Annotated in this window: 45 protein-coding genes (1 of these 45 only partly in view); 28 read left to right on the forward strand and 17 right to left on the reverse strand. The window is 66.5% G+C overall.

Annotation, left to right across the window (positions count from 1 at the left end; translation table 11 throughout):
- The 4 genes from TPR58_RS10675 to TPR58_RS10690 all read left to right on the forward strand — a co-directional run.
- Positions 1 to 470 carry the 3' portion of a response regulator gene (locus TPR58_RS10675; protein WP_346246636.1) on the forward strand. 271 nt of this gene lie to the left of the window's left edge, so the window shows 470 of its 741 coding nt (coding positions 272-741); its start codon lies beyond the left edge, outside the window; the stop codon is at positions 468 to 470.
- Positions 467 to 1,747: a sensor histidine kinase gene (locus TPR58_RS10680; protein WP_346246637.1), complete on the forward strand. Its 1,281-nt coding sequence runs from the start codon at positions 467 to 469 to the stop codon at positions 1,745 to 1,747. Before TPR58_RS10675 ends, TPR58_RS10680 begins: the two co-directional genes overlap by 4 nt.
- A gap of 457 nt (positions 1,748 to 2,204) precedes the next feature.
- Positions 2,205 to 3,392: a nucleotidyltransferase domain-containing protein gene (locus TPR58_RS10685; RefSeq protein ID WP_346246638.1), complete on the forward strand. Its 1,188-nt coding sequence runs from the start codon at positions 2,205 to 2,207 to the stop codon at positions 3,390 to 3,392.
- Positions 3,389 to 4,654: an MFS transporter gene (locus TPR58_RS10690; protein ID WP_346246639.1), complete on the forward strand. Its 1,266-nt coding sequence runs from the start codon at positions 3,389 to 3,391 to the stop codon at positions 4,652 to 4,654. The genes TPR58_RS10685 and TPR58_RS10690 overlap by 4 nt, the downstream gene beginning before the upstream one ends.
- A 16-nt stretch (positions 4,655 to 4,670) precedes the next feature.
- On the opposite strand, the gene TPR58_RS10695 is transcribed toward TPR58_RS10690, so the two are convergent.
- The 3 genes from TPR58_RS10695 to TPR58_RS10705 form a co-directional block, all read right to left on the reverse strand.
- Positions 4,671 to 5,057 (reverse strand): response regulator, encoded by a 387-nt coding sequence (locus TPR58_RS10695; protein ID WP_346246640.1) that lies wholly within the window; start codon positions 5,055 to 5,057, stop codon positions 4,671 to 4,673.
- A 62-nt stretch (positions 5,058 to 5,119) separates the two neighbouring features.
- Positions 5,120 to 7,576, reverse strand: coding sequence for an ATP-binding protein (locus TPR58_RS10700; protein ID WP_346246641.1), 2,457 nt, complete (start codon positions 7,574 to 7,576; stop codon positions 5,120 to 5,122).
- A gap of 63 nt (positions 7,577 to 7,639) precedes the next feature.
- Entirely contained in the window at positions 7,640 to 8,929 is a 1,290-nt protein-coding gene (locus tag TPR58_RS10705) for an EAL domain-containing protein (protein WP_346246642.1), read from the reverse strand.
- Between the two features lie 555 nt (positions 8,930 to 9,484).
- Here TPR58_RS10705 and TPR58_RS10710 point away from each other — a divergent pair.
- From TPR58_RS10710 to TPR58_RS10720, 3 genes are all read left to right on the forward strand, one after another.
- The gene (locus tag TPR58_RS10710) at positions 9,485 to 10,798 is read left to right on the forward strand and encodes a UDP-glucose dehydrogenase family protein (RefSeq protein ID WP_346246643.1); all 1,314 of its coding nucleotides are present in this window, start codon (positions 9,485 to 9,487) and stop codon (positions 10,796 to 10,798) included.
- Positions 10,799 to 11,032: 234 nt separating this feature from the next.
- Positions 11,033 to 11,983 carry a Gfo/Idh/MocA family oxidoreductase gene (locus TPR58_RS10715; protein WP_346246644.1) on the forward strand — a complete coding sequence of 317 codons (951 nt, stop codon included), beginning with the start codon at positions 11,033 to 11,035 and terminating at the stop codon, positions 11,981 to 11,983.
- Positions 11,984 to 12,003: 20 nt separating this feature from the next.
- Positions 12,004 to 12,747: a hypothetical protein gene (locus TPR58_RS10720; protein ID WP_346246645.1), complete on the forward strand. Its 744-nt coding sequence runs from the start codon at positions 12,004 to 12,006 to the stop codon at positions 12,745 to 12,747.
- Positions 12,748 to 12,762: 15 nt separating this feature from the next.
- On the opposite strand, the gene TPR58_RS10725 is transcribed toward TPR58_RS10720, so the two are convergent.
- Positions 12,763 to 13,449: a hypothetical protein gene (locus TPR58_RS10725; protein ID WP_346246646.1), complete on the reverse strand. Its 687-nt coding sequence runs from the start codon at positions 13,447 to 13,449 to the stop codon at positions 12,763 to 12,765.
- A gap of 350 nt (positions 13,450 to 13,799) precedes the next feature.
- Here TPR58_RS10725 and TPR58_RS10730 point away from each other — a divergent pair, with 350 nt between their 5' ends.
- A complete protein-coding gene (locus TPR58_RS10730) occupies positions 13,800 to 15,914 on the forward strand; it encodes a PAS domain-containing sensor histidine kinase (RefSeq protein WP_346246647.1) in 2,115 nt (704 codons plus the stop codon).
- The gene (locus TPR58_RS10735) at positions 15,911 to 16,264 is read left to right on the forward strand and encodes a response regulator (RefSeq protein ID WP_346246648.1); all 354 of its coding nucleotides are present in this window, start codon (positions 15,911 to 15,913) and stop codon (positions 16,262 to 16,264) included. The genes TPR58_RS10730 and TPR58_RS10735 overlap by 4 nt, the downstream gene beginning before the upstream one ends.
- Positions 16,265 to 16,282: 18 nt before the next feature.
- Here the strand turns inward: TPR58_RS10735 and TPR58_RS10740 are convergent, their stop codons facing one another.
- On the reverse strand, positions 16,283 to 16,858 hold the full coding sequence (locus TPR58_RS10740) for an FMN-dependent NADH-azoreductase (RefSeq protein WP_346246649.1): 576 nt from the start codon (positions 16,856 to 16,858) through the stop codon (positions 16,283 to 16,285).
- 87 nt (positions 16,859 to 16,945) lie between these two features.
- On the opposite strand from TPR58_RS10740, the gene TPR58_RS10745 reads away from it, so the two are divergent.
- Entirely contained in the window at positions 16,946 to 17,329 is a 384-nt protein-coding gene (locus TPR58_RS10745) for a winged helix-turn-helix transcriptional regulator (RefSeq protein ID WP_346246650.1), read from the forward strand.
- An 11-nt stretch (positions 17,330 to 17,340) separates the two neighbouring features.
- On the opposite strand, the gene TPR58_RS10750 is transcribed toward TPR58_RS10745, so the two are convergent.
- Together TPR58_RS10750 and TPR58_RS10755 are read right to left on the reverse strand one after the other, a co-directional pair.
- On the reverse strand, positions 17,341 to 17,832 hold the full coding sequence (locus tag TPR58_RS10750) for a cupin domain-containing protein (RefSeq protein ID WP_346246692.1): 492 nt from the start codon (positions 17,830 to 17,832) through the stop codon (positions 17,341 to 17,343).
- 5 nt (positions 17,833 to 17,837) lie between these two features.
- Complete coding sequence (locus TPR58_RS10755; protein WP_346246651.1) at positions 17,838 to 18,773, reverse strand: alpha/beta fold hydrolase; 936 nt, start codon at positions 18,771 to 18,773, stop codon at positions 17,838 to 17,840.
- 114 nt (positions 18,774 to 18,887) lie between these two features.
- Here TPR58_RS10755 and TPR58_RS10760 point away from each other — a divergent pair, with 114 nt between their 5' ends.
- From TPR58_RS10760 to TPR58_RS10770, 3 genes are all read left to right on the forward strand, one after another.
- Positions 18,888 to 19,799: a LysR family transcriptional regulator gene (locus TPR58_RS10760; protein WP_346246652.1), complete on the forward strand. Its 912-nt coding sequence runs from the start codon at positions 18,888 to 18,890 to the stop codon at positions 19,797 to 19,799.
- An 82-nt stretch (positions 19,800 to 19,881) separates the two neighbouring features.
- Positions 19,882 to 21,129, forward strand: coding sequence for a glycoside hydrolase family 27 protein (locus TPR58_RS10765; protein ID WP_346246653.1), 1,248 nt, complete (start codon positions 19,882 to 19,884; stop codon positions 21,127 to 21,129).
- Positions 21,130 to 21,281: 152 nt separating this feature from the next.
- Complete coding sequence (locus tag TPR58_RS10770) at positions 21,282 to 21,740, forward strand: hypothetical protein (RefSeq protein ID WP_346246654.1); 459 nt, start codon at positions 21,282 to 21,284, stop codon at positions 21,738 to 21,740.
- Between the two features lie 90 nt (positions 21,741 to 21,830).
- On the opposite strand, the gene TPR58_RS10775 is transcribed toward TPR58_RS10770, so the two are convergent.
- The 3 genes from TPR58_RS10775 to TPR58_RS10785 form a co-directional block, all read right to left on the reverse strand.
- Entirely contained in the window at positions 21,831 to 22,544 is a 714-nt protein-coding gene (locus TPR58_RS10775; RefSeq protein WP_346246655.1) for a GNAT family N-acetyltransferase, read from the reverse strand.
- A 187-nt stretch (positions 22,545 to 22,731) separates the two neighbouring features.
- Positions 22,732 to 23,826, reverse strand: coding sequence for a hypothetical protein (locus TPR58_RS10780; RefSeq protein WP_346246656.1), 1,095 nt, complete (start codon positions 23,824 to 23,826; stop codon positions 22,732 to 22,734).
- Positions 23,823 to 24,182: a hypothetical protein gene (locus tag TPR58_RS10785; RefSeq protein WP_346246657.1), complete on the reverse strand. Its 360-nt coding sequence runs from the start codon at positions 24,180 to 24,182 to the stop codon at positions 23,823 to 23,825. Before TPR58_RS10785 ends, TPR58_RS10780 begins: the two co-directional genes overlap by 4 nt.
- 220 nt (positions 24,183 to 24,402) lie before the next feature.
- Here TPR58_RS10785 and TPR58_RS10790 point away from each other — a divergent pair, with 220 nt between their 5' ends.
- Complete coding sequence (locus TPR58_RS10790) at positions 24,403 to 25,062, forward strand: DUF2238 domain-containing protein (protein ID WP_346246658.1); 660 nt, start codon at positions 24,403 to 24,405, stop codon at positions 25,060 to 25,062.
- Here the strand turns inward: TPR58_RS10790 and TPR58_RS10795 are convergent.
- Positions 25,034 to 25,495, reverse strand: a complete 462-nt coding sequence (locus TPR58_RS10795; protein WP_346246659.1) for an Lrp/AsnC family transcriptional regulator — start codon at positions 25,493 to 25,495, stop codon at positions 25,034 to 25,036. The genes TPR58_RS10790 and TPR58_RS10795 overlap by 29 nt on opposite strands.
- A gap of 120 nt (positions 25,496 to 25,615) precedes the next feature.
- On the opposite strand from TPR58_RS10795, the gene TPR58_RS10800 reads away from it, so the two are divergent.
- Positions 25,616 to 26,665: a Glu/Leu/Phe/Val family dehydrogenase gene (locus tag TPR58_RS10800; protein ID WP_346246660.1), complete on the forward strand. Its 1,050-nt coding sequence runs from the start codon at positions 25,616 to 25,618 to the stop codon at positions 26,663 to 26,665.
- On the forward strand, positions 26,666 to 26,929 hold the full coding sequence (locus TPR58_RS10805; RefSeq protein ID WP_346246661.1) for a hypothetical protein: 264 nt from the start codon (positions 26,666 to 26,668) through the stop codon (positions 26,927 to 26,929). It abuts the gene before it with no gap.
- Positions 26,930 to 27,090: 161 nt separating this feature from the next.
- On the opposite strand, the gene TPR58_RS10810 is transcribed toward TPR58_RS10805, so the two are convergent.
- From TPR58_RS10810 to glmU, 3 genes are all read right to left on the reverse strand, one after another.
- Positions 27,091 to 27,264, reverse strand: coding sequence for a hypothetical protein (locus TPR58_RS10810; protein WP_346246662.1), 174 nt, complete (start codon positions 27,262 to 27,264; stop codon positions 27,091 to 27,093).
- 81 nt (positions 27,265 to 27,345) lie between these two features.
- Positions 27,346 to 29,169 (reverse strand): glutamine--fructose-6-phosphate transaminase (isomerizing), encoded by a 1,824-nt coding sequence (gene glmS, locus TPR58_RS10815; RefSeq protein WP_346246664.1) that lies wholly within the window; start codon positions 29,167 to 29,169, stop codon positions 27,346 to 27,348.
- Between the two features lie 73 nt (positions 29,170 to 29,242).
- Complete coding sequence (gene glmU / locus TPR58_RS10820) at positions 29,243 to 30,607, reverse strand: bifunctional UDP-N-acetylglucosamine diphosphorylase/glucosamine-1-phosphate N-acetyltransferase GlmU (RefSeq protein WP_346246665.1); 1,365 nt, start codon at positions 30,605 to 30,607, stop codon at positions 29,243 to 29,245.
- Positions 30,608 to 30,681: 74 nt separating this feature from the next.
- Between glmU and TPR58_RS10825 the strand changes: the two genes are divergently transcribed.
- From TPR58_RS10825 to TPR58_RS10865, 9 genes are all read left to right on the forward strand, one after another.
- Entirely contained in the window at positions 30,682 to 31,368 is a 687-nt protein-coding gene (locus TPR58_RS10825) for an HAD-IA family hydrolase (protein WP_346246667.1), read from the forward strand.
- 146 nt (positions 31,369 to 31,514) lie between these two features.
- Positions 31,515 to 32,708 carry an ATP-binding protein gene (locus tag TPR58_RS10830; RefSeq protein ID WP_428835708.1) on the forward strand — a complete coding sequence of 398 codons (1,194 nt, stop codon included), beginning with the start codon at positions 31,515 to 31,517 and terminating at the stop codon, positions 32,706 to 32,708.
- Positions 32,709 to 32,795: 87 nt separating this feature from the next.
- Entirely contained in the window at positions 32,796 to 33,815 is a 1,020-nt protein-coding gene (locus TPR58_RS10835) for a substrate-binding domain-containing protein (protein ID WP_346246669.1), read from the forward strand.
- 10 nt (positions 33,816 to 33,825) lie between these two features.
- Entirely contained in the window at positions 33,826 to 35,202 is a 1,377-nt protein-coding gene (gene pstC / locus TPR58_RS10840) for a phosphate ABC transporter permease subunit PstC (RefSeq protein ID WP_346246670.1), read from the forward strand.
- Positions 35,195 to 36,478 (forward strand): phosphate ABC transporter permease PstA, encoded by a 1,284-nt coding sequence (gene pstA / locus TPR58_RS10845; protein WP_346246671.1) that lies wholly within the window; start codon positions 35,195 to 35,197, stop codon positions 36,476 to 36,478. The genes pstC and pstA overlap by 8 nt, the downstream gene beginning before the upstream one ends.
- The gene (pstB, locus tag TPR58_RS10850; protein ID WP_346246693.1) at positions 36,478 to 37,281 is read left to right on the forward strand and encodes a phosphate ABC transporter ATP-binding protein PstB; all 804 of its coding nucleotides are present in this window, start codon (positions 36,478 to 36,480) and stop codon (positions 37,279 to 37,281) included. Before pstA ends, pstB begins: the two co-directional genes overlap by 1 nt.
- Entirely contained in the window at positions 37,281 to 37,982 is a 702-nt protein-coding gene (phoU, locus tag TPR58_RS10855) for a phosphate signaling complex protein PhoU (protein WP_346246672.1), read from the forward strand. The genes pstB and phoU overlap by 1 nt, the downstream gene beginning before the upstream one ends.
- 15 nt (positions 37,983 to 37,997) lie before the next feature.
- Positions 37,998 to 38,690: a phosphate regulon transcriptional regulator PhoB gene (gene phoB, locus TPR58_RS10860; RefSeq protein WP_110153751.1), complete on the forward strand. Its 693-nt coding sequence runs from the start codon at positions 37,998 to 38,000 to the stop codon at positions 38,688 to 38,690.
- A 264-nt stretch (positions 38,691 to 38,954) separates the two neighbouring features.
- Positions 38,955 to 39,314, forward strand: a complete 360-nt coding sequence (locus TPR58_RS10865; protein WP_346246674.1) for a hypothetical protein — start codon at positions 38,955 to 38,957, stop codon at positions 39,312 to 39,314.
- A 335-nt stretch (positions 39,315 to 39,649) separates the two neighbouring features.
- Here TPR58_RS10865 and chrA read toward each other — a convergent pair whose 3' ends face one another.
- Both chrA and TPR58_RS10875 read right to left on the reverse strand, forming a co-directional pair.
- Positions 39,650 to 41,053: a chromate efflux transporter gene (gene chrA / locus TPR58_RS10870; RefSeq protein WP_346246675.1), complete on the reverse strand. Its 1,404-nt coding sequence runs from the start codon at positions 41,051 to 41,053 to the stop codon at positions 39,650 to 39,652.
- Entirely contained in the window at positions 41,050 to 41,871 is an 822-nt protein-coding gene (locus tag TPR58_RS10875) for a chromate resistance protein ChrB domain-containing protein (protein ID WP_346246676.1), read from the reverse strand. Before TPR58_RS10875 ends, chrA begins: the two co-directional genes overlap by 4 nt.
- 473 nt (positions 41,872 to 42,344) lie before the next feature.
- On the opposite strand from TPR58_RS10875, the gene TPR58_RS10880 reads away from it, so the two are divergent.
- The 3 genes from TPR58_RS10880 to TPR58_RS10890 all read left to right on the forward strand — a co-directional run bounded on the left by TPR58_RS10880 (position 42,345) and on the right by TPR58_RS10890 (position 45,027).
- Positions 42,345 to 42,659 carry a hypothetical protein gene (locus TPR58_RS10880; RefSeq protein WP_346246677.1) on the forward strand — a complete coding sequence of 105 codons (315 nt, stop codon included), beginning with the start codon at positions 42,345 to 42,347 and terminating at the stop codon, positions 42,657 to 42,659.
- A gap of 109 nt (positions 42,660 to 42,768) precedes the next feature.
- Positions 42,769 to 43,665, forward strand: coding sequence for an SDR family NAD(P)-dependent oxidoreductase (locus TPR58_RS10885; RefSeq protein WP_346246678.1), 897 nt, complete (start codon positions 42,769 to 42,771; stop codon positions 43,663 to 43,665).
- Positions 43,666 to 43,905: 240 nt separating this feature from the next.
- Entirely contained in the window at positions 43,906 to 45,027 is a 1,122-nt protein-coding gene (locus TPR58_RS10890) for a hypothetical protein (RefSeq protein ID WP_346246679.1), read from the forward strand.
- A gap of 70 nt (positions 45,028 to 45,097) precedes the next feature.
- Here the strand turns inward: TPR58_RS10890 and TPR58_RS10895 are convergent.
- The coding region (locus TPR58_RS10895; protein WP_346246680.1) for a transposase at positions 45,098 to 45,508 on the reverse strand (411 nt) is incomplete at its 5' end.

Consider the following 45,508-nt stretch of genomic DNA (forward strand, 5'->3'; position numbering starts at 1 on the left):
TCGGCGAAGAGGTCGATCGCATCGTCGGGCTCGAAATGGGCGCCGACGATTATCTGGCCAAGCCCGCCAATCCGCGCGAATTGCTGGCCCGCATCCGCTCGGTGCTGCGTCGCGCCGGCCGCGATCCGGGGTCGCCTCCAGCCGAGGCGACACGCAGCCTGATGCGTTTTGCCGGGTGGCGGCTCGATCCGGTCGGCCGCCAGCTGCTGGATCCGGACACGATCGTGATCAACCTCTCCGACGGCGAGTTCCGGCTTTTGCTCGCCCTTGTCGAGAATCCGCGGCGGGTGCTGACCCGCGACACCTTGCTCGACCTGTCGCGCGGCCTGAACGCCGAGCATTTCGACCGGGCGATCGACGTCCAGATGAGCCGGCTGCGCAAGAAGCTGGCCCGGCCGGGCGCCGAGGATCTGATTCGCACCATCCGCAACGAAGGCTATATGTTCGTCGCCGACGTGACCCGGCGATGACCAGCCTGCCCCGGCGCCGCCCGCGATCGATCGTCGGGCCAATCGTCCTGCTGGTGGTCGCCGCGGTGGCCGTCGCGTCCCTGGTCCAGTTCGCGATCATGTTCAGCGGTCCCCCGCCCTTCCCGCCCCCCGTCCTGATCGAGGATCTGGCGGCCGGACTGAAGCAGGGAAAGACGCCCGCCCGGATGCGCGCAGGCCGCTTCACCATCGTCTCGGGAGCGCCCGCCACGCAAAACCGGGCGGGATATCCCAGCGAAGAGCGCGATGCGGCGATCGCCCTTGCGATCGGGGTGCCGGCGAATCAGATATCGGGCCGCTACCAGCGTATTCAGGCGCCGGGGCGCGACGCCCTGTGGGGCGATTTCGTCGTCATCTGGAACGGGCCGCAAGGTACGCGCAGCGGGCTGTCCGCCCCCCGCCCCATGCTGACCGCGTGGCACCGGCTGACGCTGGGATCGACGCTGGCAGTGCTGGGACTGCTCACGCTCGGCGCCTGGCTGGTCGCACGCGCCATCTCGCGTCCGATCCGAAGGCTCGCGGCAGTCGCCGGGTCGATGCGTCTCGGCACGCGCACCCCGATCCCCGAGGAGGGGCCTCGCGAAGTCCGCGAGCTCGCCGCCGCGCTGGACACGATGCAGAAGCGCATCCTCGAACAGGCCGAGAGCCGCACCACCATGCTGGCGGCGATCGCGCACGACATGGGTACGCCGATTACCCGACTGGCCTTCTGGGTCGAGCAACTGCCCGATGACGCGCGCGAACGTGCCGTCGCCGATATCGACGAAATCCGCGCGATGCTGGCGACCGTGCTGCGGTTCGCCCGGGACGAGCGGGTCGATGCGTGCGAGCGCGTCGAGCTGGGCAGCCTGATCGAGAGCCTGATCGACGACATGGCGATGGCGGGCGCGCCGGTCGCCGTGGAATCTGGCCCGCGCGCGATCGTCCGCGGCGATTCGCAATCGCTGCGCCGCCTGTTCGCCAATCTTGTCGACAACGGCGTGCGCTATGGCGGCTCGACCCTGGTCGGGTGGGAAATCGCCGGCGATGGAGTCGAGGTCCGGATCGACGACGAGGGTCCCGGTTTCCCCCGTGGTGCCGAGGCGCTGTTCGCCCCGTTCGTCCGGGGCGAGACGTCGCGCAATCGGGCAACGGGCGGCACCGGGCTGGGCCTGGCGATCGCCCGATCGCTCGCAGAAGCGCATGGCGGCAGCGTTTCGCTGGGCAATCGTGAAGGAGGTGGCGCACGGGTGAGCGTCCGGCTCCCGGTCGAACATTGAGCGACCGCCGCCCCTTCCGAAACATCGTGAAACAGTTTCGCGACATGGCGAAATCCCGCGATGCATTTCGAACGCCAGAAGGATGCCATCAACACCGCGGATGGCGACAGATGCACTCACAGAACCCGGGACTGGCACACGACCCAAAGGCACTCGCCGCACCGACGACCTCGGGCGCTGTCCATCGTGGCAGCGCCATCATGGTAACTAGCGCGATGACGCGCTGAACGAGTTGCCGCTTCCCGCCGTGCCGGGGAGCGGGGCGCACCGGCCCGCGGCTTTCTCCCCCTCGTTGGAGTCGCGACCGGTCGCTGGGGAGGGTCCGCTTCGTCCATATGTGCCCCCTTGGACCGAAGCAGGCTCTCCCCCATTTTCCGACCGTCCCGGTGGAGACCCGCGGCTCGAAGATGTACCGGCCGGCTATCCGGCACGCCGCCCCCTGATATAAGGGCCGGCAATGGCGCCCTCTCCCGATCATCCCAGCCCGGAATTCCGCTTCGTTTGTGCCGCCTGCCGCTGGCCGCGCGTGACGCGCGATCCGGTGGTCCAGGCTGCGGCCTCGGCGCCGCTCGACTGGACCCGCGTCGCCCGGATCGCCAATCGCCACCGTGTCTGGGGTCTCGTCGCCGACGCGGTGCGCAGCGCGCGGCTCGCACCGCCGGTCGAAATCGACCGACTGCTGGCGGAACGCGGCGGCCAGATCGCCCGGCGCAATCTCGGCGCCACGGCGGAAACGCGCCGGCTCGGCCGCCTGTTCGACGCGGCCGGCATCGACTGGATCACGTTCAAGGGCCTGCCGATGGCGATCCAGGCCTATGGAACGCTGAGCGTGAAATCCGCCAACGACATCGACATCCTTGTCGGTCGCAAGGACATCGCCCGCGCCGCCGAACTGCTGCGCCAGGCGGGCTATATCCGTTTCAGTCCCGGCCCCGAAGTGGCCGACGATCAGGTCGCGGCGTGGATGGAGTTCTCGAAGGAAACCGGATGGCGGCATCCCGGCGCAGGGCTGATCGTCGAGCTTCACGGGCGGTTGCTGCAGAATCCGGCGCTACTGCCCGAAGCGGTGCTGGACTCGCCGCGCAAACAGATGACGATCGCTCCCGGGATCGCCGTCCCGACGCTGGGCGACGACCTGCTCTTCCCCTATCTGTTCGCGCATGGCGCGCATCATGGCTGGTTCCGCCTGAAATGGCTGGCCGACATGGCGGCCTTGCTGGGCAATGACGAAGCCGGGCCGGAAGTGCGCTACCGCGAAGCACGGCGCCACGGCGTCGGACGCTGCGCCGCGCAGGGGCTGCTGCTGATGCACGAATGGCTGGGGCTGGACCTGTCACCGGACTTTGTCGCCGAGCTGAACCGCGACCGGGCACATCGCAGGCTGGTGCGCGTGGCCAAGAACTGCCTGGCGGGCGAGTTCGAGGCGACCGAACATGCCAGCCCGACCGCACGCACGATGCTGCCGGTATTGATGTCGGGGCTGATGCTGCGTCCGGAGATCGGCTACAAGCTGAGCGAACTGGGATCGCTGGCGGCCAATCCGGCCGACCGGGCGACGAGCCGGTTGCCCAAGGGGTTGGGGTTTCTCTACCCCGTGCTGGGCGGGGTGCGATGGAGCGGACGAATGCTGGGACTCAGGGGATGATCGAGGCGCGCCGCGTAAAGTCGATATTGGGCGGCTCGGCCGGCAATCTGGTCGAATGGTATGACTGGTATGCCTATGCCGCCTTCACCCTCTATTTCGCACCGCATTTCTTTCCCAAGGGCGACCAGACCACCCAGTTGCTGAACACCGCCGCCGTGTTCGCCGTCGGCTTCCTGATGCGGCCGATCGGCGGCTGGCTGATGGGCATTTATGGCGATCGGCACGGGCGCAAGGCGGGACTGACGCTGTCGGTGACCCTGATGTGCGCCGGATCGATGATCATCGCGCTGACGCCCGGATATGAAACGATCGGGGTCGCCGCCCCCACCTTGCTGGTGATCGCGCGGCTGATGCAGGGCCTGTCGGTCGGCGGGGAATATGGGGCGAGCGCCACCTATCTGTCGGAAATGGCAGGCAAGAACCACCGCGGCTTCTTCTCCAGCTTCCAATATGTGACGTTGATCTCCGGCCAGCTCGTCGCGCTGATTGTGCTGCTGGTGCTGCAGAATGTGATGAGCGAGGCCGCGCTCGATTCCTGGGGCTGGCGGATTCCCTTCGCGATCGGCGGGGTGCTTGCGGTGGTGGTGTTCTGGCTGCGGCGCGGACTGGCCGAGACCGAGAGCTTCGCGCGCAAGGAGAAGGCGAAGTCCAGCTTCGGCGCACTGATCACCCAGCACCCGCGCGAGGCGGCGCTGGTGATGCTGCTCACCGCGGGCGGCACGCTCGCCTTCTACGCCTATTCGATCTATCTCCAGAAATTCCTGGTCAACACCTCCGGCTTCGACCGCGCGACCGCCTCGCAGATCAACGCCGCAGCCTTGTTCGCCTTCATGCTGATCCAGCCGCTGGGCGGCGCGCTGTCCGACCGGATCGGGCGCAAGCCGCTGATGGTCGGGTTCGGCGTCCTCGGCGTCGCGCTGACCTACCCGATCTTCGTCACGCTGGAGAGGACGCGCGATCCGATGGTCGCATTCGCGCTGATGCTGGGCGCGCTGGTGATCGTCACCGGCTACACCTCGATCAACGCGGTGGTGAAGGCCGAGATGTTCCCGGCGCATATCCGGACGCTCGGCGTCGCCCTGCCCTATGCCGTGGCCAATGCGATCTTCGGCGGCACCGCCGAATATGTCGCGCTGCAGTTCAAGGGCTGGGGCTGGGAACGCGGATTCTACTGGTATGTCACCGCGATGATCGGCGTGTCGCTGCTGACCTATCTCAGGATGCGCGACACCCGGAAGCACTCGCAGATCCTGGAGGACTGATCCTTCCGCTCCGACGTCAGACGATCAGTCCGCCGCCCTTCGCGGCAAGCACCCGGCCGATCGAGTCGAACAGCGCATCCATCGCCACCGGCTTGAACAACACATCGTCGGCGCCGGCCGACAGGCAGCGTTCGCGCAGATCGGCACCGGTGTCAGCGGTGACAACGATCACCGGCAACTGGCCCTTTTCGTCATCGCGCGCGCGGATGCGGCGGATCGCCTCGATCCCGTCCATGCCGGGCATGCGCAGGTCCATCAGGACGACGTCGAACCGCTCATATTCGATCCGCGCCAGCCCTTCCTCGGCGATCGACGCTTCCGCCATCGTCGCGCCGGCCACGTCGAGCATGTCCTTCACGACCCGGCGGTTCATCGGATCGTCCTCGATGAAGAGGATGTTCATTCATTATGCCCCTTTGGGGTCTGACAGATTGATGCGACCTTCATTTGCGGTCCGCTATCGTCTCAAGCCGCGCACGACACAAGCGCCCCCGGCGTTCCATGATGTGAATTTTCACCCTTGAACGCCAGGATCGCGGCGATCAGATCGGGTCCAGAGACTGGTTTCTCAATGACTTGGTCAATGTTGCTATTGCGAAACAAATCCTGAAACTCTCCCGTCGGCGCGGTCCACAGGATCGACGTCCGGGCCCCGACCGCCGTCGCAGCCGCGGTCAGCGGCATCAAGACACCCAACACATCGCCGGACGTCGATTTCAGCGCGCCTTCGTCGATCAACAGATGGGTCGTGCCGCCCTCGCCCAGTGCCACGATCGTCTCGTCGGGCGTCGCGAGAAAGCGCACCCGGCCGAATCGCGGCTCCAGCACGGCACGCAGCAGCGCGCGGGCGATCGGATTGCGATCGAGAACCAGCATTCCGTGCCGATGGTCCGGCGTCGCGATCGACGCAGGCTCGGCCAGTGCCAGCGGGAGCGTGACGGTAAACACCGATCCGCCGCCTTCGCCGCATTCGACGCCGATGTCGCCGCCCAGGGCACGCGCGAGATTGCGACAGATGGTCAGACCCAATCCGGTGCCGCCAAACCGACGCGTCGTGCCCGAGTCCGCCTGACGGAAGGATTCGAAGATCTCTTCCCGCTTCTCGGCGGGAATGCCGATGCCGGTGTCGGTAACCACCAGATGCAGGCGGGCATCGCCCGCCTCATGCTCGCTCGACACGCGCAGTGAAACGCCGCCGTGCTCGGTGAACTTGATCGCGTTGGACAGCAGGTTGAAGATGACCTGCCGCAGCCGTGCGGCATCGCTGATGATCCATTGCGGCGCGGCGGCGACATCGAGCTGGAAGGTCAGTCCCTTGGCTCGGGCCTGTTCCGCCCAGATGCGCGTGACGTCGCGGCTCATCGCCACCAGATCCATCGGAGCAGCCTCGACCGACAGATTGCCCGTCTCCATCTTGGCGACGTCCAGAATATCGTCGACCAGGCTGCGCATCGTCATTCCCGCACCGTGCACGACGCCGATCCGGTCGCGGACCCGGTCGTCCAGCCGCTCGTCGCACAGCATGACCTGCGTCATGCCCAGGATACCGTTCAATGGCGTGCGGATCTCGTGACTGGTCGTCGCCAGGAACTCGGTCTTCGCCTTCAACGCCTTTTCAAGCGCGTCGTTGGTCCGGTTCAGGACGATGTTGGCGTCGCGAACCTGATTGCGGCTGCGACGGATCCAAAGCAGCGCGGTCGCCAGGATCAGCAACAGCGCCAGCGCACCGCCCCCGATCGCCATGAACAGTGTCCGTTGAAACGCCGCGGCGCGCGTCGCCTGATCGGCGCGCATCGTGGCGATCTGGGTTTCCTTGTTGGCGTAGTTGAACTGCGCGGCGGCAAGCGCGGTGCTCGCATTGGTCGCGACCTTGTTCGCCTCGTCGCTCAACCGGCGCAGCGCTTCCAGATGGCGCAGCGATTGCTGGATCTCCCCGGTCGCGCGAAAGATCTGATAGGCATAGAGATGCGCCGTCCAGGAATCGCCACTCGTCGCCGCCGGGTCGATTCCGGCAAAGCGCTCGCGGATCAGCCGCGCCGCATCCCCATAATTGCCGCGCATATAGGCCAGCCGCGCCGCGGTCGCGAGCAGTGTGGCGCGGACGCCGAGTCCGTTTGCATCGCGAACCAGCGCGAAGCCACGCGCCAGGGTTGCGGCGGCATCGTCCAGTCGGCCGGCCTCGACCTGATTGCGCGCAATATTGCCCAGAATTCTCGCTTCGAGCGGTGCGTTGCGCTGATCGCGCGCGGTCTTGAGGGCAAGCTCATATTCGTGCTGCGCCTCGTCGTAGCGCTCCAACTCGATCAGCACGTTCCCGCGGCTGTTGTGCAGGGTGAGCGACAAGGACGGATCGCCCGAATAGAGTTCGGCCGCCCAGCGATAATAGCGCTCGGCACTGGCATGGTCGTTGGCCGCCAGATAGAGCCCGGCGATATAGTGATAGGCGAGCGCCTGGCCGCGGGCTTCCTTCAGTTCCTCGAAGATGCGAAACGCGCGCTGATAGCTCGCCAGTGCCTGCGCCGCCTTGCCATCGTCCATCTGCAGCGACCCGAGCGACAGCAGCAGGTCGCCCCGCAATTTGATCGGTTCCCGGATCGACGCGATGTCGGTCAGCGTCTGCGCGATGATGGGACGGGCAAGCGCGATCTGGTTCAGCCTCAGATAGGCCTCGCTGCTCAGCCAGCGCGCGGTTGCGACCGCGACGATTCGCTCGCGCCCCTGGGGAAGGTCCCGGGCAAGCGTCTCGGCAGTGGCAGCGAGCTTCAGTCCATGAACGGGATCCGCGACCATGGTCGACCGGGCACGGTCCAGTGCGATCTGGACCGGTGCGCGCGGAGCAATGACTTGGGCGGACGACGGCGTCGCGACGGCGGAGACGGGCAGCGCGAGCAGCGCGGCGAGGAAGCAGGCAAGGACACGCATCGCGCGATCCTCGCATGACCAGATTAAGACCGGCCTAAGAGCGGAACTGCTCCAGCCGCGGTCTCAGGCACGCTTCCAGAAACTTTCGGGGCGGGCGAAGGTGGGATTGCCAAGAGCGCCATCGAACAGGCTGTTCTCGTCCAGAAATCTGCGAAATCCGTCGAACCCCAGGGGCCGGGAAATCAGGAAGCCCTGGACCATATCGCATCCCATGACGGTCAGCAGCGCCAGAGCGGACGGGGTTTCCACGCCTTCGGCAACGACCTCCATTTCCAGCGCATGGGCAAGATCGATCGTCGACCGGACGATCAGGGGGTCGCGATTGCTGCTGGTGAGCTGCATCACGAACATCTTGTCGATCTTCAGTTCGCGCGCGGGGAGCTTCTTGAGATAGGCAAGCGACGACAGGCCGGCGCCATAGTCGTCGATCGCGAGCGTCACGCCGATATCGGCAAAGCGCTGCAGATGGCGGATCGCGCTGTCGGGATCACGAATCACCGCGGTTTCGGTAATCTCGAAGCCGATGCGCGCAGCGCCGTCGCCGACGATCTCGCATGCCGCGTCGACAAAGGCGATATCAGCAAGCAACAGGCCCGAAATGTTGATGAACAGCGTCAGGTCGTGCCCCTCAACGGCGAGCCGCTTCTGGTCCCAGATCACCTGCCGCAAGGTCCACAGCGTCAGCGCGGCGATTTCGCCGGCCTGCTCGGCTACCGAGATGAAGTCGCCGGGGAGGATCAGGCCGCGGGTCGGGTGCTGCCACCGCACCAGCGCCTCGGCGCTGGCAATCTCACGGCGGCGAACATGAACCTTGGGCTGATATTGCAGGAAAATCTGTCCGCCCGTCATGGCCCCGGGAAGCTCGCGCATCAGCGTGAGCCGATCGAAGGCGAGATCGACCCGGGCCAGGTCCAAAACGACAGGTTGCCGATCGGCAACGGCCTGGTCCAGCGCCGATTCGGCAGCCTCGGTCAGCCGGACCTCATCGCAATCGATCGCAGGGCACACCGCCAGTCCGATGTTCATGTCCAGCTTGTAGGGTTCGCCGTCCAGCAGCAACGGGTGCTGGAACAGCTGTCGGATTGCTTCGATATCCGCAGCGGCAGCGTCGCAGGATCCGCGCTCGAAGCTGATCTCCACGGTTGCCCGTGCAGCGACGGTGATCCTGGCGTCGCGGATCAGTTCGACAATCCGGTCGCCGACATCGCGAACCAGTGCGTCTGTCCTTGGCCTGCCCAGATGACGCCGCAACGCGGCGAAGTTCGCGATCTGGCACAGGGCAAGTGCTCGGCAGACGCACTCTGCGCCGTGCCGAACCGGGTCGCTGCCGGGCTCCGACGCGGCGACAGGCATTGCCTCGCGCAGCCCCTTCGGGCCGCCGGAGAGCGGAACGGCGTCGTTCGCGGACGCGGGGGGGGCGTACGATGCGGACATCGGCTCCGGCATAGGGCGGGAGTCTTGAAGGAAGGGTTAAATGCCTCACGTTGGCACACAGGGCCTCCCTACCCCATCACGCCGATTGATTGATGGTTAAATCCTGATTAACGATCCCGGTGCGCGCTCTGCGCACGATGGGAGAATCACCGTGAACTTCTTCAACCTGTTTTTCCGTGACGGTGCCGGCGGCGATCAGATTCGCCCGCTGTAAGACCAGTTCAGTCCTCCGGACCGGCAGCGGCTGACTTCCTTCGAAGTCCTGCCGGGCGCTGGTCCGGAAGCGTTCGGAGCCGCGGGTGCGCCTGCGGCTTTATTGATTCATCGGCACCCCAAGGCTCGCACGCGTCCTCGGAAGGAGGAATGCGAAGAGATTCGCCACGCAAGTGCCACGATCTTGTGTTAGCGAACCGATAGAGTAGGTGCGGCGGCATCTGTTCGACAAAACTCATCACAATGTAGGGGGATTTTGCATTGCGCATCGCGATGATCGGCACCGGCTATGTCGGGCTCGTTTCCGGAGCCTGCTTTTCCGATTTCGGACATGAAGTCGTCTGCGTCGACAAGGACGCTCGCAAGATCGAACTGCTGCATCAGAATGTGATGCCGATCTACGAACCGGGCCTTGCCGAACTCGTCGCGTCGAACGTGAAGGCGGGCCGCCTGTCGTTCACTACCGATCTTGCCGAGGGCGTGAAGGACGCGGACGCCGTGTTCATCGCGGTCGGCACCCCCAGCCGTCGCGGCGACGGACATGCCGACCTGTCATACGTCTTTGCCGCCGCCGAGGAAATCGCGCACGCGCTGACCAAGCCCAGCGTGATCGTCACCAAGTCGACCGTCCCGGTCGGCACCGGCGATGAGGTCGAGCGCATCCTTGCGAAAATCGCTCCGCAAAGCGGCGCAAAGGTCGTGTCGAATCCCGAATTCCTGCGCGAAGGCGCCGCAATCGAGGACTTCAAGCGTCCCGACCGCGTGGTCGTCGGCACCGATGACGAAGATGCGCGCGAAGTGATGCGCGCCATCTATCGCCCGCTGTCGCTGAACCAGAATGCGCCGGTGCTGTTCGTCGGCCGCCGCACGTCGGAGCTGATCAAATACGCCGCCAACGCCTTCCTCGCGGTGAAGATCACCTTCATCAACGAGATCGCGGACCTGTGCGAACAGGTCGGCGCGAACGTCCAGGAAGTGTCGCGCGGCATCGGCATGGACAACCGCATCGGCTCCAAGTTCCTTCATGCCGGCCCTGGCTATGGCGGCTCGTGCTTCCCGAAGGACACGCTGGCGCTGATGAAGACCGCCGACGACAATGACACGCCGCTGCGCATCGTCGAGGCAACCGTGCAGGTGAACGACGCCCGCAAGCGCGCCATGGGCCGCAAGGTCATCAAGGCGATGGGCGGCGACGTCCGCGGCAAGACCGTCGCGATCCTCGGCCTCACCTTCAAGCCCAACACCGACGACATGCGCGATGCGCCCAGCCTGGCCGTGATCCAGGCGCTGCAGGACGCAGGCGCGACGGTGAAGGCCTATGACCCCGAGGGCGTGGAACAGGCCAGCAAGATGCTGACCAATGTCGAGTTCAGCGAAAGCCCCTATGTTGCCGCAGACGGCGCCGATGGGCTCGTCATCGTCACCGAGTGGGACGAATTCCGCGCGCTCGACCTTGGCCGCATGGCAAAGATCCTGAAGACGCCGCTGCTGGTCGACCTGCGCAACATCTATCCCAGCGATGAAGCCAAGCGGGCCGGGCTGACGCTGGTCGGCGTGGGACGCGGCACCGAATAACCGCAAGAGCGCCGGTGGCGGGACCAGCGCACCGCGCTGTCCCGCCACCGGCGCTGTTCTACGCGTATCGAGCCGTGGCACGGATCGCGTGCGGGGTTGGATCGGCTCCCCCCAGTCTCGATCGCGATGGCGCGGCGTCGCGCGGCGGACTCCAACGAAATCGCGATCCCCGCGCGAGCCGGTTGCGGCCTTGCGCGACGCCGCCTAAAGCCTGCCCGCGAGCGAGGGAAAATCATGAAGAATTTCGCGTTGATCGGTGCAGCAGGCTATATCGCGCCGCGCCACATGACGGCAGTGCGCGACACGGGCAACCGCATCGCGGTGGCCTATGACGTCAATGACAGCGTCGGTATCATCGACAGCTATTTCCCCGAAGCGGACTTCTTCACCGAGTTCGAGCGCTTCGACCGCCACATCTACAACCTCACCCGCGGCACAGGCGGCCAGGCGATCGACTATATGGCGATCTGCTCCCCCAACTACCTCCATGATGCGCATTGCCGCTTCGCGATGCGCAGCGGCGCGGATGCGATCTGCGAGAAGCCGATCGTCCTCAACCCGTGGAACCTCGACGGGCTGCTCGAAATGGAGCAGGCCACCGGCCAGCGCGTCCACACCATTCTCCAGCTGCGCCTGCATCCGGCGATCGTCGCGCTGCGCGAAAAGGTGCTGGCCGGCCCGCGCGACACCAAGCATGAGGTCGACCTGACCTACATCACCTCGCGCGGCCACTGGTACATGCAGTCGTGGAAGGCGGACGTCGCCAAGTCGGGCGGCATCGCCACCAACATCGGCGTCCATTTCTTCGACATGCTGCACTTCATCTTCGGCGAGCTTCAGTCGAACGAGGTCCATTGGCACGACGCCGCCCATGCTGCCGGCTATCTCGAATATGAGCATGCCCGCGTCCGCTGGTTCATGTCGATCGACATCGACGACGTGCCGGCCGAGGCGCGCGACCGCGGCCAGCGGACCTGGCGCTCGATCACCGTCGATGGCGACGAGATCGAGTTCTCGGGCGGCTTCACCGATCTGCACACCCGCTCCTATGAGGAAATCCTCGCCGGTCGCAGCTTCGGCCTGGAAACCAATCGCACCGCAGTCGAGGCGGTGTCGCACATCCGCAGCGCGGCAGTCGTCCCGAACGCGTCGGTCGAGCACCCCTTCGTCGCGCGGCTGCGCTGAACCGTGCGCCGGGACCGCAAATGATCGCCCCGCTCCTCTTCACGATCGCCGCTGCGCATGCTGCGCCGATCCCTGCCGACCCCGCGGCGATCGTCAGCCTGTCGGCCCGCGAGAATGGCGAGGCCTGCACGAAGGACGGCCGCTGGTGCGTTTCGCTGGTCCCCGCCCGGGACGGCGCGCGTCCGGTCGTCCGCGCAGGCGCCACCACCCGAGCACCCGCCGACCAGGCTCGCAAGGATGACGAGGACGCGCCGTCGGTCTGGCCGCGGCTCGTCGTCCTGGGCGACGGCCGCTTCCTTGCCGGCGTCCAGTCCGAGCTCAGTACCGGCTATTCGGGCGGAGGCGGCAATGCGACCCGGGTCAAGCTGTACGAAGTGACCGTCGACAGACCCGGCGGTCGCGCCATCCTCGACCAGCCGATCCGCGCCTCGCTGACCATCCGCGCCTGCTTCGACGAAAAGGACAGCGCGAAGCGGCTGGACGCCTGCCACGACGAATATGGCTTTTCCGCGCGACTCGGGCTGGTTCCCGGCGGTGCCGGACGCCTGCCGATCCTGTCCTATACGACCAGCGCCTGGGCCTTCCCCCGCGGCGCGTCGCGGTCGAGCGACTCGACCACCCGGCCGCCGCTGCGCAAGACCGACCTTGTCCGTCAGGCCGATCCCAAGTGCAGCTTCACCCGCCGCTTCACCTTCGATGCGGGCACGGGCAGCTATCGCCCCGACCAGCCCTTTCCCGCCTGCGGGGACTATACCGAGCTCTGAACGGCGGTCGCCGGCTCAGGGCTGGGCGGCCGGCAGGATGCGCTTCCAGCGCGCGTCGAGCTGCGCCTGGCCCGATCCGCTCCTGATCCGCGACACCATCGACAGGCCGCGCAGCGTCACGGTGTGCCCGCTCAGGAACTTGCCCGAGATCGTGTAACCGATGTCGTACAGCGCCACATCCTCATGCGGCTCGCCATTCACCAGGAAGCGCGTGGTGATGACGACCGGCAGCCGCTCGTCGCCGCGGCTGTCATCCGGCAGCTTTGCCGCATTGCGCGCCTTTTGCAGCGCGCCGTCGAACCACGACGCCTCGATGCGCGGCTCGCCGGTCGTCTCGGCCGGCGGCACCTCGAGCGCGGAGGGAAACAGGACCTTCTGGCTCTGGACCGACTGATCGTCGGAGGCCGGCTTCAGCTCCAGTGATCGTTTGCCGCTTTCGCCCGCCATCAGCACCAGAGTGGCCGCCTTGGCCGACGCCTGCTTCGCGTCCGCCTCCTTGACCGCCTTGCTTTCACCGCGCTCGGCCCAGTTATTGTACAGGGTCAAACCCGAGATGATCACCGCGACCACCGCCAGGATCTCGCCCAGCGTTATCCATCGCCGCCGGATGGCAGCCGATTCGGCGGCTTCCGCCTGGGCCTGGGCCTGATCATCGGGGTCGGGCGATCCTGCGCCACCGGGAGTCGAGGGGGGAGTGCTCACGCCTGCGGTTCCATCACCTGGGGCGATGGCCGTCAAGCGATAGCCGCGTCGGCCGCGAATATCCCCGTCTCGATCCCCCCGCCCGCGCTTGCGTAATTCACCGGACTAACCCGCTATCGTCATGCGCGATACCGTAAGGCCGGGCCTGTTTTCTCCCTTTACGGGTCCAGCGCGCGGACAGTGCGCACGCCGTTTCCCTTCGCCCGGGGACCGGCAGCAGGGGCAAGCCGGAGTCGCACTCGATCCCCGCGACTTCGGCTTGTACCCAACCCCAGTATAGGTTGTTGATTCGCCGCTACTTCCGGCTAGGCTCAGCGCGAATGTCGCCCCCTGCATCCCCTATTGAGCCATTGCCGGCGGGCGAGGACGAGTTTCGCCTGATCGCGGACAGCGCGCCGGTGGCCGTCTGGGTCACCCGGCTCAACCGCCAGCGCAGTTTCGTCAACCGCGCCTATGTCGAGTTTCTCGGCGTTCCCTATGAAGAGGCGCTTGCCTTCGACTGGCGCAACATCATCCATCCCGACGATGCCGCCCGGCTGCTGCAGGAGTCGATCGCCGGCGAGGCCAGCCTCGCACCCTTCTCGCTGATCGGCCGCTATCGCCGTGCCGACGGCAGCTGGCGCTGGCTCCACTCGACGTCCTCCCCGCGCTGGGATGCGGAGGGCCGCCATGTCGGCTTCATCGGCACCGCGCACGACGTGACCGAGGCAAAGGAAGCCGAACTCGCGCTGCGCGATCGCGAGGCGGAGCTTTCGGCCTATATCAGCCAGTCCACCGCCGGCTTCGCCCAGGTGGACCTCGACGGCCGCTTCACGCTGGTCAACGATCGCTTCTGCGAGATTGCGGGGTGGAGCCGCGAGGAACTGATGGGGCGGACGATGCTGTCGATCACCCATCCCGACGACGTGGCACGCAATACCGGCCTGTTCGAGCGCGCGGTGGCCGACGGCACGCCCTACACGCATGAAAAACGCTATATCCGCAAGGATGGCAGCCTGGTCTGGGTCAACAATACCGTCTCGGTAATCCGCCGTCCCGATGGCGAGCCGTTCGGAGTGCTGGCGGTCACGCTGGACGTTACCCGCCGCCGCGCCGACGAAGATGCGCTGCGCAAGGGTGAGGAGACGCTGCGCCTGGCGGTCGAAGGCGCCGGCATGGCGACCTGGGAAATCGATCTGGACACCATGCAGGGGCAATGGTCGGTCAACCGCTTCGACCTGCTCGGCCTGCCGCGCAATCGCGGACTCAGCGGCACCGTCGAGGACTGGATCGACCGGATCGTGGTCGAGGACCGCGCGCTCGCGCGCGACGCGCTCCAGCGCTGCATCGAGACGGGCGAGCGCTACACGATGGAGTATCGCATCCGCCGGGCGGACACCGGGGAGGAACGCTGGCTGCGCAGCCATGGCAGCCGCGTCGATTATGGCGACGACCGCGCCAGCCGTTTCGTCGGCATCTCGTTCGACGTGACCGAGCGCAAGCAGGCCGAGGAGGAGCTGCGCGAGAGCGAACAGCGTTTCCGCACGATCTTCGAGGAGGCGAACGACTTCCTCATCACCACCACGCTCGACAATCGCATCACCAGCGTGAATCCCGCAGTGCTGAGCGCGCTCGGCTATTCGCTCGACGAGGTGATCGGCCGGTCGATCGGCGATTTCATGACGCCCGACCAGTTCGAACTCAGCCTGGAGGCGTTCGATCGCAAGCTGCGCCAGGGCGGCTCGACGCGTCTGACGCTAAAGGTCCGCGCGAAGAATGGCGAGGAGCGGATCTGGGAGATCAACTCGCGCCTGACGATGGACGACCAGGGCCGCCCCGTCGCGCTGCACGCGATCGGCCGCGACATGACCGAGGCGAAGCGGGCCGAGGCGCATCAGCGGTTGCTGATCGACGAACTCAACCACCGGGTGAAGAACACCCTCGCCATCGTCCAGGGGATCGTCCAGCAGACGTTCAAGGCAGACGCCGATCCGCTGCTCGCGCGTGCCGCTTTCGAGGGCCGGCTCGCCGCCCTGTCCGAAGCGCACAATCTCCTGACCCGCGAGCATTGGGGTCCGGTGTCGATCGCCCGGATCATCCACGATGCCGCCGCGCCGCATGGCGGGGAAAGCGGCCGGTTCGAGCTCGAAGGCCCCGACCTCACGATCGCGCCCAAGACCGCGATCAGCCTGGCGCTCGCCATCCACGAACTGGCGACCAATGCGGTGAAGCATGGCGCTCTGTCGGTGCCGGAGGGTCGAATCGCCATCAGCTGGGCCGCCACCGACGGTCCGGATCCGCGCTTTCGCCTGACCTGGGCCGAACGCGACGGGCCGCGCGTGGCGGCACCCAAGGGGCGCGGTTTCGGAACGCGCATGATCGAGCGCGGCCTTGCCGCCGAACTGGGCGGCACGGTGACGATCGACTTCGCGCCGACCGGCCTGGTCTGCACCATCGATGCCCCCCTGCCCGGGCGCGAGCCATGACCGCGCTCGAAGGGCTGCGGATCCTGGTGGTCGAGGACGAGCCGATCGTCGCCATGTGCCTGGAGGATATCCTGGAGACACTGGGCTGCGTCACGATCGGCCCGGCCGCGCGCCTGGCCGAGGGGCTGGCGCTGGCCCAGGCGGGCGGCCTCGACGCCGCGATCCTCGACATCAACCTGGGCAGCGAGCGCAGCACCGCCATCGCCGCACTGCTGCGCGACCTCGCCGTCCCCTTCGCCTTTGCCAGCGGCTATGGCGCGGTTCCCGAAGGGTTCGAAAGCCAGGCGCTGATCGAGAAGCCCTATCGGAGCCACGATATCGAGGCGGCGCTCGCACAGCTGGTCGGCTGACGGTCGCGCCCGCGCGGTTCAGGCCGCGACCGCGCCCGCCACGTCATTGGCCCGCTGCATCGCTGCCGACACCGCTGCCGCGCGAGCATCCTCGCCCAGCGCCAGTCCTTCCGCGATGACGAACTCGGGATCGGTGATGCCGATAAAGGCGAGCACGCCGCGCAGATAGGTCTCGGCATGTTCCAGTGGCGCAGCCGGACTTCCGGGCGAATAGATGCCGCCGCGGGCAAGCGTCACGATCACCCGCTTGCCGCCTGCCAGTCCTTCGGGGCCCGCCTCGCCATAGAGAAAGGTGCGGCCGGGGATCAGGATGCGATCGACCCACGCTTTCAGCTGGGTCGGGATGGTGAAGTTATACAGGCCGGTGCCGATCACGACGATGTCCGCGTCCAGGAATTCACTGGCGATGCCGTCGGCCTCACCGCCGGCGAGATCGCCGGGCAGCAGATGGTCGATCGGATCGGCGACCAGGTCGCGACGCACGACGGCGAGATCCAGACGGTCCGATCGCAGGCGATCGACGACCGCCGCCGAAAGCGCGCGGCTCGCGGACCGCTCGCCCTGAATGCCGGAATCGATATGGAGAAGTTTCATGGTTCACCCGGTCTATATTGTTGACCAGGACCATCTATGAGACCACCTGGGGCACGCCAAGAACGCATATTTTCAGGACCAGGTCATATGGATGTGCCCAGCCACCCGATGACGGCACATGTCGACTGCCGCGGCGTCAGCGAGATCCTTGGCAGGATCGGCGACAAATGGACCGTGCTCGTCGTCATGTCGCTGAACGAACAGCCGCGCCGCTTCAACGACATCAAGCGCCGCGTCGGCGGCATCTCGCAACAGATGCTGACCCGCACGCTCAAGATGCTGGAACGTGACGGCATGGTCGCGCGCGACGTGCGCGACACCACCCCGCCCCAGGTCGAATATCGGCTGACCGAGCTCGGCCGCTCGCTCGCCGATCCGGTCAATCAGCTCGGCGCCTGGGCCAATGCGAACCTGGCGGCGATCAACGGCAACCGCACGCGATACGACATGCGCAACGCCGACGCTGGCTGAGCGCTTGGCCGCTATGGCTTGCCCGTCCGATGCGCTGCCGGATCATTGCCGGCCTCGACATAGCGGGTGTCGGTCGGCCCGTGGCCGGTGATGTAGACCGTCGCGCCTTCCGGCCCGGTCCAGGCGAAATGCGCCGCATCTGCCGGCTCGGTATAGAAGCTTCCCGCCGGCAGCGCGCGCGACGCCGCGGTCGAGGCGGTTGTGCCGTAGCCGAAATGCCAGACGCCCTGGACCACCACTGCGGTGCGGTCGTCGCGATGGGTATGCGCCGCGATCCGCGTATCGGGCGGCACCCGGATCGCGATCGTGTACAGGCCGCCCGCCGCCGGATCGCCCGACAACAGCCGGGTCTCGATCGCCCCCAGCCGGGACGTGCCGGGCCCCGCAGGCACGACGGGCAGCGCCATTGCCTCATCCGGGGTCAACCGGCGCTCGCCGTCCTGGACCGCTGCGGCACCCGGGCCGATGGCGACCAGCAGAAGCGCGACGGCACCGGCGCGCATGCCGCTCACTTGCCCGCGTCCAGAAAGTCGCGGACCAGCCTCACCGTTGCCGCCGGCTGCTCCTCCATCAGCCAGTGGCCCGAATCGGGCACCACCGCCTCGGTCACGTTGTTTGCCGCCGATCGCATAACGACGGCCATGGTCGGCCCGAAAGACTTCGCGCCGCCGACCGCCAGCACCGGCATGTCCAGCTTGCCCGCCGCCAGGGCCGCGCGATCGTCGATCACGTCCTGATCGAAGGCGGCAAACTGCGCAAAGCCGGCGTGCATCGCCCCCGGAAGCGCATAGAGCCGGGCATAATGGGCACGCGAGGCCTCGCTGAACCGGGCGGGCGTGGCGGAGAATTCGTTCCAGAACCGGTCGAGATAGATGCGCTCGCGGCCCGCAACCAGCCGCTCCATATCGGGACCGCCGAACCGGAAATGCCATAGCAGCGGGTTCTTCAGGATCTCGTCCCAGGCACCGACCCCGGGGATCGGCGCGTCCATCAGCACGAACCGCTTCACCCGGTCCCGATGGGCGGCGGCGAAGGCAAAGCCGACCATGTTGCCGATGTCGTGGGTGACCAGATCGACCTTGTCGACGCGCAGCGCGTCGAGCAGTCCGGCAATGTCCTGCCCCTGGGTCTTCTTGTCATAGCCGCCGGCCGGGCGGGCCGACAGGCCGAGCCCGCGCAGGTCTGGCACGATCACGGTATGATCGCGCATCAGGTCGATGGCCAGCGGCGCCCACATGTCCCCCGTCTCGCCATAGCCGTGCAGCAGCACGACCGCCGGCCCCTTGCCGCCCATCCGGACGTGCAGGGTGGTGCCGTTGGTCGGAACGTCACGGACGACGAAGCTGGACGGAAACGGCACGATCTGTGCCATTGCGGACGTCGCGATCGTCGTGGCGGGTGTTGCGATCAACAAGGCGAGGCTCAACAGAGCGGTTCTGCGCATGACGATTTCCCCTGTTGCGTGCCTGTCCCCGACACGCGACACCAACATGCCGCCGGGTGTGTTGCCGGACTAGCGGGCGCGTGCCGACATCAGTTTCCGGAAAGGCCGAACGACATGAAGTTGGAGGGCATCGCCGCATTCGTCGCCATCGCGGAAACCGGGTCGATCAGCGCCGCCTCGCGAAGGCTGGGCTTCGCCAAGTCCGTCGTCAGCGAGCGGCTGGCCGAACTCGAACGGGTTCTGGGTGGATGCCTGGTCCAGCGCACCACGCGCAAGCTGAGCCTGACCGAGGATGGCGACCGCTTCCTCCCGCGCGCGCGGCGCATCCTGCTCGAGGCGCGTGAGGCGGAAAGCGAGATCGCCGAGCGCAGCGGCACCCTCTCGGGCCCCCTGCGCATCTCGGCACCGGTCAGCTTCGGCTATCTCCATCTGGGGCCGGCACTCTATTCGTTTCTGGCCGAACATCCCCGCATCGAACTTACGCTCGATCTCGACGACCGGTTCATCGATGTCGCCGCCGACGGTTATGATGCGGTCATCCGGCACGGGCCGATCGCCGACGCGCGGCTGGTCGCGAAGCGCCTGGCGACGACCCGCCGGGTGCTGGTCGCCTCCCCAGCCTATCTCGATCGCCAACCCCGCCCCGTCTCGGTCGCCGACCTCGAGCAGCACCGGGCGATCCTCTACATCAACCGCGATGCCGACTGGCGCTTCGCCGCTGCGACAGGCTGGACGGTCGTTCGGCCCCGCGCCTGCCTGCGGGTCAATAACGGCCTGATCATGCGCGACGCGGCACTGGCCGGGCTGGGCATCACGCTGTTGCCGACCTTCTTCGTGCATGAACAGCTTGCCCAAGGGTCGCTGGTGCAGGTCGATGTGGGTGCCGAGGCCGAGGGCGCCGAACTGTTCGTCTGCTATCCCCTGGCCCGCAGCGCACCGGCAAAGGTCGCCGCCTTGGTGGCGTGGTTACGGACTGCTTTTGGTGACCCGCCCTACTGGGATCGCATCACCTCGGCGGCTGAATAGCTTGTGGTCCGATAAATACGCTCTTGCGGGTAGCGGACCGATCTATAGGGTCGCCCGGAAATCAAATTCCGGGGAGTGGACGATGGCGATGCGTGTGGCGTGGCGGCGGGCGGCGTGGGTTGCGGGACTTGCGGGCTCGCTGATCGCGACCTCCGTCGCCTCCGCCCAGGACGCGATCCCCGCGCCGGATCCCAATACGATCCGCCCGTCGCAGGACCCCGGCCGGACCGCCAACGGGCTGGCCAAAACGCCGCCAATGGGATGGAACAGCTGGAACAAGTTCGGCTGCAACATCAACGAGAAGATCGTCCGCGACGTGGCCGACGCGATGGTCCGGTCGGGCATGCGCGATGCCGGCTATCGCTATGTCGTGATCGACGATTGCTGGCACGGCGTGCGCGATGCCGACGGCTTCATCACCGCCGACCCCGTCAAGTTTCCGTCGGGCATCAAGGCGCTGGCCGACTATGTCCATTCGCGCGGGCTGAAGTTCGGCATCTATTCGGACGCGGGGCGAAAGACCTGCGGCGGGCGTCCGGGCAGCCAGGGTCATGAGTTTCAGGATGCGCTCACTTATGCGCGCTGGGGCGTCGACTATCTCAAATATGACTGGTGCAACACCGGCACCCGCAATGCCGAGGAAGCCTATGCGCTGATGTCCGACGCGCTGCGCTCGACCGGCCGCGACATCGTCTTCTCGCTGTGCGAATGGGGCAACAACCAGCCCTGGCTGTGGGGTGCGAAGATCGGCAATCTCTGGCGCATCTCGGGAGACATCACCGACAAGTGGGAAGGCAAATACGGCCATAGCTGGGGGATGCTCAACATCCTCGACATGGCCGAGCCGCTCTGGCCCTATGCCGGCCCCGGCCATTGGAACGACCCCGACATGCTCGAGGTCGGCAATGGCGGGATGACCGATGCGCAATATCGTTCGCACTTCTCGCTCTGGGCGCTGATGGCCGCCCCGCTGATCGCGGGCAACGACATCGCCAACATGGACGAGGCAACGCGCGCGATCCTGCTCAACCGCGAGGTGATCGCGATCAATCAGGACCTGCTCGGCATCCAGGGGCGCCGCGTCTGGCGGGATGGCAATCGCGAGGTCTGGGTCAAGCCGCTTAGCGGCGGGGGCCGCGCCGTCATCCTGTTCAACCGGGGCGACGCGCCGGAAACGATCGCGGTCGACTGGGACGCGCTCGGCTATCCCCCAGGCCTCAAGGCCCGCATCCGCGACCTGTGGCAGCACCGCGACCTGAAGCCGGTGGCGGGGCGGTTCTCGGCGACGGTGCCGGCGCACGGGGTGGTGATGGTGAAAGTGCAGCCGTAAGCTAGGCTCGTAAAAGGGGGCCCTCCCCGCGCGCTACATCTATGCTAGCGTTCAAGAGCCACAAACGGGAGCATACTGCAAAAGGTCGAAATTCCGACTTAGCTTCGCGAACGGACATTGCACACTTAGCATATTGCGCATTACCTGGCGGTATGAATTGGCCCCAGATCGCTCCCGACTTCGAATATGACGGCTCTTGGCGGGATATCTGTATTCTCGATGCCTCCCGTCGTGAGTGGGCGTTAGTATGGCAAGTTCTTTCAGCTGATCCGGACAGACTGTCGATCAGCTACAATGGAGAAGCCACGACGCCACCCGCCGACATCAAGGCGGTTTTTCGCCGCCGCCAGGCCTGTGGCGCGTACGCGCTATACCGCATCGGAAAGATCCGACTGAATTGTCATTTCCTCAGTGAAGAGGAAGTGGAGTTCGACTTTGATCCGCGTGATATTGACGGCCCTGCCGAAGCGGCTCGATTGGAGCACTTCCTAGCCATGTTGGGACGGGCAACATCGAGAGAGGTTCGCCTGACAGCTGAAAACCTCCCGGATGCCATAATAGCGCGCTATGATCCGGCACTAGAGCGTGTCTTGTGGTGCGCAGACGCTTAGACGAAGGTTCACGAGGCGAAATCTGTTCGATAGAGCAAGGTGAGGCATCGTGCGCCTCTGCCTGAAGCGCGACGCGCGCCGGCCGCCGGGTCAGGAAACAAGGTCGGCCGCCACGGTCCATTCGCCGAACGGGACGAACCCGCACGACCGGGCCAATGCGACCGATGCGTGATTGTCGAGCTGGCATCGATATTGCGGCTCATGGCCGCGCTGCCTCGACACGGCATTGATCGACTGGACGACGGCGCGGGCAAATCCCCGGCCGCGCGCGGCGGGAAGCGTCAGCACGCCAAGGTCCGCGACCGGGCTGTCCGCCCACAGGCACATGCTGGCGGCGCTGACCAGCCGGCCCTTCTCGAAGACGCCGACCACCGCCCAGTGATCCAGTTCGACAAAGGCGTCCTCCCGATCCTGTTCGGACGCCGCCTGATGGAATTGATCGAATTCGGCACGGTCGGCCTCGGTCAGCAGGCGCGGTGACGTCTCGAAATCGGGCACCTGTCGCACGGTGTCGGGAAGATAGAACAGATAGTCCGGATCGTGCAGCGCGACGCCCGCAAGATCCAGGCGCACCCTAAGATCGTGGGCCGACAGCCGGTCTGGCCCCTGGGCCGCAATCCGCTCCGCCACGTCGGGGCTCACCGCCGCACGCACCGACCCATCCTCCTGTTCCAGCATCATCGCCGGGCGCTTGGGATTCAGCGTCTCGCTGACCGTGAGGACCAACCTGTCGTGATCGCCGAGCGGGCGACCGGCAAAGGCCTTGCACCAATAATCGAGGACGGATGCCGGAACGCGGGTCATGCCGCGCCTTAGCATCCGGTGCCACGGCTGTGGACATCCCCCCTTCGATTTATCCGCAGGAACCGGTCGACGCCGTCGCACTCTGCCCAATCGCGCGTCTCGACGCGACGATGCACGGCGTCTGACCCTGACCTCCCCGACCTTCAGGACGCTCGGACGCGGCTGGCCATCCAGGAGGGAACGCCCATCATCCCTTCAGCAACACCGTCGCGCAGCTATAATAGATGCCGTTGGTCGCGTGGCTGGTATCCCATATGGCGGTGTAGCCTTCGTTCACCCCGCCATAATAGCTTCGGGTAATCGTGAGGTCGTCCAGCGTCTGGTCGCCGACGTGCAGGCGCAGCGTGAAGGACGAATCGAACTTGATGATCAGCCCGACACTCCAGTTCGAGAGATCGCTGTTCCGATCCGCCTCGCACATCTGATAGCTGTCCCAGGCCGGAAAACGATAGACGGTGCTGTCGCTGTCGGCGAGAAACTCGATATAGATCTCGTCATAATCGTTCTTCGAGTTGGTACAGACCATCCCCTGAAGCTGGACCAGGCAGTTCGACTCCCCGGGCTGGTAGATCGGCGCCTGGCCGGTATCGAACTCGAAGAAATAAAAGTCGGTATTCTCCATCCCGTCGTCGATGCCCAGGTCGACCCCGGCGAAGACGAGCCCGATTTCGTCGTCATTCTCGAATGCCGCCACCACGATGCCGGTGAGGTCGTCGATATCGACTTCCGCGCCGACATAGGTGCCGCCCAGGTCGGCGACGGATTCGCGCCAGAACCCCAGGCAGATATCGCCCTCGATCCCCGCGTCGATGCCTGCATCGACCGCGCCGCCGACATAGATCCCCGTGTCGGGATTGGTGAGGCTGACGTCCACGGCGTAGCCGACGCTGCCACTCACCCCGAGCAGCAGCACAGCCTGGCCCATCAGGCCGAGCGACACCGCCTTGGGAATGAAATCGAGCAGCGGATCCTCATCGGCATCGCGCGTCGCGGTCTGGCGAAGGGTCGCCATCACGGGCTCGAAATACGGCCCCTCCAGCGCTGTGCGCAATCGCGACTGGAGTTGAAGGAGGCTCATGCCCTCCAGGTCCGCCATCAGAGCGGCGTGTTCCGGAGAGGCGCGGAAGGCGAGAAGCGCCTCGTCGGCCGCCTTGCGGATCGCGGGATGCAGCCGCTGCTTCGACTTTTCCGCAGTCGCGGCGCGACTGGCGGCGCCGGGCAGTGCCAGGCTTGCCCGCGCAGCCATGGCGGCGAGATCCCGCTGGATCGGAAAAGCGCTCATGACGAGATCGTCCTGTCATAGCAATATTCTGCGCCGTTGTTATTGTAGAGCGTCTGCGAATAATAACCGGGCGATGTCGTGCAGCCATCGAAGTTGAACAGGAAGTCGGGAGAGTCCAATCCCTTCAGGAATACGGAGTCCGCGTCCCAGGCAGTAACGACGAACCCATAGTCGAAATCGAAGCTATACCCGCCTTCGGGTAGCGTCATATATTCTTGCGCCTTCATGTTTATCCAACCAACAGCCGGATAGTGAATAGGTGGTCCGCCATCCGCCTGGATGATCAGGAACACATTGTCCGGCTGAGTCGCTGAACAGGTCTTCTTGCAATAAATACTGTTGATCGTGAGCTTCATGCAATTTTCCGGATGCGAGACTACCAACGCTTCGATTTCCGTGAAACCTACGCGAACCCTTTCAGATTGAAACGAGTATCGCAGCGAGATTGGTGGTATTCGGGGACACTCGACCCGACCGATCCGGCAGCCCTCCCTGTGGAGCGGTCCGCATCGTAACGCTTGATCGATCGGACCCGGGCGCTTCCCACGGCGCCGCTGCGCTGCCATCCCTGCTGCCATGACCGGTTATCTCACCGCGTGGCGCACGCTTCCGCCCCTGCAGCTCGCCATGCTCATCGTCCTGGCGCTGGCCGTCGCGCTCGCGAACGTGAACCAGCCTTATCCGCAGATCGCGCCGCTTCAGCATATCCCGACCGCGCTGCTGATCCTCGCCGCGCCGCCGCTGCTGGCGCGCTGGCCCCTGTCGAACGCCGCGGTCGGCGGGTTGCTGGCCTTCTGGCTGCTGCATACGCTCGGCGGCCGCTACACCTATTCGAACGTCCCCTATGACAGCTGGGCGCACGCGCTCACCGGCCACACGATCAGCGACGCCCTGGGCATGTCGCGCAACGGCTATGACCGGCTGGTCCATTTCGCCTTCGGCCTGTGCTGGGTGCCGCCCTATGCCGAGGCGATGCAGCGGCACGCGGGCATGGGCCGGCGCAACAGCGCCTGGACCGCGATCCTGTTCGTCGGTGCCGCGAGCGCCTTTTACGAAGTGTTCGAATGGCTGCTGACATTGCTCGTCGCGCCCGAGATGGCGGACGATTATAACGGCCAGCAGGGCGACGTCTGGGATGCGCAGAAGGACATGGCGATCGCCATGGCCGGCGCGGTGATCGCGGCGCTATGGCCCAGGCGGCCCCCGATCAGATCGGCAGCTCGCTCGTCGACTTGATCTCGGACAGCGCCACCGTCGAGTTGATTTCCTGCACCCCCGGCAACCGGCTCAGCTGGTCGAAGAAGAAGCGCTCATAAGCCTCGATATCCTTGGCGACGATGCGAAGCATGAAATCCATCGACCCCATCAGCACATAGGCGTCGAGCACTTCGGGAAAGCCGCGGATCGCCTCGCTGAACTCGTCGAGGTTCGCGCGGCCATGCGCGTTCAGCTTCACCTGCGCGAAGATCTGGGCGTTCAGCCCTACCTTCCGCCGATCGACCAGCGCGACGCGGCGGCGGATGATGCCCTCCCGCTCCAGTCGGTCGATGCGGCGCCAGCACGGCGAGGCGGACAGGCCCACCCGCTCCGCAAGCTGGGCGGTCGTCAGGCTGGCATCCGCCTGAAGTTCGCGGAGGATCTTTCGCTCATAGGGATCGAGATCGGTCATAATCACCCAACTCTAACCATATTCAGGTCAATGTCACCCAATACAGCGAAACCGCTCCAACCTTAGGTCAGACTTTCTCGCCCGCTTCGATCAGATTGCCGCCCATCAAGGAGACGTCTGATGGTCGATGCGCGATTTGCAATGCCGGTGGAGCAACTGGTTCAACTGGAGGACCGTGAGTCCGGCCTGTCCGGCGTCATCGCGATCCACTCGACCGCGCTCGGGCCGGCGGCCGGGGGCTGCCGCTTCTGGCGCTATCCCGATGCCGATGCGGTCGCAGCCGATGCGGTGCGGCTGGCCGAGGGGATGAGCTACAAGAATGCGATGGCCGGGCTGCCGTTCGGCGGCGGCAAGGCGGTGCTTCGCCTGCCCGAGGGGCCGTTCGATCGCGACGCACTGTTCCGCGCCTTCGGTCGTGCGGTGCGTGCGCTCGAGGGCCGCTACGTCACTGCAGAGGATGTCGGCACCCGAGTCCGCGATATGGAGGTGATCGCCGACGAGACGCGCCATGTCGCGGGGCGCACCGCCCGGCCTGGGCTGGCGGGCGGCGATCCTTCGCCCTGGACCGCGCTGGGCGTGTTCGAGGCGATGGCGGTCGCCGCACGGCGCAGCCTAGGCGCGGACCTGTCCGAACTCACCGTCGCGGTACAGGGCACCGGCAATGTCGGCGGAATCCTGTGCCGGATGCTGGCCGATGCCGGCGCGCGGCTGGTGCTGGCCGATGTCGATCCGGAACGGCGCGAGCGGCTGGCGGCAATCCACGGCGCGCGGGTGGTCGACGTGGCCGAGATCGCGACGGCCGAGGCCGAAATCTTCGCGCCTTGCGCGCTGGGCGGCGCGCTGGATGCTGCGACGGTCGCGGCGATGCCGGCGAAGCTGGTCTGCGGCGCGGCGAACAACCAGCTGGCGACGCCCGATGTGGCGGCGCTGCTCGTCGATCGCGGCATCACCTATGTGCCCGATTACGTCGCCAATGCCGGCGGCATCATCAACGTCTCGGCCGAATATCTCGGCGAGAGCTCGCTCGATGTCGAGGCGCGCGTCATGGCGATCGGCCCGCGCGTCGCGACGATCCTGGACCAAGCCGACCGCGAGGGCGTCTCCCCCGCGCTGGTCGCCGACCGCATGGCACGCGAGATCATTGCATCGGCCAAGAGGCTGGCGGCCTAGATGACCGCCACCCTCCACATCCGCGCGGCAGCCGATCCCCAGACGCTGCCGCGCGTGATCGGCCTGTTCTCGCAACGCTGGATGGTGCCCAGCGACGTCGTCGTCCGGCGAAACGGTGACCTGCTCGACATCGCCTGCGCGGTGCCCGACCTGACCGGCGACGCGCTGGAAATCGTCGCGGCGAAGCTACGCGAGTTCGTGCTGGTGCACGAGGTGACGCTGGTGCCGGAAATGACGCGCCGGCTCGTCGTAGAGGCGGCCTGAGTGAGGCATGCCCTCCAACCACTCACTACGCCACCTTTGATACGGTGCCGAGGTTCATGCCGCGTTCACCTATGGCTCAAGCCATTGTGTGGGCTAGACTGACTCGGCACTCACGACGAAATGGGGTTGGCTCAACCGGCGCATTTCGACGGCGGTCAGAGCTAGCTTGTCTTCTTTTCCGCGAAATATTTCAGGATGAACCTGGCAAAATCGGCAGTGAAAATCCCGATAAATATTCCGAATGTCGCTGACAGGCCGGAGTCACGCAGCGGGTCAGCCAAGAATACCAAAAATGCGATTGCCAACCCGGCCGCCATGGAAATGATCGTTCGCATCCGCCTTCCGCCCGCCACATGTGCGCCAAACCCTATCCTTCTCTGTGAATCCGGTCGAGCGCCTTTGCAGCAACCCGGTGATCACTCCACCGTGACGGACTTCGCCAGGTTGCGCGGCTGGTCGACGTCGGTGCCCTTGGCGACCGCCACATGATAGGCCAGCAGCTGGACCGGCACCGCGTAGACGAGCGGCGCGATCAGCGGGTGGACCTTGGGCATGGTGATCGTGGCGATGCAGCCCTCGCCCGCCGCCTGGACGCCGTCATAGTCGCTGATCAGCACGACCTTGCCGCCACGCGCCTGGACTTCCTGCATGTTCGACACGGTCTTCTCGAACAACGGGCCCGACGGCGCGATCACGATCACCGGCACCGCATCGTCGATCAGCGCGATCGGGCCGTGCTTCATCTCGCCGGCGGCATAGCCCTCGGCATGGATGTAGCTGATTTCCTTCAGCTTCAGCGCGCCTTCCAGCGCCAGCGGATAATCGGTACCGCGGCCGAGGTACAGCACGTCGCGCGCCGCCGCGATCGTGCCCGCCATCGCCTGGATCGACTCGTCATAGGCAAGCGCGGCGTTCAGCGCCGCGGGCGCCTCGGCCAGGTGCTTGACGATCGCCTTCTCCTCGGCGGGGCTAAGCTTGCCCTTGGCGCGCGCCAGGTTGGCAGCCAGCGCGGCGAGCACCGCCAGCTGGCAGGTGAACGCCTTAGTCGAGGCGACGCCGATCTCCGGCCCGGCATGCGTCGGCAGCAGCAGGTCGGCCTCGCGTGCCATCGAACTGGTCGGCACGTTGACCACCGCGGCGATGGTCTGCCCCTCGGCGCGGGCGTGGCGCAGCGCGGCGAGCGTGTCGGCGGTCTCGCCCGACTGGCTGATGACGATCATCAGCCCGCCTTCCTCCATCACCGGCGCGCGATATCGGAACTCCGACGCGACATCGAGGTCGACCGCGACGCGGGCGAACTGCTCGAACCAGTATTTGGCGACCATGCCGGCATAGAAGCTGGTACCGCACGCGACGATCGTCACCCGCTTGATCCCCGCCAGGTCGAATTCGGGAATCGGCAGCGTGACGCGGTCTTCCATCCGCTGGAGATAGGCGCGAAGCGTCTGGGCGACGACGATCGGCTGCTCGTAGATCTCCTTGAGCATATAGTGGCGATGATTGCCCTTGGACGTCAGCTCGCCGGTCACGCCGGAGATGGTGACGGGACGTTCGACGGGGTTGTTGTCCTTGTCGAAGATCTCCGCGCCCCCGCGGGTGATGACGACCCAGTCGCCCTCCTCGAGATAGGCGATGCGCTGGGTCAGCGGGGCCAGCGCCAGCGCGTCCGATCCCAGATAGGTCTCGCCGTCGCCATAGCCCACCACTAGCGGCGAGCCGAGGCGCGCGCCGACCAGCAGGTCGGGATGCTGGCGGAACAGGATCGCCAGCGCGAACGCGCCGTGTAGCCGCGGCAGCACCTCGCGCACCGCGTCGGCGGGGGCCATGCCGGCCTCAACCTTCTCGCTGACCAGATGCGCGACGACCTCGGTATCGGTCTCGCTCTCGAACACGCGGCCGCGCGCGATCAGTTCGTCGCGCAGCGCCTTGAAATTCTCGATGATGCCGTTGTGGACCAGCGCGAGTTCGCCGGTGGCATGCGGATGGGCGTTGTTGGTCGTCGGTCCGCCATGCGTCGCCCAGCGGGTATGGGCGATGCCGGTGGTGCCGGGCAGCGGGTTCGCGGCCAGTTCCTTGCCGAGATTGACCAGCTTGCCCGATGCGCGGCGACGCTCGATCCGGCCGTCATGGTCGGTGGCGATGCCGGCCGAATCATAGCCGCGATATTCGAGCCGCTTCAGCCCGTCATACAGCCGCTCCGCAACGTCTTCCCTGCCGACGATTCCGACGATTCCGCACATGGTCTTCTGCCTTCCGCCCTCCGAAGCGGAGGGGTGATGATTGCCTGTCCCCTCCGCGATCGGAGACGACCCGTTACTTGGCGGCCTTCTGCTCCGCCTTCTTCGCCGCGCGCAGTTCGCGGAATTTCCGCGCCCAGCCGGGCTTCACCTCCTGCGCCGCGCGGGTGATGCCCAGCGCGTTGTTCTCGATGTCGCGCGTCACCACCGACCCGGCGGCGACGATCGCGCCGTCGCCGATCGTGACCGGCGCAACGAGCGCGCTGTTGCTTCCTACAAAGGCGCCGTTGCCGATTGCTGTCCGCGACTTGAAGAAACCGTCATAATTGCAGGTGATGGTGCCCGCGCCGATGTTCGCGCCCGCTCCGACGGTCGCGTCGCCCAGATAGGTCAGGTGGTTGGCCTTGGCACCGGGGCCCATCACGGTGTTCTTGGTCTCGACGAAATTGCCGATCTTCGCGCCCTGTTCCAGCCGGGTGCCGGGGCGCAGCCGGGCATAGGGGCCGATCTGTGCGCCGGAGAGGATCTCGGCGCCCTCGATATGACTGAAGGCGTGGATCGTCACCCGATCTGCGACACGAACCCCCGGTCCGAAGATAACGTGCGGCTCGATCAGCACGTCGCGGCCGACCTGGGTGTCATGGGCGAACCACACCGTCTCGGGCGCGATCAGCGTGGCGCCGTCGGCCATGGCGCGCTCGCGCCGTGCGCGCTGCCACACCAGTTCGGCGCCGGCCAGTTCGGCGCGGCTGTTGACGCCCATGACCTCGGCCTCGCTCGCCTCGATCACCACCGGACGCTCGCCGTCCTGGATGGTCAGCATGACGATGTCGGGAAGATAATATTCGCCCGCCGCATTGTCGTTGCCCACCCGCTCCAGCAGCGGCCACAGATCGGCGGTGCGGACGGCCATGACGCCCGAGTTGCACAGGCGCTCGGCGCGCTGGCGCTCGTTCGCGTCCTTGTATTCGACCATCGCGAGGATGCGGCCATCGCCCTCGGCCATGATCCGGCCATAGGCGCCCGGATTCTCGGGGCGGAAGCCCAGCACCGCGACCCGGGGATGGTCCTTCGCCTGCAGGCGCTCGACCAGCCGGATGACCGTGCCGGTGCCCAGGAACGGCACGTCGCCGAAGCAGATCACCGCGATCCCGTCGAACCCCTCCAGCGCAGCCCTGGCCTGCAGCGTGGCGTGGGCGGTACCGAGCTGGTCGTCCTGCACCGCGATCCGCGCGCCCAGCGGCACCACGGCCGCCTCGACCTGCTCGCGCAGGCTGCCGACCACGACCACCCGCTCGGTCACGCCGGCGGCGTCGAGGCTGTCGATGAGGTGCAGCAGCATGGGCCGCCCGGCGATCGGGTGGAGCACCTTGTGCAGGTCGGATTTCATCCGCGTGCCCTTGCCGGCAGCCAGGATGATCGCGGCGATCGGTGCAGTCATGAACACTCCTATCGGGATGCCCCTGCCACGAAGCAGTTGCCATTTCCATAGGGCGGCGGCAGGCCCGGCGGGTCATGGCAAATTTCCCCTTCGACATCGTCGGATTCGATCTGGACGGCACCCTGCTGGATACCGGCGCGGACCTGGCCGCGGCGACCAACCATGCGCTGGCACTGGCGGGGCGGCCGCTGCTGGCGCCGGAGGCGGTGAAGGCGATGATCGGGCGCGGGGCGAAGGCGATGCTGGAGCAGGGACTGGAGGCGTCGGGCGGGTTCGACCAGGCGGTGATGGAGCGGGTCTATCCCGAGCTGCTGGCCTATTACGAAGCCAATATCGCGGTGGGCACGGTGCCGTTTCCGGAGATGATCGAGGCGCTCGACACGCTGGCGGGGCGCGGCGTCCAGCTGGCGGTGGTGACCAACAAGTTCGAGCGGCTGGCGGTCAAGCTGCTTGATATCATGGGACTTTCCAGCCGGTTCGCGGCAATCATCGGCGGCGATACGATGGGCCGGGGCAACGCCAAGCCGTCGGCGCTGCCGATCCGGGAAATGATCCGCCGCTGCGGCGGCGGGCGGGCGGCGTTCGTCGGCGATTCGATCTATGACATGCTGGCGGCGAAGAATGCCGGCATTCCAGGCATCGCGGTCAGTTTCGGGTTCCTGATGCAGCCGGTCGAGGCGCTTCAGGCGGACGCGGTGATCGATCGATTCGGCGAGCTCGAAACGGTGCTCGAGGCGGTCGGATCGCGACACGGCGCGTAGGAAGCTTCCTACGCCAAGATATATCGCAGGCAAACCCGTCCGAAATGGCGGGAGCCGGCCAGGACGGTGCATTGGCAATCGTCAAGCGCAGCCGGCCGCGCTAAGGGCGGAAACCGATGCGCTCTCCTTCCGCTCTTCGCACGGCAATGGCCCTGATCGTCGCCGGCCTCGCCGCACTGGCGAGCTTCGTGCTGAACCATGACGCGCAGTCGGCGCTGCTGATGCTGGTGTGCGGCGTGGCGGCGGTGCTGATCGCCAGCGGGCAGAGCGAACCGCACGTCATCGCCGCGCAGCCGGCCGCGCCCGAGAGCCGCGAGCCGCCGCTGGCCGAGGCGATGGAGGGAATCGCCGAACCGGTGCTGGTCGTCGCCGCGAACCGCGTCCTGTCCGCCAACCATGCCGCCCGCGCGCTGCTGGGCCAGCATATCCTGGGCGAGGACATCCGCCTGGCGATCCGCCACCCCGCCGCGGCCGAGCGGCTGCTGAACCCGGCACAGGCGATGCCGGGCGCGCCGATCCACCTGGTCGGGCTCGGCACGCGCGAGCAGCGCTGGGAAATGCGGGTCCACGACCTGGGCACAAGGCGGATCGTCCACCTGATCGACCGGACCGGCAGCTATACCGCCGAACGGATGCGCGTCGACTTCGTCGCCAATGCCAGCCACGAGCTGCGCACCCCCCTCGCCTCGCTGCTCGGCTATATCGAGACGCTGCAGGACGAGGCGGGCGAGGACCCGGCGATCCGCGGCCGGTTCCTCAAGATCATGAACGACGAGGCGCGGCGGATGCAGCGCCTGATCGAGGACCTGATCTCGCTGTCGCGGATCGAGGCGGACAAATATCGCAAGCCCGAACAGACGGTCGACCTGAACACGCTGGTCGAGGAAGTCCGGCTGGAGCTGATCGGCGGCGGACGCCCCCGCGCGGCCGACCTGGAGTTCGACCTGAGCGCAGTGCCCCCGGTGCTGGGCGACCGGGTCCAGCTGTCGCAGCTGCTTCACAACATCATCGGCAATGCGATGAAATATGGCCGGGATGCCACCCCGGTCCGCTTCCAGCTGGCGCAGCGCGATGACGGGATGGTCCAGCTGAGCGTCGCCGACGAGGGCGAAGGCATTCCGCCCGAACATATCCCGAGGCTGACCGAGCGCTTCTACCGCGTCGATTCCGGACGCAGCCGGGCGATGGGCGGCACCGGGCTGGGGCTGGCGATCGTCAAGCATGTCGTCGAGCGGCATCGCGGGCGGCTGGATATCGCGAGCATCGTCGGCAAGGGAACGACGGTCACGATCCTGCTGCCCGGGCTGACCGGAGCGCAGCCCCCGGAAGCCGTGTCATAAAGGCGTAACCGTACTGCAAGAAAGGCGGACGCGAACGGGGCCGATTCTCACCCACCTGCCCCGGGGAGACCTCTCATTCTTCGCAGGATGACGCTTCTGGCGGTTGCCGCGCTTGCCCTTCAGGGTTGCGACAGCACCTCCGCGCGCGAGATCCGCGTGGTGGGATCGTCGACCGTATTCCCGTTCACGACCGCGGTGGCGGAAGCATTCGTCAACCAGGACAGCAGCCGCAAGCCGCCGGTGGTCGAATCGATCGGCACCGGCGCGGGGATGAAGCGCTTCTGCGACGGCGCCGGCTGGGAATATCCCGACGTGGTCAACGCATCGCGCCGGATGAAGAAATCCGAGTTCGAGCTGTGCGCGAAGAACGGCGTGGGCGACGTGCTGGAGGTCCAGATCGGCGTCGACGGCGTCGCGCTGGCCGAGGCGAACAACGGCCCCAAGCTGCAATTGTCGAAGCGCGACGTCTATCTCGCGCTGGCGGCGGCGCCGAACGGCCAGCCCAATCGCACGCGCTTCTGGCGCGACGTGAACCCGGCCCTGCCCGCCATCCCGATCCAGGTGATGGGCCCGCCCTCGACCAGCGGCACGCGCGACGCACTGGTCGAGCTGATCATGGAGCCGGGCTGTATCGAGGCGCAGCCCCGGGCCAAGGCGCTGAAGGCCGCCAAGGACACGGCGCCCTACGACAAATTGTGCAAGCGGATCCGCGACGACGGCGCCTATATCGACAAGGGCGAGAACGACAATCTGATCGTCCAGGGGCTGGCTCAGAATCCCAATGCGGTCGGCGTGTTCGGATATTCCTATCTGGAAGAGAATATCGAGCGGCTGCACGGCGTGCCGATCGAGGGCGTCTCCCCCAGCTACGAGACGATCGCCGGCGGCCAGTATCCCGGCGCGCGGCCGCTCTACATCTATGTGAAGAAGCGGCACCTGCGCGCGGTCCCCGGACTGGCCGATTTCGTCCGCCTGTATTCGTCGATGTGGAATCCCGGCGGCAAGCTGGTGCGGCGCGGGCTGATCGCCGCGCCCGAGGCGACGCGCGCCCGGTCGCTCCAGATCATCGCACAGGGCACCGCCCTGACCGCCGACGGCCTGCATTGAGGCGATCGAGATGAGCGCATTCGCCCTGATCCTCCTGATCGCCGGCCTGGGCCTGATCGCCTGGCTGACCGCGCGCGCCCGCGCGGGACGGTTCGACCGGGGCGGCATGAAGCGGCTCCACTCGCTGCCCGGCCAGCATGGCTGGTATGTCGCGATGTGGACGGTGCTGCCCGCCTTGCTGTTCATCACCGTGTGGAGTTCGGTCAGCCCCGGACTGGTCAAGCAGGCGGTGCTGCAGGATCCGGCGGCGGCGCAGCTGCCGCAGTTCGATTTCGAGCGCGACGCGCTGCTGTCCGAGGCACGCCGCGTCGCCGAGCATCCCGAGAGCAAGGCGTTCGATCCGGTCGCGCAGCAGCTTGCCCCCGCGATGCGCGCGGCGCGCAGCCGCTATGCCTGGATGGGGTCGCTGGCGGCGATCCTGCTGGCCTTTGCCGGCGGCGCCTATGCCTTCACCCGCATCCGCCCCGATTTCCGCGCGCGGTCCCGGGTCGAGCGGATCGTGATGATCCTGTTGCTGGTCGCGTCGCTGATCGCGATCCTGACGACATTGGGCATCTTCCTGTCGCTGTTGTGGGAATCGCTGATCTTCTTCCAGAAGGTCCCGCCCTGGGAATTCCTGTTCGGCACCCACTGGAGCCCGCAGGTCATCGACGCCAACGATCCCGGCGCGTCGCTGGGCGCGGTGCCGCTGTTCTGGGGCACCTTCTTCATCGGCGCGGTGATCGCGATGATCGTCGCGATCCCGTTCGGGCTGATGAGCGCGATCTACCTGACGCAATATGCCGCGCCGCGCGTGCGCCGCTGGATGAAGCCGATCCTGGAGATCCTCGCAGGCGTGCCGACGGTGGTCTATGGCTATTTCGCCGCGCTGACCGTGGCGCCGGCGGTGCGCGACCTGGCGGTGATGCTGGGCATGCCGTTCGCGTCGGCGGAAAGCGCGCTGGCCGCGGGCCTGGTGATGGGCGTGATGATCATCCCGTTCGTGTCGTCGATGGCCGACGATTCGATCGCGGCGGTGCCCAGTTCGATGCGCGACGGCAGCCTGGCGATGGGCGCGACCACCAGCGAGACGATCACCCGCGTGCTGATCCCCGCCGCGCTGCCCGGCGTCGTCGCCGGCGTGCTGCTAGCCGTCAGCCGCGCGATCGGCGAGACGATGATCGTGGTGATGGCCGCCAGCGGCGCCGCCAACATCACGCTGAACCCGTTCGAGAGCGCGACGACCGTCACCAAGCAGATCGTCGACCTGCTGACCGGCGAGTCCGAGTTCGACAGCCCCAAGACGCTGGCCGCCTTCGCGCTGGGCCTGACGCTGTTCGTCATCACCCTGTTGCTCAACATCGTCGCGCTGCGCGTCGTGAAGAAGTACCGCGAAGCCTATGAATAGCGCGCTCGATCCGACCCCGACGGACTGGAACAGCGAAGCGATGCGCCGGCGCATCCGCAGGCGGTACGGGCGCGAGCGGCGGTTCAAGGCGATGGGCCTCGCCGCGGTGGTGCTGTCGGCCGCGTTCCTCGCCTTCCTGCTGGTCACGATGGCCGCCAATGGCGCGCGCGGCTTCTGGCGCAGCGAAGTGCCGGTGACGATGGACTTCGCCGCGCTGGCGCTGCCGGTCGACCGCGCGCAGCTGCGCACGCCGGGCGCCGACCTCGCGCTGTCGGGCGCCGAGCTGGAGAATGCCGTATCGGGCGCGGCGTCGAGCCAATATGGCGGCGACGCGCCGATCTCGGACAGTGCGTGGCTGAAGGTGCGCGAGGCGATCAAGGCAGATCCCGACCTGCTGGGCCGCAAGCAGGTCTTCTGGCTGCCCGCGTCGCCGAAGATCGAGATGGGGCTGCGCGGCGAAGGCAATGCGGCGGACAATGCCGCGGCCGAGCGGCTGAAGTCGGCCGACCGGGTCCGCACCAGCTTCAATTCGGACTTCCTGACCAGCAGCAACTCGATCGATCCGACCGCGGTCGGCATCTGGGGCGCGCTGAAGGGATCGCTGCTGACGATGCTCGTCACCTTCCTGATCGCCTTCCCGGTCGGCGTGCTGTCGGCGATCTATCTTGAGGAATATGCGCCGCGGAACCGCTGGACCGACCTGATCGAGGTGTCGATCAACAACCTGGCGGCGGTGCCCTCGATCATCTTCGGCCTGCTGGGGCTGGCGGTGTTCCTAGGCAGCTGGAACCTGTTCGGCCACCAGTTCGGCCCGTTACTGCCGCGATCGGCGGCGCTGGTCGGCGGGCTGACGCTGGCGCTGATGATCATGCCGGTCATCGTCATTGCCAGCCGCAACGCGATCAAGGCGGTGCCGCCGTCGATCCGCGATGCGGCGCTGGGCATCGGCGCCAGCCGGGTGCAGGTGGTGTTCCACCATGTCCTGCCACTCGCGATGCCGGGCATCCTGACGGGCACGATCATCGGCATGGCGCGCGCACTGGGCGAGACCGCGCCGCTGCTGCTGATCGGCATGCGCGCGTTCATCGTCCAGCCGCCGAACGGCCTGACCGATCCCGCAACGGTGCTGCCGGTGCAGATCTTCCTGTGGTCCGACGAGGTCAGCCGCGCGTTCGTCGAGAAGACCAGCGCCGCGATCATCGTGCTGCTGGTGTTCCTGCTCGCCATGAACGGCATCGCCATCTATCTTCGCAACAAGTTCGAGACCCGCTGGTGATGACCGATACGGCCGATACCCCCTTCGCGAAGCCGGCGCCCGTCGCCGGGCCCAAGATGTCGGCGCACGGCGTCAACGTCTTCTATGGCAGCAACCAGGCGATCCGCGACGTGTCGATCGACATCGACATGGACAAGGTGACCGCGTTCATCGGCCCGTCGGGCTGCGGCAAGTCGACCTTCCTGCGCACGCTGAACCGGATGAACGACACCGTCGCCTCGGCCCGGGTCGAGGGCGATATCCGGCTGGACGGCGAGGACATCTATTCCCCCGCGATGGACGTGGTCCAGCTGCGCGCGCGGGTGGGCATGGTGTTCCAGAAGCCCAACCCCTTCCCCAAGTCGATCTACGAGAATGTCGCCTATGGCCCGCGGATCCACGGGCTGGCCGGATCGAAGGCCGAGATGGACGTCATCGTCGAGCGGTCGCTGAAGCGCGCCGGCCTGTGGGACGAGGTCAAGGACCGGCTGAGCGACAGCGGCACCGCGCTGTCGGGCGGGCAGCAGCAGCGGCTGTGCATCGCCCGGGCGATCGCGGTCGATCCGGAAGTGATCCTGATGGACGAGCCCTGTTCGGCACTCGACCCGATCGCCACCGCCAAGATCGAGGAGCTGATCCACGAGTTCCGCGGCAAATATGCGATCGTGATCGTCACCCACAACATGCAGCAGGCGGCACGGGTGTCGCAGCGCACGGCCTTCTTCCATCTGGGCCAGCTGGTCGAATATGGCGTCACCGACGACATCTTCACCGCGCCGAAGATGGATCGGACCAAGGACTATATCACCGGAAGGTACGGCTAATGGCGAGCGGCCCCGAGCATACCGTCAAGGCGTTCGACCAGGACATCGGCCAGATCCGCGCGCTGATCTCGCAGATGGGCGGCCTGGCCGAGCAGGCGATCACCGAGGCGATGATCGCGCTCCAGCGCGGCGACCTGGCGCTGGCGCGACAGGTGCGCGAGCGCGACAAGCAGATCGACGCGATCGAGGCCGAGGTCGAGAAGCTGGCGGTGCGGGTGATCGCGCTGCGCGCGCCGATGGCCGACGACCTGCGCGACGTGGTGGCGGCGCTGAAGATCGGCGGCGTGGTCGAGCGGATCGGCGATTATGCCAAGAACATCGCCAAGCGCGTGCCGATGATCCATGCCGAGGGCGAGGAACGGATCGAGGCGATCTCGATCCTGCCGTCGATGGCGCAGATCGCCAGCGACATGGTGCATGACGTGCTCGACGCCTTTTCCGCGCGCGACGCGGCGATGGCCGAGCAGGTGTGCGCCCGCGACACCGCGCTCGACGATTTCTACGACTCGATCTTCCGCACGCTGGTGACGTTCATGGTCGAGAATCCGCGCACGATCAGCCAGGTCGCGCACCTGCTGTTCGTCGCCAAGAATATCGAACGCATCGGCGACCATGCGACCAACGTCGCGGAGATGGTCTATTTCGCTGCGACCGGAAGCTACCTCGCCGACCGCGAGGCCGGCGAACCCGGCGTCAACTGAGAGGTCGAAAACATCATGGCACGTGCACGGATGCTGCTGGTCGAGGACGACGCCGCGCTGGCCGAGCTCGTCACCTTCCACTTCAAGCGGGAGGACTTCGACGTGAAGCACACCCCCGATGGCGAGGAAGCGCTGTTGCTGGCGAAGGAAGCGACGCCGGACATCGTCCTGCTCGACTGGATGGTCGAGGGCATTTCGGGGATCGAGGTGTGCCGCCGCCTGCGCCGCATGCCCGAGACCGCGAACGTGCCGATCATCATGCTGACCGCGCGCGGCGAAGAGGAGGACCGGGTCCGCGGGCTGGAGACCGGCGCCGACGACTATGTCACCAAGCCCTTCTCCCCGCGCGAGCTGGTCGCGCGCGTCGGCGCGGTGCTGCGCCGCGTGCGCCCGGCCCTGGCCGGCGAGGCGCTGATCTATGCCGATATCGAGATGGACACGGTCGGCCACAAGGTCCGCCGCGGCGGAGAGGTCGTGCCGCTGGGCCCGACCGAGTTCCGCCTGCTGAAGCATTTCCTCGAGCATCCCGGCTGGGTCTTCTCGCGCGAGCGGCTGCTCGACGCGGTGTGGGGCCATGACAGCGATATCGAGAGCCGCACCGTCGACGTCCATATCCGCCGCCTGCGCAAGGCGATCAACCTGGGCGACAAGCCGGACATCATCCGCACGGTGCGCTCCGCGGGGTACGCGCTGGACGCGGGGAATTGAGGGGCGGCTGAGGGTAGTTCGAGGGGCAGCGAATGGGTGAGGCAGGATCTCTCGAATATCTTCGGATGCGCTGGCCAGACTCGATCGTTCCCGAGCGTGATCCGGAATGGCTTCTCTACGAGATCAGCCGCGACCAGGATGCCGTGCTGAGATCCGTCGAGCACTACGCAGAGGGCCGGATCACGCGGAACAGCATCGAGCCGCTTGCAGCCATCCCACTCGTGTTTAACCATTCTCCGGAGCAGACATATTCGAGGATGACCGATGCGAGCATATTGGAACGACGGTGGCCGCGGAGTGACGTCGGACAAGGCAAAGGAAGTTAGTCTCCAGGAAGCTCGCTTGATATGGTCCGACGAGGCCGGCGGCATGCAGGGAAATTTTTTCGGGCTGATCGATGATCAAGAAAGGACGGTCCAATTTTACTTTGATGCCGGCATCCCAGATGATGTCGAGGATGCAAGGCACCTGCGGATTGTCTTTATGGACTTTCCGTATCCAGAACAGCGAGGCTCTTACGGCCGACTAATAACTATCGGTGAGGTCGAGGGAATGATCCTAACGGCGTTTTCCGTTGGTTTAGATCACCGAAATTTTGGCGAGCTATCGTTCTACGCTTGGTAGCGCCGTTCCGCGGTCCTCAGACCACGCTTACGGATCACGCGGAACAGCATCGAGATCGAACAACGCCATGGGGACGACTGTCCATCCCTTATCGATGTGTCGCTCGACGAGGGATTTGAAGGCGCGGATCTGATCCCGATCGAGCGGGCCAAGTTCGAAAACCTATGGGCACAGGGGATCGACGAGCCGTTCTGGTTTGCGCGCTAGTCCCCGCGATCTTAGCCGGGTGGAGGGGGTGGTGACGCCGGGCGTTCCGTCAGACCGATGGTGCACCGCATGCCCCCTTCCTCCACGACGCTGCGCGATGAACCGGTGAGATGGGCTCAGGTCTCGCATCAGCCGACCAGGCCGAGAAGGTGGAGCCCCACCCCTGCCGCCGAAGCGGCGAGGAGGGTCGGGATGACGCCGAGCTTGAACCGAAGAACGGCGACGACCGCCGCGGCGCAAAGGACCAGCGCCCAGGGATCGACGCTGGCCAGCACCGGCGCGTCGAACCGTACGGGACCCGCGGACACCGGAACCGTGTCGCGGAAGATGGTGTGGAGTGCGAACCAGATTGCGAGGTTGAGCACGACCCCGACCACCGCCGCGGTGATCGCAGCCAGCGCGCCCGACACGGCGGCGTTGCCGCGTAGCCGTTCGATGAACGGCGCGCCCAGGAAGATCCAGAGGAAGCACGGCGTGAACGTCACCCAGGTCGCGAGCAGGCCACCAAGCGTCGCGGCGAGCAGCGGATCGATGCCGCCAGCGTTGCGATAGGCACCGAGGAAACCGACGAACTGCAGGACCATGATCAGCGGACCGGGCGTGGTCTCGGCCATGCCGAGGCCGTCGAGCATTTCGGTCGGGCGGAGCCAGCCATAGCCTTCGACCGCCTCCTGCGCGACATAGGCGAGCACGGCATATGCGCCGCCGAAGGTAACCGTCGCCATTGCCGAGAAGAAGGTCGCGATGCGGCTGAAGACATTGTCGGGGCCGAGCACGACGACGAGGAGAACGACCGGCACCAGCCACAGCGCCAGCCAGACGACCGCGGTGTGCAGCGTTTCGCGCCACGTCGGGCGCGCATGTGCCGGCAGCTCCTGACCCAGCAAGGTGTCGGCATCGTCGACATGAACGCCCTTCGACGCGCCGTGTCCGCCGCCGCCGGCGAAGGCAGTCGATCCGGCGCGGCTGGCGAACCATCCGATCAGGCCGGCGGCAAGCACGACCGCGGGAAACGGAACGCCCATGAAGAAGATCAGCACGAAGGCCGCCCCCGCCAGCGCGAACGCCGCGTTGGACCGCAGCGCCCGGCTTCCGATCCGCACGACCGCCTGGAGCACTACAGCCAGCACCGCCGCCTTCAGTCCGAAGAACAGCGCCGTGACGATCCCGAGCTTCCCGTAGAGGACGTAGATCCAGCTGAGCGCCATGATCGAGACCAGGCCGGGCAGGACGAACAAGGTGCCGGCGACGATGCCGCCCCGGGTGCGGTGCATCAGCCAGCCGATATAGGTGGCGAGTTGCTGTGCCTCCGGCCCGGGCAGCAGCATGCAATAGTTGAGGGCATGCAGGAAACGCTGTTCGCCGATCCACCTTCGCTCCTCGACCAGGATGCGGTGCATCACCGCAATCTGGCCGGCGGGGCCGCCGAACGACAGCATCGCAACCCTGAGCCACACCCAGAATGCCTCGCGGAGGGTCACCGGTGCCGGGCGAACGGAGGTGGCCGGGCCGGTCATCGCCGCGCCGCTCATGACCGCGCCTCGCGCGGTGTGTGGGAGGCCCAGTCATGGGTCTCGGCGCGCGCGTCGCGGCACCAGCGGTAGAGCGCGTCGTAGAACGGCATTCCGGCGTCGAGCTGTTCATGATCGTCGCCATGCATCCGCGACAGCCCGAGCGACAGGGCGAGCAGGCCGGCGGCTTCCGGAACGAGATCGGGCTTGCCGGTGTCGGCGCCGCGCACGATCGCGGCAAGATGAACCAGACCGGGGAACGCGCCAAGACCGAACGCATCGACCATCAGGTCGAAGGTGCAGCGATCGCCGCGGTGGCTCCAGAATACGTCTTCATGGGCAACGTCGAAAGGCGTCGCGCCCGCGTCGCGCGCCACCGTCAGGACATCGGCAGGCGGCGCGAAGAGGAAACGCGCACGCGGATCGACGAAACGGCGGATCAGCCAGGGGCAAGCGATACGGTCGACCTTGGGGCGCGAGCGCGTCACCCAGACGGAGCGCCCTGCCCCGTCACGACGCGGCAGCCGCGATGCGTCCAGCAACGGCAGGCCAGCGGCCCGCCAGGCGGCGATCCCGCCTTCCAGAACGTCTGCGGCGACGCCCTCGGTCCGCAGCCAGGCCGCGGCCGCTTGTGCCGACGAGGATCCGTCGGCATCGACCAGCACTGCGGGTCCGGCGATGGTTCCGGACCAGCGCTCTACTTCATTGGCGGCCAGTCTGAGGCTGCCGGGGATCAGAATCGCATCATCGGCCGGTCGGACGTCGATGATGGCGGGCGAGGAAGGCGTGCCGATCAGGCGCGCCAGCTTGTCGGGGGCGATGTGATTTGGAGAGGGCATGCGGCGTCCATGGTTGAATGACAGGACGCGATTCTTCGGCTGACGCCTCGTGGGGAGACCGCGGTCCCCATGGGCTTAGTAAGCATTTTGGGCCGGGGGCTGTCAAACGGCCTTGTGCTGCGTTTGTCCGCTTGAGACCGGGTTGCGCGCACCCTTGGATCCGGGATGTGCCAGCCGGTGGATGCCGGCCTCGGCCGGCATGACGGGTGTGTGGGCGGACGGTATCGAACGACGTATTTCCTCCGCGTCACGAGGGAGGAATCGAGCCTCCCGCTTCGCCTGACCAGTTCCCCCTCACCCTTGCGCCGGCTGCGCCGGCTCCCTCCCTATCCACAGGGGAGAGGGAATTTAGCGCCCGCATGTCGCCGGTCACGTCTGCATTACCAACTCGTAATCATCCCATCCGGACCCTTCTGCCACCTCCTGCGTTGCCGCATCCGAGCTCCCAAGCTCCATTACGACAGGAGATTTCCATGAAGCTGTTCTTCCTGGCGACGGCCGCGGCGATGACGTTCTGCGCGGGCGGCGCGATGGCGCAGACCGCCGATCCGGCGCCGCCGCCCACCCCCAGCTCGCCGGAGACCGGCGCGCAGAGCGAGACGCCGCGTGGCGGCTATGCGCCCGCCACCCCGTTGTTCAGCTCGCCGCCGCCCGCGGGCGCCAAGATCGAGTTCGTGCCCAGCACGCTGACGCCGACCCAGGCCTTCCCGCCGCCGGCGCCGCTCGCCAATTACCCGATCTGCAAGAAGGGCCAGTACGACCAGTGCCGCCAGCGCGGCGGCCGCTGAACACCCGCAGACCGGAAGGGGACCGGGGTGGCCATGATGCACCCGGTTCCCCTTTTTCCATACCCGTTCTACGAAGCGCTCCGACTCAGATGACGGGAGAGCGCTTGCCATGACCATTTCCTTCGAGGGTCGCGTCGCGATCATTACCGGCGCCGGCGGTGGGCTGGGCCGGGCCTATGCCCTCGAACTCGCCCGTCGCGGCGCCCGGGTGGTCGTCAACGACCTGGGCGGGTCGCGCGACGGTACCGGACATTCGGATGCCGCGCTGAAGGTCGTCGAGGAGATCGAGGCCGCGGGCGGCGAGGCGCTGTCCAATGGCGGCAGCGTGACCGAATATGACCAGATGGTCGCGATGGTCGAACAGGCCAGGGAACGCTGGGGCCGGGTCGACATCCTGATCAACAATGCCGGCGTCCTGCGCGACAAGAGCTTCGCCAAGATGACGCCCGAGGATTTCGAGTTCGTGGTGAAGGTCCATCTGATCGGATCGGCCAACTGCACCAAGGCGGTGTGGGACACGATGCGCGAGCAGAATTACGGCCGCATCCTGATGACCGCGTCGTCGACCGGGCTGTACGGCAATTTCGGCCAGGCCAATTACGGCGCGGCGAAGCTGGGCCTCGCCGGACTGACCAAGACGCTCTACCTCGAAGGTGCGAAGCACAATATCAAGGTCAACACGCTGGCCCCGACCGCCGGCACGCGCATGACCGAGGACATCTTCCCGAGCGAGGCGTTCAAGGCCTTCTCGCCCGAGACGGTGGCGCCTGCCGCACTCTATCTGGTGTCCGAGGACGCACCGACCAACGCGATCGTCGGCGCCGGCGCCGGCGTGTTCCAGGCGGCCTATGTCACGCTGACCCAGGGCGTCCACCTGACCGGCGACGCGCTGAGCCCCGAGGGCATCGCGGCGCACTGGGCCGAGATCACCGACCGGGCCGGCGAGATCGTCCCCAAGTCGGGCGCCGAACAGGCGATGTCGATCATGGCCAGGCTGCAGGGATGAGACCGTTCGAGAAAATCGCGAAATAGCGATTTTCGAGGCGGCACCTGCCCGCGCCCCCACCCGACCACCCATAGAATATTGCCGTCGGGTGATCGGGCGGGGGAGCGGGCCGGAGCTGCAACGCACAGACAGGCACGTTCCTGAACGATCTCCCTGACACCGATCCGCTCCTCGCCGGCAGGTGTATTGCCATAGCAACACGGTGGTGTCATACTCCAGTACAACACAGGAGGAGGACCCATGTATAGCGAAAGCGATCTTGCAGGCGCGGTGGCGGCGGGGGCACTCACCCCCCAGGCTGCCGAGGCCCTGCGCAACCATGTCGCCGCGGTGCGATCGACGCCAACGGTCGACGAGGAGCATTTCCGGCTGCTGACCGGATTCAACGACATCTTCGTCGCGATCGCCGCCGGACTGATCCTGGTCGCGGTCGGCTTCATCGGGTCGTACATTGCCGGCAAGGCGATCGGCGGCACGCCGAACGACCCGGCCGATATCGGCGCGATGCTGAGCGCGGGCGGCTTTACGGTCGCGATCACCAGTTGGCTGCTGGGCGAATATTTCACCCGCCAGCGGCGCATGGCGCTGCCGAGCATCCTGATGCTGCTGGGCTTTGCCGGCGGGCTGTTCGCCGGGTTCGGCGGGCTGCTGGGCGGCAACCTGCCCTGGTATGCCGAGAAGCTGGGCATCGGCCTTGCCGACGAGCTGGCGGTGAACCGGCTGGCCGGGACGATCGCGGTCGTCGTCGGGGTGCTGACCGCAGCGGGGACCTGGGTCCACTGGCGCCGGTTCATGGTGCCGATCACCGTCGCGGTCGGCGCGGTCGCGCTGGTGACGGTGGCGGTCGGGGCGATCATGGCGTTCGTGCCGGGATCGGACGCATGGCTGAACGCGATCCTGCTGGTCGCCGGGCTGGCGGTGTTCGCGGTGGCGATGCGATGGGACATGTCCGACCGCGAGCGCCGCACGCGCCGGTCCGACGTCGCCTTCTGGCTGCACCTGGCCGCGGCGCCGCTGATCGCGCACCCGGTCTTCCACATGCTGGGCGTGTTCAACGGCAATATCAGCCCGGCGATGGCGGGCGTGGTGCTGGCGCTGTACATCGTCTTCGCCTTCGTGGCGCTGGCGGTGGACCGCCGCGCGCTGCTGGTGTCCAGCCTCGTCTATGTGCTGTGGGCGATGTACGCGCTGTTCGAACTGACCGGCGCGGTCGAGCTGAGCGCGGCGCTGACCGGGCTGGTGATCGGATCGGCGCTGCTGATGCTGTCGGCCTTCTGGCAGCCGATGCGCGCCCGGGTGGTGGGCCTGCTGGGCGGGCTTCGCGAGAGCCTGCCGCCGACGCAGCAGGTGGCGATGGCGTAAGGGTCGGGGGCCCGGGATCAGGGGGGACGGGGCCTGTCAGGATTTTCGTGTGCGGGCGGGCGGTTGAACATTACGCCGCCATGGCCTTGATGAAGCGCTCGCCGAAGATGACGGCGAACTGGGCCTTTGCCATGGACCACTCACGTGGCGGCATTTTCCACTCTTTCTCGGACCGGTTCAAGATCAGATAGAGCAGCTTGGTGGCAGCGTCGTCGCTGGGGAAGTGGCCCCTGGCTCTGACCGCCCGCCTGAGCTTGGAGTTGAGCGCCTCGATGGCATTGGTGGTGTAGACGATCCTGCGGACCTCGTCGGGAAAGGCGAAGAACGGGATGACCTCGCTCCACGCGCGCCGCCAGCTCTGGCCGATGGCGGGATAGCGCTGGCCCCAGGAACCGGCCTCGAACGCCGTCAGCGCCTTCTCGGCAGCGTCGGCATCAGTGGCGCGGTAGATTTGCTTGAGCGCCGTCGCCAGACCCTTGCG

This window comes from Sphingomonas rustica (genome assembly GCF_039652585.1).
In the GTDB taxonomy this organism is placed as follows: Bacteria; Pseudomonadota; Alphaproteobacteria; order Sphingomonadales; family Sphingomonadaceae; genus Sphingomonas; species Sphingomonas rustica.

What these genes read in the sequence shown, in the direction of transcription:
- TPR58_RS10680 (WP_346246637.1), top strand. Translation starts at nt 467, where the DNA reads ATGACCAGCCTGCCCCGGCGCCGCCCGCGATCGATCGTCGGGCCAATC.
- TPR58_RS10685 (WP_346246638.1), top strand. Translation starts at nt 2,205, where the DNA reads ATGGCGCCCTCTCCCGATCATCCCAGCCCGGAATTCCGCTTCGTTTGT.
- TPR58_RS10690 (WP_346246639.1), top strand. Translation starts at nt 3,389, where the DNA reads ATGATCGAGGCGCGCCGCGTAAAGTCGATATTGGGCGGCTCGGCCGGC.
- TPR58_RS10695 (WP_346246640.1), bottom strand. Translation starts at nt 5,057, where the DNA reads ATGAACATCCTCTTCATCGAGGACGATCCGATGAACCGCCGGGTCGTG.
- TPR58_RS10700 (WP_346246641.1), bottom strand. Translation starts at nt 7,576, where the DNA reads ATGCGTGTCCTTGCCTGCTTCCTCGCCGCGCTGCTCGCGCTGCCCGTC.
- TPR58_RS10705 (WP_346246642.1), bottom strand. Translation starts at nt 8,929, where the DNA reads ATGCCTGTCGCCGCGTCGGAGCCCGGCAGCGACCCGGTTCGGCACGGC.
- TPR58_RS10715 (WP_346246644.1), top strand. Translation starts at nt 11,033, where the DNA reads ATGAAGAATTTCGCGTTGATCGGTGCAGCAGGCTATATCGCGCCGCGC.
- TPR58_RS10720 (WP_346246645.1), top strand. Translation starts at nt 12,004, where the DNA reads ATGATCGCCCCGCTCCTCTTCACGATCGCCGCTGCGCATGCTGCGCCG.
- TPR58_RS10735 (WP_346246648.1), top strand. Translation starts at nt 15,911, where the DNA reads ATGACCGCGCTCGAAGGGCTGCGGATCCTGGTGGTCGAGGACGAGCCG.
- TPR58_RS10740 (WP_346246649.1), bottom strand. Translation starts at nt 16,858, where the DNA reads ATGAAACTTCTCCATATCGATTCCGGCATTCAGGGCGAGCGGTCCGCG.
- TPR58_RS10745 (WP_346246650.1), top strand. Translation starts at nt 16,946, where the DNA reads ATGGATGTGCCCAGCCACCCGATGACGGCACATGTCGACTGCCGCGGC.
- TPR58_RS10750 (WP_346246692.1), bottom strand. Translation starts at nt 17,832, where the DNA reads ATGCGCGCCGGTGCCGTCGCGCTTCTGCTGGTCGCCATCGGCCCGGGT.
- TPR58_RS10755 (WP_346246651.1), bottom strand. Translation starts at nt 18,773, where the DNA reads ATGCGCAGAACCGCTCTGTTGAGCCTCGCCTTGTTGATCGCAACACCC.
- TPR58_RS10760 (WP_346246652.1), top strand. Translation starts at nt 18,888, where the DNA reads ATGAAGTTGGAGGGCATCGCCGCATTCGTCGCCATCGCGGAAACCGGG.
- TPR58_RS10765 (WP_346246653.1), top strand. Translation starts at nt 19,882, where the DNA reads ATGGCGATGCGTGTGGCGTGGCGGCGGGCGGCGTGGGTTGCGGGACTT.
- TPR58_RS10770 (WP_346246654.1), top strand. Translation starts at nt 21,282, where the DNA reads ATGAATTGGCCCCAGATCGCTCCCGACTTCGAATATGACGGCTCTTGG.
- TPR58_RS10775 (WP_346246655.1), bottom strand. Translation starts at nt 22,544, where the DNA reads ATGACCCGCGTTCCGGCATCCGTCCTCGATTATTGGTGCAAGGCCTTT.
- TPR58_RS10780 (WP_346246656.1), bottom strand. Translation starts at nt 23,826, where the DNA reads ATGAGCGCTTTTCCGATCCAGCGGGATCTCGCCGCCATGGCTGCGCGG.
- TPR58_RS10785 (WP_346246657.1), bottom strand. Translation starts at nt 24,182, where the DNA reads ATGAAGCTCACGATCAACAGTATTTATTGCAAGAAGACCTGTTCAGCG.
- TPR58_RS10790 (WP_346246658.1), top strand. Translation starts at nt 24,403, where the DNA reads ATGACCGGTTATCTCACCGCGTGGCGCACGCTTCCGCCCCTGCAGCTC.
- TPR58_RS10795 (WP_346246659.1), bottom strand. Translation starts at nt 25,495, where the DNA reads ATGACCGATCTCGATCCCTATGAGCGAAAGATCCTCCGCGAACTTCAG.
- TPR58_RS10800 (WP_346246660.1), top strand. Translation starts at nt 25,616, where the DNA reads ATGGTCGATGCGCGATTTGCAATGCCGGTGGAGCAACTGGTTCAACTG.
- TPR58_RS10805 (WP_346246661.1), top strand. Translation starts at nt 26,666, where the DNA reads ATGACCGCCACCCTCCACATCCGCGCGGCAGCCGATCCCCAGACGCTG.
- TPR58_RS10810 (WP_346246662.1), bottom strand. Translation starts at nt 27,264, where the DNA reads ATGCGAACGATCATTTCCATGGCGGCCGGGTTGGCAATCGCATTTTTG.
- glmS (WP_346246664.1), bottom strand. Translation starts at nt 29,169, where the DNA reads ATGTGCGGAATCGTCGGAATCGTCGGCAGGGAAGACGTTGCGGAGCGG.
- glmU (WP_346246665.1), bottom strand. Translation starts at nt 30,607, where the DNA reads ATGACTGCACCGATCGCCGCGATCATCCTGGCTGCCGGCAAGGGCACG.
- TPR58_RS10825 (WP_346246667.1), top strand. Translation starts at nt 30,682, where the DNA reads ATGGCAAATTTCCCCTTCGACATCGTCGGATTCGATCTGGACGGCACC.
- TPR58_RS10830 (WP_428835708.1), top strand. Translation starts at nt 31,515, where the DNA reads ATGGCCCTGATCGTCGCCGGCCTCGCCGCACTGGCGAGCTTCGTGCTG.
- TPR58_RS10835 (WP_346246669.1), top strand. Translation starts at nt 32,796, where the DNA reads ATGACGCTTCTGGCGGTTGCCGCGCTTGCCCTTCAGGGTTGCGACAGC.
- pstC (WP_346246670.1), top strand. Translation starts at nt 33,826, where the DNA reads ATGAGCGCATTCGCCCTGATCCTCCTGATCGCCGGCCTGGGCCTGATC.
- pstA (WP_346246671.1), top strand. Translation starts at nt 35,195, where the DNA reads ATGAATAGCGCGCTCGATCCGACCCCGACGGACTGGAACAGCGAAGCG.
- pstB (WP_346246693.1), top strand. Translation starts at nt 36,478, where the DNA reads ATGACCGATACGGCCGATACCCCCTTCGCGAAGCCGGCGCCCGTCGCC.
- phoU (WP_346246672.1), top strand. Translation starts at nt 37,281, where the DNA reads ATGGCGAGCGGCCCCGAGCATACCGTCAAGGCGTTCGACCAGGACATC.
- phoB (WP_110153751.1), top strand. Translation starts at nt 37,998, where the DNA reads ATGGCACGTGCACGGATGCTGCTGGTCGAGGACGACGCCGCGCTGGCC.
- TPR58_RS10865 (WP_346246674.1), top strand. Translation starts at nt 38,955, where the DNA reads ATGCGAGCATATTGGAACGACGGTGGCCGCGGAGTGACGTCGGACAAG.
- chrA (WP_346246675.1), bottom strand. Translation starts at nt 41,053, where the DNA reads ATGAGCGGCGCGGCGATGACCGGCCCGGCCACCTCCGTTCGCCCGGCA.
- TPR58_RS10875 (WP_346246676.1), bottom strand. Translation starts at nt 41,871, where the DNA reads ATGCCCTCTCCAAATCACATCGCCCCCGACAAGCTGGCGCGCCTGATC.
- TPR58_RS10880 (WP_346246677.1), top strand. Translation starts at nt 42,345, where the DNA reads ATGAAGCTGTTCTTCCTGGCGACGGCCGCGGCGATGACGTTCTGCGCG.
- TPR58_RS10885 (WP_346246678.1), top strand. Translation starts at nt 42,769, where the DNA reads ATGACCATTTCCTTCGAGGGTCGCGTCGCGATCATTACCGGCGCCGGC.
- TPR58_RS10890 (WP_346246679.1), top strand. Translation starts at nt 43,906, where the DNA reads ATGTATAGCGAAAGCGATCTTGCAGGCGCGGTGGCGGCGGGGGCACTC.